A 57,671-nucleotide genomic window follows, 5' to 3' on the forward strand; every position below is an offset into this window, starting at 1 on the left:
ATTCAATGCTTTGGACTGATTTTACCGCTAAGACGCCAAGGTTTTTTCTGCCGGGGTGTATTTCGCAAAGAGCGCAAGGCGTGATTTTATTGCAGTTTTTGATTTCACCCAAAGACGCTAAGTTTCTTTTCTTTCCTATATATAACGTACATCTCTTATGAAAACCTCTGCCCTAGCCCCGATGGAAGTGGAAATCCTTTTGTCCGCCGCGGCGGACAAAAGATTGGAGCGGACAGCGGGATTAAGCTCCTTATCAAATTACAAATTCTTAAATTCCAAATTCCAGAAGCTTTGAATTCGGTCAGGGGGACGGAATAATTGCTGTATACCTATATATACAAAACAAACCCGACAGGTTTTGAAAACCTGTCGGGTTGTAGAAACGAAATCTTACCTTATATATAGGAGAGTTATTTTTTATTGAGTGTCTGTGCTTTTGATTCCCAGTGATTCATCAGATCATCATAGTTTACGGGATTTGCCGGTTTCTGATTCACCAGTCGGCCTGACTCGAATGCTCTGAGAAGAATTGTTTCGATAAGATAGTCCTCGTTGGACTCATAAGGCTTGTATTCTGCTTTTAAACTGATGTCGAATAAATTGGCAGTAGTATTTGATACAAAGGCCTTGAAACCACTTTTTAATGTCCTAATGAGTTCATAGGTGGTGATACCGGTTTGTCGGTGTACGAGCTTTACGAGAATTTGTCCCTGTTTACGCGAAAGTTTCTTTAGCCTTGCTTCGAACTCATTATTAAGGTAGTCTTCTACAATCTTAAAATACTTTTTCTTTTCACGATTGGTTTTTAATCGCGCCATTCCCTGATTTAGTGCCGTCAGTCTGTCGGCAGCTAATTTTGCATATGGATACACTTTGTAAACCCGGTTTTGAAGTATCAAAAATTGCTTTTGTGCTTCGGGATCTAATTTCTCTTTGGAAATGATAATCTCCGGCAATTCAATTGTATCGTTTAGAATTGAATCCTGTTCGGTCAGTGTATAACCCATTTCCTGATTTTGTTTAGGCGTAACCTGTGCCTGACTTGTAAACGAAATCATTATAAAGAATAAAATGCAGTAGGTAAATCTCATTGAATCATAATTTAAGTGTAAAATTATATATTTATACACAACTCTGATACCAAATTTATAAATTAGCAAAAAAATATTTTTATGAGTACAGCATCTATCTTAAAAGATACCTCAATTGCTTTCCTGGAAAGCTACCTCAATAACGCCTCTCCTACCGGCTACGAAAGCGAAGGGCAAAAACTTTGGATGAATTATTTAAAACCTTATGTAGACACTTTTATTACGGATACTTATGGAACAGCTGTCGGGGTTATCAACCCTGATGCCCCCTTTAAAGTGGTTATCGAAGGTCATGCCGATGAAATTTCATGGTATGTGAATTACATTACTGACGATGGTTTATTATATGTAATACGAAATGGAGGTTCTGATCATCAGATTGCACCATCGAAAAGGGTTCACATTCATACCAAAAAAGGGATTGTCAAAGGTGTTTTTGGCTGGCCTGCCATTCATACGCGCTTACGTGATAAAGAAGAATCACCGAAAATCAGCAATATTTTTATTGATTTAGGCTGTGAAACGAAAGAACAGGTGGAAGCAATGGGGGTTCATGTTGGTTGTGTGATTACATATCCGGACGAATTTATGATTCTGAACGAAAACAAATTTGTTTGTCGCGCCATTGATAACAGAATGGGTGGTTTCATGATTGCTGAAGTGGCCCGTTTACTTCACGAAAACAAGAAAAAACTACCTTTTGGTTTGTACATTGTAAATTCGGTTCAGGAAGAAATTGGTTTGCGTGGTGCCGAAATGATTGCACATACCATTAAACCAAACGTTGCCATAGTAACAGATGTCTGCCACGACACGACAACACCTATGATTGATAAAAAAGTGGAAGGCGATCTTAAAATGGGGAAAGGTCCTGTTATTGCTTACGCTCCCGCAGTACAAAACAAATTACGTGATTTAATTGTTGATACTGCCGTGGAAAACAAAATACCTTTTCAGCGTCATGCGACTTCCCGTGCCACAGGAACGGATACGGATGCTTTTGCTTACAGTAACGGAGGTGTAGCTTCGGCATTGATTTCTCTTCCGCTGCGTTATATGCATACCACTGTTGAAATGGTACACAGAGAAGATGTAGAGAATGTAATTCAGTTGATTTATGAATCATTGTTGAAAATTGAAAATAATGAAACTTTTTCTTATTTCAACTAAGAGAAAATAAAAACGTTGGTTCGGTTATTTGACACGATTAAATAACCGGACTGACCAATACAAAAAAGCATGAAGATTTTACTACTCGAAGACGATTTTACTTTATCGAAAGAAATCTCAGCGTTCTTTACCTCAAAGGAATTCGAGTGTTTCCCTTATTACGATGGTTCTTTATTATTGAAAAAATATGCTGCCTACGATTACGATTTAATAATCCTCGATATTAATGTTCCGGGAATAAACGGAATCGAAGTCTGCAAAGGTATTCGAGAAACAGATAAAAAAACGCCGATCATTATGCTGACCGCTTTTAGCGAAATTGAAGATAAATTAGCTTCTTTTGATAATGGTGCAGATGATTATCTGGTTAAGCCTTTCCATTTTGAAGAGCTGTATGCAAGGATCTCTTCTCTATTAAGGCGAAAGGAAATTCCGCAACGAGTTGAAAAGAAAATCATCATTCAGGATTTGGAAATTCTCGAAGAAGAGATGAAAGTATTTCGTTCGGGAGAAGAAATCAAACTGACACCAAAAGAATTTAAGCTTATTTTAATTCTCGCGCATGCCAAAGGAAAGGTTTTATCGAAGCAGTTTATCGCAGAAAAACTCTGGGATTACCACATAGAAACCAATCAGAATACGATTGAAGTTTATATTAATTTTTTGCGAAAGAAAATTGATAAAGACCATGAAACAAAATTGATCCGAACCAAAATTGGTTACGGCTATTATTTAAGCGATCAGGAATGACATTAAAAAACAGGATATCACTTTTAGTCAGTTTATTATTTACAATTCTTTTTGGATTGGCATCTACCGTGATATTCATTTTATATTCTAATTACCGAAAAGAAGAATTCCGTGACCGCCTGGAAATTAAGGCACTTTCAAACATTAAACTTTTAGTAAATGTCAAGCAGATAGACAATCAGCTTTTGAAAATTATTGATCAGAACTCCATCAATAAACTGTATGATGAAAAGACCTTGGTTTTTGATTCGAATTATAAACTTATTTACAGCAGTATTGACGATGCTAAAATCAACTGGTCTGTTGCCGATCTGAAATATTTAAAGAAAAACAAAACCTTCTTTAAGCAACAGGGAGATTATGAAGTGTATGGGGTCTTTTACGATACAAATGACAAAGATTTTTATGCGCTGATCTCCGCAACAGATGATTATGGAAAAAAGAAATTACTTTTTCTGCGTTATACTCTGATTATATCTTACCTCTTTTTTACCTGTGTCTGCTGGGTGACAACTTCCTTTGCCGTCCGAAAAATAATGAATCCTCTGAATGCTTTTCACCAGAAGATAAAAAAAATAAACGAAAATAATCTGGACACGCGTGTTGAAACAAAAAGCAGTAGAAATGAAATTGACCTGATAGCCAATGAATTTAATTTCATGATGGACCGCATTGAAGTTTCGTATCAAAAGCAAAAAGAATTTACGGCTCACGCCTCGCACGAACTTAGAACACCGTTATCCCGAATTACTTCTCAAATAGAGAATGTAGCTGCAGACCGTAAAACAACTCCCGAGGGCAAATCATTCCTGAAAACTATTTTATCGGATGTCAACCAATTAACGGAACTGATTAATTCTTTGCTGATTTTATCTAAGATCGATACTAAAAGCCACGAAAACAATGAAGTACAACGCATGGATGAAATTCTGTTTTCTGCCATCGAAAATCTGAATAAAAGCTTTCCTGACTTTGTTATTTTATTTGAAATTGAAGAAAATGACAATCTGGATAAGGCATTAGAAATAAAAGGGAATAAAAACCTGCTTGAAATAGCACTGGGCAATGTCTTAAAAAATGCCTGTGTTTATTCAGATAACAAACAGGCAAAAGTAAAAATAAGCTCCGATGACAAGAACCTGATCATCTCGATTTCCAATACGGGAACTACATTAAGTGAAGAAGAGCAGAAAAACCTTTTTCAGCCTTTTATGCGCGGCCAAAATTCAAAAGGAACTACCGGATTTGGCCTTGGTTTAAGAATTGTTCAGCGCATATTGACACTACACAAAGCGACGATAAACTACTCTGCGTTAGGTATTAACACGAATTTATTTCAGTTATTTTTTAATTTGTAAGCATTTTTAAGCTAATTTTAAGGTAGATTTTAAGCACTCTTAAAGCCTGCCGATAGCATATTTGTACAAATTAAAAATGATACAATGAGAAAACTATGTGCATTATTACTACTTGTATTGTTCAATCAGGTAGTTTTGGCTCAGAATCCAGTTACACTTCAGGACTGCGAAAGCCAATTTCTAAAAAACAATCTCTTTTTATTGGCGTCCCAATACAATATTGATGCGTCAAAAGCACTGACCATTCAGGCACGTATCTGGGATAATCCCACTATTACCGCAGAATTAAATGCCTATAATCCGGAGCGGAATCAATATTTTGATATTGGCAAAGAAGGCCAGAAAGCATTTGGTATTGAGCAATTAATTTATCTGGGCGGAAAAAAACGCAATGAAATAAAATTAGCACAGACCAATGAAAAACTGGCAGAATTACAATTTAACGACCTTTTAAGGACCTTAAAATTGCAATTACGAAAAAGTTTTTTCACTGTTTATTACAACACAAAAAGTCTTGAAACTACTGACAGACAGCTTGCTCACATTGAAGACTTAGTGAATTCTTATTCGATTCAGGCGCAAAAAGGAAATGTTCCTTTGCGGGATGTTGTTCGCTTACAGTCGTTGTTTTTAAACTTCAAAAACGAACGTATGGAAGTAGTAAACAGTAATATAGAGGAACAGGCAAACTTAAAACTATTATTAAACACCACTGAAAATGTTGTTCCTAGCGTTTCCAGTGATGATTTTAACAAGTACACGAAAATAATTCCTTTTGATCTTAAAAGCCTTGAAAATGATGCTATTACAAATCGTCCTGATTATTTAGCCAAACAAAAGGATATTGAAGCAAACGAACTGAATGTGAAATGGCAAAAATCGCTGTCGATTCCGGATATTACACTGGGCGCAAATTATGATCAGCGAAGCGGTGCTTTTAACAAAGAAGCGAATCTTACTATTGGAATTCCTCTGCCGCTTTGGAACAAAAACAAAGGGAATATCAAATATGCACAAACGATTTTAGAACAGTCGAAAATAGAAAAACAAAATTTTGACCTGCAGTTACAGACCGAAATAACTTCTGCCTGGAACAAATGGGATGAGTCCCGAAAAAATTACATTGTGATAAAACCAACAGTGAACTCCGATTTTGAAGCTGTTTACAATGGGATACTAACCAATTTCCAGAAAAGAAACATTAGCTTATTAGAGTTTACTGATTTTATGGAAAGCTACAATCAGGCTGCAGTTCAGGTAAACGAACTGAAGAAAAAAGTGGTTCTTTCCGGTGAAGAATTAAATAGTACAATCAACAAAGACTTATTTTAAAATCAAATAAAGATGAAATATAAACTAATTATAGGAATTGCTCTTGTGAGTTTGTCAATCGTAAGCTGCAAAAAGGAAGTTGAAAACCCGGAAACCAGTACCACTTTTGCACTAAGTGATGCTATGCTAAAAACAACTACAACCGCCGAAGCCCAGACGCAACCGGTAAAAAACGAACTGAGTTTTTACGGAAAAATTACAGCAGACAATAATAAAATGATTGATGTTTATCCACTCGTTGGGGGAAACGTAGTAAAAGTAAATGTAGAACTTGGAGATTATGTTCGTAAAGGGCAAGTTCTTGCTACTATAAAAAGTACTGACATCGCTGATTTTGAAAAACAATCTATTGACGCAAAAAGTGACTTACTTGTAGCTAAAAATGGTTTAAAAGTCGCCCAGGAACTATTTGATGGAAAATTAAACTCCGAAAGCGATGTACTTCAGGCCAAATCGGAAGTAAATAAAGCACAGTCCCAGTTGAATAAAATTCAGGAAACCTATAAAATTTACAATATCAAAGCAGGTTCTATTTATGAAGTGACCGCTCCTATTAGTGGATTTATTATTCAAAAAAGTATCAATCAGGATATGCTTTTGCGAAATGACCGTTCTGAAAACATTTTTGACATTGCTGAAATCAGTGAAGTGTGGGCATTGGCCAACATTAATGAAATTGATATCAATAAAGTAAAATTAGGAATCGATGCCGATGTAACGACTTTAAGTTACCCTGATAAAATCTTTAAAGGAAAAGTGGATAAGATTTTCAATGTAATCGATCCGGAAACCAAAGCCATGCAGGCTCGTATAAAACTGAAAAACACCGATTATTTACTGAAACCGGATATGAATGCAAACATAAAATTATCTTTTAATGAAGGTACAAATATGATTGCAATTCCAAGCAAAGCGATTGTTTTTGATAAAAGTAAAAACTTTGTCATGATTTTTAAAGACCGTAACAATATCGAAACGAGACAGGTGGAAGTTTACAGACAGGTTGGTGACACTACTTATATTTCAAGTGGTTTAAAAGACAACGAAAAAGTCATTACCAACAATCAGTTATTTATTTATCGCGCTTTAAACGAATAAGACATGAACAAATTCATACGAAACATTATCGCTTTTTCGCTAAAGAATAAAGCGTTTACCTTTTTTTGGGTTGGATTACTGGCAGTTGCAGGGTTTATTTCTTTTAAGACCATGCCAATTGATGCTTTTCCTGATGTTACCAATACGCAGATTATCATTATTACACAATGGAACGGAAAGAGTGCTGAAGAAGTAGAGCGTTTTGTTACTTCCCCTATTGAAATTTCCATGAACTCGGTGCAGAAAAAGACCAGTGTCCGCAGTATTACGATGTTTGGTTTATCTGTAATTAAAATTATTTTTGACGATGGTGTAGACGATACTTTTGCCCGTTTTCAGGTAAACAACTTACTTAAAAATGTGTCCCTTCCCGATGATGTGGAGCCGGATGTGCAGCCTCCGTATGGGCCAACGGGCGAAATATTCCGATATATTGTAAAAAGCAACAGCAGGGACAGTCGGGAATTATTGACCTACCAGAACTGGGTGATCGACAAACAGCTTCGTGCACTTCCGGGTGTTGCCGATTTAAATGTATTTGGAGGTCAGACCAAAACGTATGAAGTGGGTGTTGATCCTATAAAACTGGCTAAATACAATATTACACCGTTACAGGTTTACAACGCTGTAAATGCAGGAAATCTAAATGTGGGCGGTGATGTTATCGAAAAGAACGGCCAGGCTTTTGTAGTTAGAGGTGTTGGTTTGCTAAAATCCATTTCCGACATTGAAAATATTATTGTCGATGATGCACACGGAAATCCAATCCTGGTTAAAAATCTGGCTAATGTATATGAAAGTGCCATGCCAAGAGTAGGACAGACAGGAATAGGAAAAAATGACGATGCCGTTGAAGGTATAGTCGTGATGCGTAAGGGAGAAAACCCGCAGGAAACCCTGGCGCTAATTAAAGACAAAATAAAAGACCTGAATGAAAATATCCTTCCCAAAGACATCAAAATAGAAACCTTTTATGATCGTGATAATCTGATGAATTTCACGACAGAAACGGTAATGCATAATTTATTGGAAGGTATTATTCTGGTTACCTGTATGGTGTTTCTATTTATGGCCGACTGGAGAACCACTTTTACGGTTTCAATTGTTATTCCGTTGTCCCTGTTATTTGCCTTTTTGTGCCTGAAAATGATGGGAATGAGTGCCAACTTACTGAGTTTAGGCGCGGTCGATTTCGGAATTATCATTGATGGCGCCGTGGTGATGGTGGAAGGATTGTTTGTGGTGCTGGACCATCGGGCACATCAATTGGGTATGACGGCTTACAATAAAATTGCCAAAGGCAGCCTGATTAAAAAAACAGGAGCAGAAATGGGTAAAGCCATCTTCTTTTCAAAATTAATCATCATAACCGCTTTGCTGCCTATATTTTCGTTTCAGAAAGTAGAAGGAAAAATGTTCTCTCCCCTCGCCTATACACTAGGATTTGCCTTAATGGGAGCCTTACTTTTTACGCTGACACTGGTTCCTGTTTTATCGCACATTCTTTTAAATAAAAATGTAAAAGAAAAGAACAATCCTTTTGTTAATTTCTGGAATAGAATTGTAGACAAGGGTTTTGCCTGGACATTCAAACACAAAACAAAAACACTTATTGCTTCTATCGCAATTTTGGCAACAGTCTTTTTCTCTGCTACGTTTTTAGGAACAGAATTTTTGCCTCAGTTAAATGAAGGCGCGCTTTGGGTTACCGCAGAACTTCCTATGAGTACTTCCCTGCCCGAAAGTGTCGAAACTGCAGCCATTATCCGAAAAGATCTGGAAACATTTCCGGAAGTTAAAAATGTCCTATCCCAAACAGGAAGAAGTAACGACGGAACGGATCCGAATGGTTTTGGTTTTATACAGCTTCAGGTCGATTTAAAGCCCAAATCAGAATGGAAAAGAAAAATTTCTATGGATGATTTAATTAATGAAATGGATAAAAAGCTAAAAGTGCATCAGGGAATCACGTATAATTATTCACAACCTGTAATTGATAATGTTGCGGAATCCGTAGCTGGATTCAAAGCCTCCAATGCAGTGAAAATTTACGGGGACGATCTGGATAAACTTGACGAATTATCAAATGAAGTTTTAAAACAAATAAAAGATATTCCAGGGATTAAAGACGTCGGTATTCTTAGAAATGTGGGGCAGCCCGAAATAAGCGTAATTCTGGACAGGGATAAAATGGCCGCTTATGGCGTAACACTTAGTGATGCCCAGGCAGTGCTGGAACTTGCATTTGGAGGAAAAACAGCCACTCAGAAATATGAAGATGAGAAAAAATTCGATGTGAGGGTTCGTTTTTCGAAAGAGTACCGTAAAGATGAGAACGACATCAGTGAACTTAAAGTTCCTACGATCAGTGGCATAAAAATTCCTTTGAAGGAGATCTGCGATATCAAGACGATTACCGGCCCTGCTTTTATTTACAGGGATAATACCAAACGTTTTATCGGGGTTAAATTTTCAGTTCGCGACAGGGATTTAGGAAGTACCATTGCCGAAGCACAGGCAAAAGTGTCCAAAATGAAACTCCCATCCGGATACACCGTTGGCTGGACAGGAGAATTCGAAAATCAGGTTCGTGCCAGTGCGCGTCTGGCACAGGTAGTTCCAATCAGTTTAATCGGGATTTTTGTGTTGCTGTTTATCCTTTTTGGAAACATCAAAGATTCATTATTGGTTTTAGCCAATGTTCCGTTTGCCATCATCGGAGGAATTATTGCTTTACATCTTACACGCATGAATTTCGGAATTTCTGCCGGAGTTGGTTTTATTGCCCTGCTTGGAATCTGTATCCAGAACGGCGTAATTCTGATATCCGAATTCCATCACAATATGAAGTCCAAACTAACCCTTGAGGAATCTATCTTTCTGGGTGTTAAAGCTAGAACAAGAGCAGTAGTAATGACGGCCCTGATGGCTTCTATAGGTTTAATGCCGGCCGCTATTTCTACAGGAATTGGTTCTGAGTCACAAAAACCACTGGCCATTGTTATTATTGGAGGTTTAATTACCGCAACCATTTTGACTCTATTAGTTTTTCCAATTATTTTCTGGGTGTTCAACCGCAAAAAAGATGTTCCTATTGAATAAAGGATTTTAAAATAAATGAGTTGGTTAAATTAATTTGGTTTGGTTTAAAAAGAAAAGCATCATTAGTCATAATGGTGCTTTTTTGATTTTACGAACTCTTAACGGCTACCTAATGTGGTGCAGCAACATTTTAAAACAAAAAAAAACGGCCTTCTGCTCAAGGAAGGCCGTTTGATTATACTAACTCAAACTCTTTTAAACTTATATTATTTTAAGTCTTTTAAAATAGCAATAGCTTCTGTAGCGTTTGATAATTGTGCATATTTTAAAGCTGTATATCCTTGCTCGTTTTTATCAGAAGGACGAGCACCGCTAGCCAATAAAAGTTTGATGATTTCAACTCTGTTATAACGGGCTGCAGTCATTAAAGGAGACATATCGCCTGATTTTTCGTTTACATTAGCTCCGTATTCAATAAATTTTTTCACTACTTCAACATCTCCTTTGCTAACAGCAACGTTCAATGGAGTTGAATCATATAAAGAGATTACAACTGGTTGGTTAACAACTGCTTTTTGATTTGAAGCCATTGCAACATTTGCAAATGTTACTAATGCTAATCCTAAATAAATAACTGAATTTTTCATAATGGTTTTGTTTTTTAAAATTGATTGATAAAATATGATTGATGATCTTAAATGCTTGTACAAATGTAAATTAAAAATCAGTATATTGTATTACAAGGTACTATGTTTTAACTAATTCTTAACGTTCTGTTAATGATTTCGAAATAATACAATCTAATTTCTAACTAATTCCTCTTAATAGACGCTGCAAAGGTAGAAATGTTACACATATTTAAATATTTTTAAAAAATAATTGACCAATATTTCTAAAATTGTAAAACCAAAACATTACTTTTTTAACTTTACTTTAAAGTTATACTCAAAAAAGGTTTCTTTTTTTAATTAAACTTAAATTTTTGGACAATAATTCATACTAAAATGATGTAAATTAATTATTTTTTGGAAAAAATAAAAAGTAAGAAAATATTTAAAATACGTGTACTGGTTTTTTATAAAGAAAAAGGAGAATAAACAATCTGTAAGTCATTATACATATAAAAACAATATCTTAAGTAACTTTTAAAATCAAAAAAATATGGGAGTTCTAAAAAAAATTCTGGTAGCATTGATATTGCTTATATCAATCGTATTAATCGCGGCTTATTTTATGCCTAAAAATTATGCTGTTGCAAGGGAAATTACAATCAACAAACCGGCTGACAGTATATTTAATTATGTCAGATATTTAAAAAACCAAAGTAAATTTAGCGTCTGGGCCAATATAGACCCGAAGATGAAATCGACTTATAAGGGAACCGACGGAAAAGTGGGAGCTATCTCAGCCTGGGAAAGCAAAGTAAAAGAAGTTGGCGTTGGCGAACAGGAAATCACAAAAATTACGGAAGGAAAACGTCTGGATTTCGATCTTCGTTTTAAAGAACCAATGAACGATACTGCCGTAGGATTTATGTCAACGGAAGCTACAGCAAGCAATCAGACTAAAGTAAAATGGGGAATTGAGGGGGTGATACCCTATCCGATGAATATCATGTTGCCCATGATGAACATGGATAAAATGATTGGAAACGATCTTCAAAAAGGACTCGAAAATCTCAAAGCAAAAATGGAGGACTAATTTAATCTTATAAAAAAAGCGCAATTCAGTTTAAATTGCGCTTTTGTTGTTACCCCAACTAATACCGAAGTTTATACTTTTATTTTAGCCCTTTCAAAATAGCGATACATTCCGTTGATTTTGAATACTCTGCATACTTTAAAGCGGTAAGCCCTTTGTCATTCTCTATCGAAGGTTTAGCGCCGCTTTCCAGCAAAATTTTAACGATTTCCGGATTGTTGTAGCGTGCAGCAAGCATCAGAGGTGACATGTCCCTTACAATTTTATTTACATCTGCACCGTACTCAATGCATTTTTTAACGCCTTCAATATCGCCTTTGCTGATAGCAAAATGTAATGGTGAACCGTTGGAAACTCTTAATTCGATTTGACCTTCTACTGAAGATTTTTGACTTGAAGCCATTGCTACATTTGCAAATGCTACTAAAGCTAATCCTAAAATAATTACTGATTTTTTCATGACGATTGTTTGTTTAATGATTGATGATTATGATGATTTAAAAATAACCCCGTTTAATTAAATACCGGTTGCAATACAATAGACTACTAAAAAGCCAAAATGTTACAGAAAAATGAAAAAAAAATACAAATAAAAAAAATGCAACTCATTTTAATCTGAATTGCATTTTCTTTTTTAAATTATTAATCACCTGATTATAAATTTATTACGATAAATATGTATCAGATCTTTTTCAAATAAAGTAAAAGGGTCTTTATAAAAATTTACAAAATCAGGAACACTGACCTGACCGGGAAAGGGAGCGTAAAAATGAGTTGGACTAGTGGCGTCATTTCTCCAAACCAATACATAAGCCAATTGCAGGTTGTTTGATTTTAAAGTTTTTAATAAAGTCTGGGTCCACCAATTTACATCCGGAATTGATTCCAATCCCGTTTCGGTAAAAGCGGCCAGTTTATTTTTTTTGATTGCTAAATCTGAAATTATCGAGAGTCTTCGAATCCCGGCTTCCAAATCATATTTCCCGTCCCTGCCAAAATCACCATAATCATCCATACCGAACATATCGACAAAATCATCACCTGGATAACGTTCTAAATATTCTGTTTCCGAATTGAATCTGGTGTCCGGAGAAAAAGCGTAAATAAAATTATGCACCTCTAAAGTGTCTCTTAAATAAGCGACTGTAAATTGCCAGACCGCGATAAAATCTTCCCTTGAAGTGTATTTTTTTCCCCACCAGAACCAATCTCCGTCAAATTCATGAAAGGGTCTGAAAATCATTGGAGCCAATGTTCCGTCTTTTCCTTTAACAGAATGTGCAAAATCAGCAATAGTCTTTAAAATCGTTTTGTATTCTTCGTGGTACGATCCACCGGGTTTAATCAATGCCATAGCAGCCACCGAAGAAGAGTCTTTCCAGTAAAAACCCTGATTGGAAACGGGATTCCTGAAATGCCAGGAAACGGTTGTAATTCCGCCACGTTCGTAAGTTGCGATTACATTCTTTTTCAGAAGGGCAGCGGTTTTTTCAATTTCTTCTTTCGAATGGCCGGAAAATCCGCTAAAATCAATGCCAACAACAGCCGGATGAGAACCCGTCACGGACTTCACATCCGATCTGTCTGCTTCATTTGACCATCCATGACCGTATTCCAGTGCATGCTGATGTCCGAAAAGAATATGCTTCTTTGAAATTAGTCTGAGATTCCTGTACAAAGCCTTTGTTTCCTTAGTGGCTTGCATATCAAGCTGTGCAAAAAGAAAATGCCCTGCTATCATACATAGAAATAGCAAGACATTTTTTTTATTGGGTATATATTTCATGGTTTAAATAGTTAGTTTAAACCCGAAAATTACGCTTTAGTCGAAAGGTAATCTAATACGTTTTTATCAATACGTTGATCAATATTGGCAATATCGGCTTTAACGAATTTTTCTCCCAGAATATTTTCATACAATTCAATATATCTTTCTGAAACCGATTCGATGTAAGCATCTGTCATCTCCGGAATTTGCTGTCCGTCCTGTCCCTGAAAACCATTTTCGATCAACCAGCGGCGTACAAACTCTTTTGATAATTGCTTTTGCTCCTCCCCTTTTTCCTGTCTTTCCTGATATCCGTCAGCATAAAAATAACGGGAAGAATCCGGCGTATGAATTTCATCAATTAAAACAATAACACCATCTTTTGTTTTTCCAAATTCGTATTTGGTATCTACCAAAATCAAACCGCGATCAGCAGCGATTTCAGTTCCTCTTTGAAATAAATCTCGTGTAAATTTTTCTAAAACAATATAATCTTCTTCCGAAACAATTCCTTTTGCTAAAATAGCTTCACGGGAAATGTCTTCGTCATGAGAACCGTTATCCGCTTTTGTAGTTGGCGTAATAATCGGTTCCGGAAATTTATCATTTTCCTTTAAACCTTCAGGCATTGTTACCCCGCAGATTTGTCTTCTTCCGGCAGCATACTCACGGGCAGCATGACCTGAAAGGTAGCCACGAATAACCATTTCAACTTTAAAAGGCTCACATAAATGCCCTACAGCCACATTTGGATCAGGTGTAGCAATCAACCAATTTGGCACAATATCTTCTGTCAATTCCATAAATCTTGTAGCAATCTGATTCAAAATCTGGCCTTTGTACGGAATTCCCTTTGGTAAAACTACATCAAAAGCCGACAATCTGTCGGTGGCCACCATTACCAAAAGTTCGTCATTGATGTTATAAACTTCTCTGACCTTTCCGCGGTACACTGATTTCTGATCTGGAAAATTAAAATTTGTAGTTGTGATTGTATTGCTCATTATGCTTTGTTTGTGTTGTTTTATGAATGCAAATTTAAAACTAATTAAAAGAGGAAGCAAAAAAAGTATTCAGTTTTCAGTTTTCAGTGTTCAGTCGTAGTTGTTAGTATCAGTTTGCACATTGTGACTGTAAACTGAGACTGCGACTGAAAACTGAATACTGAGACTGCGACTGAAAACTTATTTCAAAAGTGTCGAATTAAACAAATTCAAAATCCTGCTGTATTCGTCAATCCAGGAATATGTTTCTTTGAAGCCATGTGATTCTACCGGAAAAGAAGCAAGTGTCCAGTTTTTTTTCTGTAATTCAATAAAACGTTGTGATAAACGCACAATGTCTTTGTATTCTACATTATCGTCAACCATTCCGTGTAACATTACTAAGTTGCCTTTCAAATTATCTGCATAATAAATTGGTGAACTTTTTTTGTAGGCTTCCGGATCAGTTTCCGGAAAATTCAAAATATTTCCGGTGTAGCCGTGATTGTAATGTGCCCAATCGGTAACAGATCGCAAGGCTGCACCTGAGGCAAATTCTCCCGGAGTGGTAAGCATTCCCATCAAAGTAATAAAACCTCCGTAAGAGCCTCCGTAAATCCCTACTCTGTTAGGATCGATACCCAAATTGTTAACTAAATATTTTTTACCATCCAGATGATCAGACAGGTCTTTTCCACCCATAAAACGATAAATTCCGGTTCTGAAATCACGTCCGTAACCGTCACTTCCTCTGTAATCAATATCCAAAACGGTATAACCTAAATCGGTTAACAAATTATGAAACATATATTCCCTGTAATAATTACTCCAATAATTATGTGCATTTTGCAGATAACCGGCTCCGTGTACAAAAATGATTGCTGCTTTATTGGCATTTTCTGTTTTTGGCGTGTACAATCTTGCATTTACAGGAGTTCCGTCTTCTGCCTTGAAGGTAATAACCTGAGGTTCTCTCCATTGGTATTTTTTAAAACTTTCTGATGGTGAAGATGAAATTTGCTGTAATACCGTATTCTTTTTATTCTCGGCAATATAAAAATCCCAAGGCTTATTTTTATAGGAATAGCGTACCAGAAGTGTTTTTTCGTCCGGAGACACTACTACTTCATGAGCCCCGTCTTTCGTTAAAATGGCTTGCAGAATACCGTCTGCAGTATTTAATTTATAAAAATTCCTGTTTCCGGGATGTGTGGTATTTGTCGTTAAATAGAATGTTTTTTTATCTTTCGATAACGTCAGATCACGAACTTCCCAATTTCCTTTTGTAAGCTGATTTTTTACGTTCGACTTTAAATTGTACGTATATAAATGTGAATACCCTGTTGCTTCTGACTGAAAATAGAGGGTTTCATTGTCTGCCAAAAAACCAAGGTTACCCGGTTCAAAAGCGTACGATGGAATTCCCGGTCCGCCAATCCAGGCTTCGTCGTGCTGATGCTCGATTTCTGTGAAAGAACCGTTCTCCAGGTTCAGGCTTACAATCCATCGGTCTTTATTGTCCTGACTTCTGATTTCTGTAATGGCAAATGATCCGTCTTCGTTATAAACAGGAGACAACGCAACAATTAGCTTGTCTTCTTTTTCTTTGTTTTTTAAATTATCATACGTTTTATAATATTCCGGAACATCCTGAATATGGCTCAATTTTGAAAAATTGACAAAATAAACAGAATCTTTAGCCACCGAATAAATTCCAAATTGTGTTTTTACCAGATTAGCGGTCGATACTTTTTCTTTGGTGTCAGGAGTCTGATTATAGCCATCATCAGTGATAAAAACTTCCATTTTTTCCTGTTTGACTTCAACGTTCTGAATTAAACTGAACGTAGCATAATTCCCTTTCGGACTCGCTTTAAGACCAGTTAAATTATCTTTTCCGTAAAAGTATTCTTTGGCAAAATCTGACTTAACTGCTTTGCTTTTAGCTAAATTCCATTGTTTTTTGGCTTCTTTATCTCTTATAAACTGAAATAATTCCTTTTGCTGATTTTTCAGAAAGCTATCTTTATCCGGCGTTTTTTCTTTTTTAGCTCCTTTACTAAAATTAGTAATTTGCAGTACTGTACCTTCCTTACTATCGTATTTAAAGATATTTTCGTTTTGTTCAAAAAATACAATTCCAGCTTCATTTCCCAATGTAAGGTTAGAAATCGGGTTGTTTTGCTGGTATAACTTTTTTACTGATTTTGAGCTAATGGTATAGGAATACAATCCTCCTTTATCTGTATAATAAGCAATATCTGATCCTGGCTTTCTTTTAAAATCCAATTTAGAAAAAACAGCCTCTTTTGGTTCAACGAGTACAGGATTCGAAAAGCCTTTTTGCCATGCATACGTACTGGGACCCAGTTCATCTTTAGGGTTCCATTCAAAATAAACTTTTTTGCCATCCAGGGACCATCTTCCGTTTGTTGGCTGATTACCAATAAAAGACTCTCCTTTCATGATCTCTTCTAACTTTAAAGTCTGACTGTTACCTGTTATGGAAAAAATCAAAAAAGCGAGGATAAAGGTATTTTTAATCATAATTGTGTTTGTTTAGTAAAGCAAAAATACACTTTGAAAAGTATTAAAAAAATGTTTTTAGCCATTGCTTCCCAATTCACTTGAATTAAATCAATAAAAATAAGGCTGCTCAAAATTTAAAGCTCCTTAAAAAAAAAGCAATTGCAGTTTTCTTTCTGCTGTAATTTAAAAAACTGCTAATAATTGATAGACAATTCATTAGCAGTTTATAAAATAAAACCATCAGTCTGGTTTCTCTATTATTTAAAATTAGCTTATTGCAAATTCCTTATCGAGAATTCTTGACGCAATATATCTGGCTACACCATCTTCAGCATTCGTTTTAATGACTTCTAAATTCGGTAACGTTTCTTTTAACAAAGCCGGCGCATTTCCCATGATCAGGCCTTTACCGGTTGCAGATAACATCTGAACATCATTAAAACCGTCTCCAAATGAAACTGCCTGATCCATTGTAAAACCTTCCTTTTCTAAAACCGTAGCAATCGCCACAGCTTTATCAACAGATTTGTCCATAAATTCCAGGCAGGTTGGCAAGCTGAAAGCATGATGCAATTCACTTGAAGATTTTTCTAAAATAGCATCTTTCAGCGCAACTAATTTTTCATGATCGTCGTGGGAGAAGAATATTTTTATAGCTCCGAAATCTTCCAGCGTTTTATAATCAACCAATTCCGGAAGGTATTTCATATCTGCCTGAAAACTATTTAGTTTTTCATTTAATTTATTCGTCTGCCAAACATTTTCCTTGAATAAAACAACGGTAATTTCAGGGTCTATCTCTACATTTAAAGCTGCCTTCACTACATCACTATTCAGGTTGAAGGAAAAAAGTGCTTCTTTTTCGGGTGAATGGATTCGTGCTCCGTTTGAACTTACTAAATAAACCGGAACATTAAGCGTTTCTATAATCGCCATCGCATCCAGATGATGACGGCCTGTAGCAACAACTATAAGGTAATTTTGATTGTGAAGTTCCTGAAAAATGGATTTGGTGTAATCGGATATTCTGTGTTGAGGGTTGAGTAAAGTGCCGTCAAGGTCACTCACAACAACTTTTATATTTCTTAATTTCGTCATATTAAAGATCAGATATTTATGATTTGCAAATTTAAGGTTTTGAGACCAGCTGAGCAAAGATTAGAAGTCCTGAAAGCCTAAAATGACGCAAGTTTATTATATATTTAACTATTTCTTCAAAAAGTAAATTATTGCTAATTTATACTTTAATAATTCCTGATTTATATAAATTTAAAGCCTTCTGTAAAATAGTTTCAATCTTCTCTAAAGGCAAATCCTGTGTATAATCAAGCATCATGATTTTCATTCTCGAACGATCTTCCTGAATTAAAAAAGGTTCGTCAAAATGTTTTCCTTCTACAATTCCGATATAAGGCTGCCTGTTTTTTTTATGAATCCACAAATAGCAGAACATTTTTCCTTTATAACAAAAAAAAGGCATTCCGTATTTTAAAACGTTGGTAATTTCTTTGTCCTGACGAAGGATAATTTCTTTCAAAGCAAGCAATACCTCTTTAAAAGACTGTTCCTGCTTTTCATAAAAATCATCTGTTTCTTTCATTGTAAAAGCTTTAGATTTTAAACCAAAAAATATTCGTTTTACGCATTTCTAAAAAAGAATGAGTAAAACGAATATCAGTAAACATCAGAACACATTTCACGATTTACATCTGACATTTAATAAGAAAACCAATTTAATCGTGATTTTCTATTTGTTTATAAGCATCAATTACCTTTTTCACCAATCTGTGACGTACGATATCTTTATCATCGAGATAAATAATTCCGATTCCGTCAACGTCTTTCAGAACCAGAATTGCTTCTTTAAGACCAGAAATAGTTCTTCGCGGCAAATCGACCTGTCCCGGATCACCCGTAATCATAAACTTGGCATTTTTTCCCATACGGGTCAAAAACATTTTCATTTGCGAGTGGGTGGTATTTTGCGCTTCATCGAGAATTACAAAGGCATTATCAAGTGTACGTCCGCGCATAAACGCCAGTGGTGCAATCTGAATAATTCCTTTTAAAATGTAATCTTCGAGTTTTTCGTTCGGAAGCATATCGCGTAATGCATCATAAAGCGGCTGCATGTAAGGATCCAGTTTTTCTTTCATGTCACCGGGCAAAAAACCAAGATTTTCTCCTGCTTCTACTGCCGGCCTGGTTAATATGATCCTTTTTACTTCTTTGTCTTTAAGTGCTTTAACAGCCATTGCAACACCTGTGTACGTTTTTCCCGTTCCTGCCGGACCTACTGCAAATACCATATCATTTTTTTTGATAGTATCTACCAGCAGCTGCTGATTGGGTGTCATTGCTTTTATGATTTTACCCCCAACGCCATGAACCAGTATTTTGTCATGATCATATGATCTTTTTTCATCCTGACCATCACTCATGATTACGCGTTCAATTACATTGTCGTCAATGTTGTTGTATCGGGTAAAATGCAACATTAATCTTTGAAATCTTTTTTCGAATTCATCTAAAACTTCTTTTTCGCCAAATGCTTTCAAAGTCGTTCCTCTCGCTACTATTTTAAGCTTTGGATAGTACTTTTTAATGATTTCCAGATGGCTGTCCTGAGCGCCCCAAAATTCTTTTGGCGCAATGTCTATTAGCTCGATTATTCTTTCGTTCAAATGAGATAGTTTTAAATTAAATTAAATCTTTTTTTTAAAATCAATTGGCTGTCGGGTAATTATATCGTAAAATGCAAATTGTCTTTTGTTTCTTGCATTTATGACTTTACTATTCTTAGCTTTGCATTTCTCAAATTTAATAAAAATTAGATTTAAAAACTACCAATAGTTATAAACAAAATGATGTCAATAATTACCCTTACTACCGATTACGGCTTAAAAGACCACTTTGTTGGTTCGCTAAAGGGTAAAATATTATCAGAGTTTGCCGAAGCTGTAATTATTGATATTTCACACGACGTTGACCCATTTAACACTGCTGAAGCAAGTTACCTTATCGGAGCGTCTTATTTAAGCTTCCCAAAAGGAACCGTACACCTAATTGGAGTCGATATTGAACGCAATAAAGAAAACCAGCATATTGCTATGCAATGGAACGATCACTACTTTATTTGTGCCGATAACGGGATCTTAAGCATGCTGACACAGAAAATCGTACCACAGAAAATAGTTGCCATCAATATTCACGATCGTTTTCCCGCAGAATCCAGTGATTTGGACATTTTTATACAGGTTGCCTGCCACATTGCAAAGGGCGGATTACTGAATGTAATTGGAAAAGAAATTCCGTCTGTCAAGGAAGTGACCGAATTACAGGCTGTTCTTTCCAACGATGGGAATTCCCTGAAAGGATATGTCATTTATATTGATCATTTTGGAAACGTCGTAACCAATATTTCCAAACAGCAATTTTTAGAAGTGGCAAAAGGCCGTAAATACGAGATTGTGATGAAACCGAAAAGTATCAAAACAATTCTCCCAAATTATTCGGCTATCGCCACCTCTGAAAAATATCCGATCAAAACATATGAAGGGGAAAAACTGGCCATCTTTAACGAAGCGGGGTTTCTGGAAATCGCTATTTTCAGAAGTAATCCTTCTAAAGTCGGTTCTGCCAATAGTTTGCTGGGATTGAATTACAGAGATGTGATTACGGTTCAGTTCTCGTAGGGAAATTTTAGATTAAAAAATGCCGGAAATCTGGAATTTGGAATTTCATTATTGGATTTTAATTTTTTTACTAAAAAGAACAATCAATTTTGGTATTTTTGCGCACCTGTAAAATCTTTAGAAATTAAAAATCTAAAATCAGCAATCTAAAATCTAAAATTATAAAGATGTTTGTCCGAATTGTAAAAATGAGCTTTCACGAAGACCGGATTCCTGATTTTCTGGAAAATTTTGAAACCGTTAAAGACAAAATACGAAAGGCGGATGGAAATCGTTTTTTAGAATTGTATCAGGACAAAAATGACAAATGCATCTTTTTTACTTATAGTTACTGGGAAACAGAAGCAGATTTAGAAAATTACAGGCAGTCGGAACTTTTTAATTCCGTCTGGAGTTTTACCAAAACATTATTCAACGCAAAACCGGAAGCCTGGAGCGTGGATAAGCTGGTGAGCCTGGAGTAGTTGGCAGTCGCAGTTTTCAGTCTCAGTTGCAAACATGAAACATGAAACATGAAACATGAAACATGAAACAATTAAACAAATCAACGATTAAACAAATAAAAACGAATAAACGTTATACATGAAATCAATCATTTTACGGGAAATAAAATCCTTTTTTGGTTCTCCTATTGGCTATCTGGTCATTGCTGTGTTCTTAATCAGCAACGGACTGTTTTTATGGGTTTTTAAATTAGATTATAATATACTGGATACAGGTTATGCAGATTTGACACCATTTTTCACCTTAGCGCCCTGGATTCTGATTTTCCTGATCCCCGCTGTTACTATGAGAAGTTTCTCTGATGAAAAAAAACAGGGAACTTTAGAATTACTTTTAACCAAACCTTTATCGATATGGGAAATTGTAAACGGAAAGTTTTTAGGTTGTCTGTTCTTAATCGTACTGGCAATTGTTCCCACTTTTATTTATGTAAAAGTGATTTCGAATTTGGGTTTCCCGGAAGGCAATATTGATATGGGAAGCACCATTGGGTCTTATTTTGGATTGTTGTTCTTAATTGCTTCTTATTCAGCAATCGGAATCTTTACTTCTACCCTATCCGAAAATCAGATTGTGGCTTTTATTATTGCTGTTTTTCTGTGTTTTTTCTTTTATTTTGGATTTGAAGGCCTAGCCTCCTTACTACCCGGCTTTTCAGGAATCATTTCAGCATTTGGAATGCAGGAGCACTTTAAAAGTATGAGCAGGGGTGTAATTGACACGCGCGATGTTATTTATTTTTTAAGCATCACCGTTTTGTTCCTGTCTTTTACTGTTTATAAATTAAAATCTTTTAAAGCCTAATGAAAGCATCAACGCAACAAAATATCAGAATATTAGGTATTACAGTTTTCGTTTTAATTGTTTTAAATGTATTGGGAAGTTTATATTTCCATCGTTTTGATTTAACAAAGGACAAACGATATACTTTATCCGAAACTTCGTTAAACATCATAAAACAAGTCAAAAACCCGTTATCCATAAAAATCTATATGCAGGGCGATCTTCCTGCTGATTTCAGACGTCTGCAACAGGAAACCAGACAATTATTAGAAGAATTTCAGGCTTACAACAACAATATTGTTTTTGAATTCGTAAATCCAATGGAGAATGAAGAAGAAAGCATGAGTGTTGTAAAATCATTGTTCCAAAAAGGTCTTACACCTATAAATATAACGGTTGACGACAAAGGAAAACAATCCCAGGCAATGGTTTTTCCATGGGCAATTGCGGTGTATAACAATAAAGAAGTAAATATTCCTTTGTTGAAAAACAGAATGGGTGCTTCGACTACACAGAAAGTAATTGGGTCTATTCAGCACCTGGAATATTCGATTGCCGATGCCATCAATAAAATCACCAAAGACAAACAGAAAAAGGTTGCGATTATAAAAGGAAATGGTGAAATAAACGAAATTCATATCGCCAAAATGCTGATGCAGATTCGCGAAAGCTATTATATCGGGCCTTTTACGCTGGACTCCGTTGCCAAAAACCCGACAGGAAGTTTAGAAGCTTTACAAAAATACGATTTAGCCATCATTTCTAAACCAACCGAAACTTTTTCTGATGAAGAAAAGCAGGTGCTGGATCAGTTTATCATGAATGGCGGAAAAACACTCTGGCTCATCGATCAGGTGGCAGCCGATATGGACAGTTTATACAATCAGTCCGGCGCTACGCTGGCCTATCCGAGAGATTTAAACCTGAACGATATGTTTTTCAAATACGGATTCAGAATCAATCCTGATTTGGTAAAAGACGAAAACGGAAGCCCTATAAAACTGGCCACCGGAGAACAGGGAAGCGCTACACAATATCAGGATTTTTTATGGAAATTCGCACCACTGGTATATCCCGGCAGTCAGCACCCTATTGTTAAAAATTTAGGCGGAATTAAATTTGATTTTGCGAGTCCGATTGATACTTTGAAAAACGGAATTAAAAAAACGGTTTTACTACAATCCTCGCAATATTCCAAATTCATTGGAACGCCGGCCGAAATCAGCTTAAATATTGTTTCCGAAAAAACTACCCCTCAGGATTATGCAGGTAAAGGAAATTTACCGCTTTCAGTTTTGCTGGAAGGTTCTTTTCATTCTGCTTTTGAAAATCGTATTTTGCCTTTCAAAGAAAACAACTTTTTAGCCAAAGGAAAACCAACCAAAATGATTGTGATTTCCGATGGTGATCTGGCAAGGAATCAATTGGATAAAAACAGGATGCCGGTAGAATTGGGGTACGATCAGCGCACAGGAAATCTCTATGACAACAAAGATTTTATGATGAATTGTATCAATTATTTACTGGATGATACCGGACTTATTAACATTAGAAGCAAAGATCTTGACTTACCATTACTGGATAAGGAAAAAGTTTATGAAAATTACAGCCTTACGCAATTCATAACTATCGGGCTTCCAATTCTTATTTTATTGGTTTTCGGACTTGCATTTACCTACTTCCGCAAAAGGAAATACAGTAAATAGATGTTAATAAAAAAATTACGAAACTACGATTGTTTACGATATATTTGTAAAATCTATCTTAGTTTTTAAAAGAACTAAAGTATTTTCAAAAAAATAAAACAAAACAGATGAAATTTATAGTATCGAGTTCGTACTTATTAAAACAATTACAAGTTTTAGGTAGTGTAATCAACAGTAATAATACGTTGCCTATTTTAGACAACTTCCTATTTGAACTGGACAATAATGAGTTAACAGTTTCTTCTTCAGACCTTGAAACTACAATGTCAGCTACCTTATCTATCGATTCTACAAGCAAAGGAAGCGTAGCTGTACCTGCAAAACTTTTGCTTGAAATTTTAAAAACATTCCCGGAACAGCCTTTAACTTTTACCGTTGAAGACAACAATACGGTTGAGATTAGTTCCAACTCAGGAAAGTATGCTTTGGCCTATGCTGCAGGAGAAGAATTTCCTAAAGCAGTAAACCTGGAAGACCCATCTGTAACTTTAGTTCCTGCCGAAGTTTTAGCGACTGCGGTAAGCAAGACTATTTTTGCTGCCGGAAATGATGATCTGCGTCCTGTAATGTCAGGTGTTTTCTTTCAGTTCTCACCTGAAGGATTAATTTTTGTAGCTACTGATGCTCACAAATTGGTTAAATACGCCCGTACAGATGTAAAAGCATCTCAGGTTGCTGATTTCATCATGCCAAAGAAACCTTTGAATATCTTAAAAAGTATTTTAGGAAGTTCAGATGCTGAAGTAAAAATAGAATATAATGATTCAAATGCGACGTTCTCGTTTGATAATTATATTTTAATGTGTCGTCTTATTGATGGAAAATACCCAAATTATGAAGCGGTAATTCCAAAAGAAAATCCAAATAAATTAATGATCGATCGTTCTTTGTTTTTAAGTTCTGTTCGTCGTGTGGCCATTTTCTCTAACAAAACAACACACCAGATTCGTTTAAAAATCGCAGGAGCTGAACTGAATGTTTCTGCTGAAGATATTGACTACTCCAACAAGGCAGAAGAAAGACTGACTTGTGATTATCAGGGAGATGACTTACAAATTGGCTTTAATTCCCGTTTCTTAACTGAAATGCTTACCAATTTACAATCGGATATGATTATGCTGGAAATGTCATTACCAAACAGAGCTGGTATTTTAACACCGGTGGATGGTTTGGAAGAAGGAGAAACGGTTACCATGCTGGTAATGCCTGTTATGTTAAATAGTTAACATCAAAACTTCTTTTTGTTACAGGGATCTTTTTTAGTTTCGAATTAAAGACATATCATTGTAAAAAAAAATATCGCTATTAACCAACCATTTTTTATACCTAGAAACCGCAATTCTTTTTTTAAGATTTGCGGTTTTTTATTTGGGGGGTGTTTTTTGTTTCAGGTTTCAAGTTTCAGGTTGAAATGCGCTTAGGTTTATTTGTGTTTTTACCGCAAAGTTCGCAAAGTTTTTTTTGTTTAGGACTGCAAGGCTAAGAACGCAAAGCTTTGCGTTCTTAGCCGCAAACACAAACCTGAAAAAACTTTGCGAACTTTGCGGTTAATAATATCACCAGTAGCAACCTGAAACGTGAAACAAATAAAAACCTGAAACCTGAAACATTTTTTTTTAACTTAGCTATATGAAAATAGAAATTTGGTCGGACATCATGTGTTCGCTTTGTTATATCGGAAAAAGACAACTGGAAACAGCTTTAGCTGAATTTCCGGATTGATGAATCTAATGAAATATGAGAATTAAAGAAATAGGTGATTTTTTGATTGGTAATGGTTTTCAATCAAATGGCAAAAGTGATTTTTTCAAAGAAAACGATGAGTTTACAAAATGTGTCAATATTCAAAGGAAAAGTTCTGCAAATGTTTTCTTTATAAATTAAGGCGTCGATCCTGTTTTTAAAAGGTATGATGATAAGGATTCGCCTCGAAAGGAAATTGATTGTTACATACGTCATCGAATAAGTTCGGACAATGAATTTGATGTTTTTCCCTTAAATACTGACGATGATGTTGATATTACAATTAATAGAATAAAGTACGAGGCATTGCCATTCTTTGATTTTTTCAGCACTCTTAATAAGGTTTTTAGCTCTATCACAGTAAAGGATCTTGACGAAGGAGCTATCCCGCAACAGCTACAATCTGTGGCTCGTGCCAGATTGGCATTAATGTGCATGAGATATTTCACTGCTACTAAAAATGTTGCTCAGGCCTATGAATTTGCAAAATATGGTCTTTCTGTAGCTGGCATGGCTAGTGGCTTAAAAAAAGAATTTACTAGCATGATAAAAGAAATTGAGTATACCCCACAGGTTTAAAACCTATCGGGTTAATTATTCAGAAAAAACCTGAAACCTGAAACCTGAAACCTGAAACATTTTTTTTAACTTCGCTATATGAAAATAGAAATTTGGTCGGACATCATGTGTCCGTTTTGTTATATCGGAAAAAGACAACTGGAAACAGCTTTAGCTGAATTTCCAAATGAAGAATTTGAAATTGAATGGAAAAGCTTCCAACTAGACCCCACTATTTCACCCGAGCCCGGCAAAGATGTTTATACGTATCTGGCGGAACGAAAAGGTATGTCTGTAGAACAATCCAAAGAAATACATAAAGGTGTCGCAGAACGCGCAAAAAGCGTTGGTTTGGATTATCATTTTGATAAAGCTGTTATCTCTAATTCATTTACCGCACATCGTATTATCCAGTTAGCTAAAACTAAAAAATTAGGCGGCGAGATGGAAGAGATTTTCTTTAAGGCTTATTTCACCGATGGAAAAGATTTGAATGATGGTCCAACTTTACTGGAATTGGCTGAAAAAGCAGGACTGGACAAAGCTGAAACCTTAAAAGTCCTAGAAAATGAAAATCTGTTTCTAAGCGACGTTCACACCGATATCATGGAAGCACAGCAATTTGGAGTACAAGGTGTTCCTTTCTTCGCTTTTGACCGAAAATATGCCGTTTCAGGAGCACAGCCAGTCGAGACTTTTGTAGAAACGATTAAGGAGTTGCTGAAGTGATTATTGGATTATTCGATTTTTAGATTTTTAGATTTTTAGAAACAAGATGTAAGATGCAAGATTGGGGTTTTATCTATCATTTGTAATTTAGGCTGATCAATTGATTAGAGTCTTAGAGTATTATATTCTTTGATTTTTCCCTCTACGCACCTATTAATTCTAAAATCTTGCATCTTGTTCCTAAAATCTTGCATCGTGCATCTTGCTTCTAAAATCTTGCTTCTAAAAATCTAAAAATCCAACAATCGAATGATCTAAAATCAAATCACCCCCATCTTCTGCATTAGGAAAGTGGCGCTTTTATTTTTACAAATTCCGCTGCGGAGTTTATAGTCAAAGTGCAAATCGTTATTCTGAATTTCGACTTCAAAACACTGGTTGGTTAAAGTCTCCGGATACTCGTTAGTAGTCAGGCAAACTTCGATATCGTGCGTTGCAATTGCTCCGATTGCTTTTCTGGCAATTATCTTTTTTACTACTTCAATGGTACCGTTTCGCTTATCATCAGAATTGGTACCTCTTAAAATTTCATCCAGCAAAACAAATGCGGGCTGATTTTCGAGCGCGTCCATAATTTGTTTCAAACGTTTAATTTCAGCAAAGAAATACGATTCACTATCAGCAAGTGAATCTGACAATCGCATTGAAACCAATACTGGCAATGGATGAATAGTAGCCTCTGAAGCACAGACTACAGAACCTATTCCGCCTAAAACCATATTAACACCAAGACTTCTCAAAAAAGTACTTTTACCGGACATATTCGAGCCCGTTAAAATCATAAACGACTCAGGATAAAAATGAGTATCATTCCCTACTCTGCTCAAAGGATTTAGTAAGGGATGTGCTAAATCTTTAAAACTAATTTTATATTCGGAATTTATTTCAGGGAAAACAAAATCAGTATTGTTATAAGCCAGATTTGCCAGACTGTTTAATGCTTCAAATTGTCCGATAATTGCAATCCATTTTTCAAGTTCAGCACCATAATTATCTTTCCATTTCAAAAGTGCTTTTAAAACATGAAGATTAAATAAAAATGTACCGTTGAAAACAATAGCCGTCACAAAGTTATTGATGGTATCCATTCTGGAAAACAATTCAGATAACTGCTTTAAATGTACACTAGCCGCTGCATTTCTAAAAATCAATTGTTGTTGCAGGTCAATTAGTTTTTTGGACTGAAACTTTTCTTTCTCAATTTTTTCTACCAGCAAACTGTACTGTTTAATAATTTTATCAACGTTGTCTGCTTTTGCGATTTCGGACTGAATTCTTTTGAACGATTGTCCTAAAACAATCATATTTGCGATAAAGACATAAGTAAGATACGATAACAATATTGTTTCCGAGGTTAAAAAGTAAGCCGTTAAGATTCCAAAAAACGCTATTGGAAGTAAAATTGAAAGTGCAACTAAAACTTTAGGTAAAGAATTATTTTTAAATGAATTCCAGTACATTATCGAATCATAGGAATTTTTAGAATCATTGCTGATGGTAGCCAAAGCCAGAAAGTCCTGTCTCCAGTCGATTTTGGTTTTTAATTCGTTTACAGCTTCCTGATTTTCTAAAATAGCTTCGTTTGGCAGCGTATGCAACAATTGATTCGCAAGCGTTTTTTTTCCGATAAAAGTGGCGGTCCTGTTTAAATTCTGAAATAAAGAGTGTTCTCCAAAAATATCGAGGTCATAGGCATACGGATGGTGAAAATCATTAAACTCAATACCATTTTCAAAAGGCAGTTTTTCCCTCTTTAAAAAAGCAATTTCATTTTCATTAATTTTTAAAATAGCAGTTGTAAGCTGCTTTTGAAAAGATAAGCGGGAATGCATTTTCATTAAAAAAATAAAACCAACAAAAGACAGAAAAGCAAAAGTTACATAATGCATTTCATTTGTTTTGATATAGTAAAACAGTAATAGCAAACAAAGAAAAACACTTAAAAGGCGCAAAATACTGATGCTGTTGTATCTTTTATTGATTTTTTTTAAAAGTTCTGAATACTGTGTAAGCTTATTTTGATAGAAATCCATTTTATTCATTTGATGAAATACAAATATAGGTTTTACGCAGCAAAATCAGCTTTCGATTTTTACGGAAATTAATCTTCATGCATAATCAAAACAGGCACAGTCATTTGTCTGGAAATCTTTTTGGTAAAACTCGAATCGAATATACTTTCAAAAAAAGAACGTTTATGTGTAATCATAGCCAAAACATCAATGTCTTTATAAAGTACAAAATCAAGAATTGTTTCTTTTACTTCGTCACTCGGTAAAACCAGGAACTCGACATTTTCGCCTGCAAATTCTTTTTCCCACTCTTTAACTGTACTTTCAGAAACATCAGAATCAGAGGTTCTTACATAGAGACTTTTTACTTTCGCATTCGTTTTTTTAGCGATGTTTAATACTTTTCTCAATTCTTTTTTATCTTTTTCACGATAACGGGTCGTAAACCCGATTACTTTGATTTTTTTAAATTTAGCATCAGCAGGAACGCATAAAACAGGAACGTCTACTCCTGAAATTACAGAGCTGGTATTCGATCCAAGAAAAAACTTTGTCCAGTCATAAACACCCGAAGTTCCCATAATAACAAAATCTATCTTGTCTTCTTCTACTGCATTTTTTAGATTGTATAATAAATCACCGTCCATCAGGCGGTGTTTGATCACAATATCTTCTAATTTTCGTTCCATAGCGATAGTTCTCAGCTTTGGGATTTCATCTTTGAACATCTCAAATTTCGCTAATTCAATAGAACTGTAAATGGAAGCATAATTTTCCGGAAAGAACTGACTGTCGTAAACCGGAATCTCAAAAGTGTGCAATAAAATAAGTTCAGCGTTGACAATTTTAGCAAATTCCAGAGCATGAACAAAAGCATTTGTGGCCGCTTCGGAAAAATCGGTGGGGAATAATATCTTTTTCATTTTGTTTCAGTTTTATAAGTTGTTCTCTCAAATTTAATCATTCTAAAATCAAACTAACCTGACAATTATCAGTTATTTAACATTTAATATTTTCATTCAAAAAAACGTTTCCATTGTAAAAAAGCGGGTTGTAAAAACAGCAAAGTACACCTACAGTGAGTTCGTAATTTCGAGCCTTTTTTTATACCTTTGCATCATGATAAATCAAGATTCTATAGTTGCCCTGGCGACACCTTCGGGAGCCGGCGCAATTGCCATCATTCGAATTTCAGGCGCCGATGCGATTACAATCGGAAATTCTGTTTTTAAATCTATCAAAGACAAGGATTTAACTAAGCAAAAAACACATACCTTGCATTTAGGTCATATTGTCGATGATTCCAAGACACTTGATGAAGTTTTGGTTTCTGTTTTTAAAGGTCCTAATTCCTATACGGGCGAAAATACGATAGAAATCTCCTGTCACGGATCCACATACATACAACAGCAGATTATTCAGTTATTATTAAGAAAAGGCTGCCGAATGGCTGATGCCGGAGAATTTACCCTTAGGGCTTTTCTAAACGGTAAACTCGATTTATCACAGGCAGAAGCTGTTGCCGATTTGATTTCATCAGACAATGAAGCCTCTCACCAGATTGCCATGCAGCAAATGCGTGGCGGTTTTAGTAATGAAATTGCCAAATTACGCGAAGAGCTTTTGAACTTTGCTTCCTTAATTGAACTGGAACTTGATTTTGCAGAGGAAGACGTAGAATTTGCCGACAGAAGTCAGTTTCATGAATTATTAAACCGAATTGAATTTGTCCTGAAACGTTTGATCGATTCCTTTGCTGTTGGAAATGTTATTAAAAACGGAATTCCGGTAGCTATTGTCGGAGAACCCAATGTCGGAAAATCGACTTTACTTAATGCTTTACTTAACGAAGAACGTGCTATTGTTTCTGATATTGCAGGAACTACGCGTGATACCATAGAAGATGAATTGGTCATTGGCGGAATCGGCTTCAGGTTTATTGATACAGCCGGAATTCGTGAGACAAAAGATGTTGTGGAAAGCATCGGAATTAAAAAAACCTTCGAAAAAATAGAGCAGGCACAGCTCGTCATCTATTTAATGGATAGCTTGAAGTTTCAGGTTTCAAGTGCTTCTTTTATAGTAGAAATCGAGAAAATAAAAAACAAATATCCTCTAAAAGAAATTTTGATTGTCTGCAATAAAATAGACCAGCTAACGAAAGATCAGCTGCAGGCTACACGTCAGGAACTGGAAACTTTAAACCTGAAACAAATTTTTCTAAGCGCTAAAGACAAAATAGGTGTAGAAGATTTAAAGAATCAATTACTTTCTTTTGTTAACACCGGAGCTCTTCGTAACAATGAAACAATTGTAACCAATACAAGACATTACGATTCTTTATTAAAAGCTTTGGATGAAATACAAAAAGTGAAATTTGGGCTGGAATCGAATCTTTCAAGTGACTTAATGGCTCTTGATATTCGGGAAGCTTTATATCAATTCGGACTAATTACAGGTCAGGTTTCCAATGATGAATTACTGGGGAATATTTTTGCTAATTTCTGTATCGGAAAATAGCCGGATAAAATAACAAAAAATAACTACAAGAAAACGAGTTAAAATATTGATTGTTAAAATTTTAACTCATATTTACTTGTACTTTATTTTGACATTATACTACGCTTTGAATAAATTTGTTCCTCAAAATAGAAGGTATTTTTTTTGCCAAATCATGAAATGCAGGGACATGCAGAGACACGGGAAGGTTAACCTCTATTCGGTAAATTGATTTACTATTGAAATGTGAAAGTCCATCGATATACCACCTGCATCCGCTGCATAAGTATCATTTGCGGTAGCTGAGTTCCTCCAGATGCGGCAAATTAGAACACTTGAGATATTTTTTCCAGCTCCGCTTATACCTGAATTTGATGGTGTCAAGTCACTTACAATATGACTATTCAGGACAAAAGGCCCATTTACAGTAACCGTTGTTGTTGTGACAGCAGAAAATGTTCCAGTGGTCATATTGGCCCAGGTATAATCTAAGTTCCAGACCATGTTTCCGGAAGCACTTGCTCTGGGAATCCAGTGGATATGAGGGTAAATTGTACTTCCTTCCTTCCAGTTGTGTGGCAGCTGAACCGTAAAAGACATTGCCTCTATTCCCTGATTATCACGAAAAAACCAGATTTCAGGACCTGAAATTCCCGTTAGATTTCCTAATTGTGCAGAATTACTTCCTTTGTCAATCGTAACTCTAAGATCATCTTCAACATCTGTGGAAGTATTGGATGTTGAAAATTTTGTCCAGACATTTCCATTCCAGACGTAGTAACCGGGAGTTACATTATTGGGCGTTACGCCATCGGTAGCCGTATTATAAACTATGGTACCGGCCAAAGGAGCTCCGGATGTCTGCGGATTAACTATGGGCGATGAAACAGTTATGGATGTAAGTGCTACCCGCGGAGGTAAAAAACCATTCGTAGCAGAATTAATTTCAAGAGCTGCCCGAGGAGTAGTAGTACCAATTCCTATTTGAGCAGAAGTTTCTATCGAAGCTAAGACTATCAATAGATATAACGAGAATAGTTTGTTTTTTTTCATAATAATATTTGAGTTTATAGATTATCGAAAGAGAACCTCTTAAATACATCCCCGAAAAACTTTTTTTGGACTGATTCCTAAAAATATAGACAACTATCGGTGTTTCACAAATACAGCTTATCTGTCAATACCAATAACTTAGTTAATTTGTTTTTTTCTTGAATGCCTTATATTACTTGCCTGTATTGGATATAACAATTTTGTCCGTTAGCTTTTCATTATCCACAGTTAAAAATTCTGCAATGTAAATTCCCTGACTTAATCCGCTTGTTGAAAAAACATAACTTGGAGCTGTTTCCAGATTTTTTGCTGATAGTACGACCATACCCAGCATATTATATAATTTAAAAGATTTTATGGCTAAATTATCCGGGTTTGCAGCCTTTAAACTACTGTTGGCATTGTCTTGTATAATAAAGAACTGTGTCGTAATTTCAGAATTGAGTGCAAGTGAACCCGTATTTTTAAATGTAATTTTAAATCGGTCTTTATAGAGTCCGGGGGCAACCGTTACCTGATATGCTGCATTTTTGATATCATGATACGATTGATCATGGGCATCGTACAGATAAATGGGGTGAGCACCACTAAAATTGACTACTTCGGCAATATAGAATTTGAAAGTTGCATTTGTCGTGGCTTTAATTATTAAAGGTATTCTTTTATCTTCCTCAAAATTTAGTCCCTGAATTACGTAATTGCCATTTTCCAGCCAAAATGCAACATCGTCAGGAAGTGCTTCATCCATGTTCAGGGCATCAATTCCATTGTCTATTCCATCTGTTGCTTCCGGAGAAAAAGCCAAAGCCAATTGTCTTGTAAATTGACTATTGATAATTGTATTTAATTTTATATGAGATACTTCTTCAGCAGTCTGATCTTTAAACGCTCCTCCTTTTGATTCTTTATCTTTTGATGTATGTTTTTCAAATTGTGACAGGCCGCCACCTTCCTTATAAAATATTCTGTGTGCATTCTTGAATACTGCTGTTCCGTTAGCATTGGCATTCACTACAAATCCCTGCCCGACAGGCGAGTATTTACGCTGAATTACAAGACCTGATGATAATCCTGTCGTATTTAAAGAGCCGTCTGCATTATAAGAATTAAAAGTTGCAGGTACATAAATACCATTTGAAGCTAAAGCAATCGGGGAATAAGTTCCGTAACCTCCTCTGTAATCCGTTAGATAATGAGAGTTTATAGTTTTGTCCTGTTCCCAAAAGTAAGCAATGCCAGCAGTTGCCGTATTTGAGGGATCTAAAAGAAAAGCATTTAAGTGCAGCGCTGAGGGGTATGGATTTCCGGTTAAAGTCGAATTATTGGCCCCCAGGGTTATGCTGATGTTACCATCATTCGGTTTTCCCCTAAAATCATATCGCTGGGCACTTCCGGGATTGTTTACTATTCCTGTTCCCTCAGGATCCGTAGAATCTGTTCCGCCGGTTCCTTTCATTGTAAAACCTTCTCCGGGTGCTATGAGGGAAGCCCCTCCGACAAAAGTCCACTGTGAATAATTGTTTGCATTGGTTAATTTGTAAACCCATGCCGAAGATATCGAAAGCGGATTGGCAATTCCATTATAATTACTGGCAGGCAAAATAACAGCAGGAACCGCTGTAACTAAAGTGGCCGGCCGGTTTAGCATAGTAATTCCGAAATTTTCATTTCCCGATACGGCAGATGCATTTCCTACAGGAGAACACCAGTAATTATAATCAAAATTATCAGCTGTTCCTTCCTGATAAACTGATAATTTACCAGTCCCGGTATTGCCTGATGTACTGGCAGAACCTTGCAATAGCTGCGAATTATTTCGTAAATATAAATTTGAGTTGGAATCTAAATTTACATTTTCCTGCACATACAATACTTCATTTTTTACATACATGAAAGCATTAGGACTGAAATAAATTTGAGATAGGCACTTTGTAGTAGCCAATATCAAAAAAAGGAGTACTGTTTTTTTCATAAATTAAGTTTTATAAACGATCCGCTTCTGAGAAATCTTTATTTAGTCGTAAGGCAGTTGTTCTCTCCTGAAAAAAAACGATGACAGGTTTTTGATGTTTTTTTTAAAATAAAATAACCCCCTAATAAAATACCAATTGCAAATAATACAGGAATTTTACTGTCTATTGGGACACTTGCTGGCTCGGGAGCTCCGGGCGGAGGCGGCGTAGAAGAATAAACAACGAAATTTGCAAAAATTAATACGATTACTGATAATTGTAATTTTATAGGTTTCATTGTGTTAATTTTAAAATTAAACAATATTTATAAACAAAAAAGAGCAGTCATCTTCCGCATTTCTTTTGTGCAATATGCAGGTGTAAAGAGCAATTACATCGATATTGAAACAAAATTGTAAAAATATAATTGTGGAAAAAATGATCTTAATCACTCAAAAATGTGATATAAATCATGTTAATTTCATACCTGTATTTTTAGGAAGAGTCAAGTGTGACTGTAAAATACAGAACGGGGTTCTGAGTGCAAATTTACTTTTCATAAAAGAGACCTGACTTTCATTTGTATAAAAAACCAGTAAACTGTAAACACATCTAATAAGCCGGACGGACAGGCTTGCCTAATATTTTTTTTCGACTACCTATTACCAAAGGTGAATATCTCCTTATTTTCTATTTCTTAACCATTGATTTACCGGTTCGAGCACGGTATTTACAATCGTTACTAAAAGCGTACAAATTAAAGCTTCACTAAAATAACCTGAAGCAGTAATACAGCCAATGGCTGCACTGCACCAGATGGTAGCAGCAGAATTCAATCCGTGTACATTTGGCCCTTCCCTAAAAATAACTCCGGCCCCCAGGAAACCAACTCCCATGACCACCTGAGCCGTAATTCGGGTTACATCGATATTTGTAGCAGTTGCCGAAACTTTTACAGACAATAATACAAAAGCAGCAGCTCCGGTGGCAACAAGCATATTGGTGGTCAGGCCTGTTTCTTTGTGATGCCATTGTCTCTCGAACCCAATAATTAATCCTGCTATTAATGCCGCTATCAATCGTAGTGAAAATTCTGTTGTACTCAAAACTATTTATTTTTTTAAAATGATTAAAATCCTTATTATCTCTTGATTTACAGTCAGCTTTCAGCTACTGAACCGTTCTTTTTTACTGTTTTTTTTGTAGTTTTCAATTCTTTATCTTTTTTTTCTGCCAAATAGATATTTTCAACAACCGGCATATTTTCAGGTAAAGCATTTCCGGTATCTTCAATTGCCTTGCGAGCCTTTAATCCCACCGCAAAATGAATACTATTGGCATCAACAATATCTTTTACATTATCATTCCTTAGTTTCTCTGTAGTTTGCGTGATACGATACAAATTGGCCGCCAGTTCCGTAGTATCCATATGATCCAGAATATTTTCATGAGAATCAAGATGTCTGATCTCACGGATTGCTTTTACATCAAGTCCTCCATAAAGCCCTCTGTAGCCATGGTTTTGAAAAAATGCAAAATCGGAAGGTTTTGTAATCCCCGATTTACGGGCTGCACCGGCAAGCTGAAGGTTTCTTCTGGCCAGTTCCTCTCGAAGAAAAAGTCTTCTCTCTTTTACAATTTTTATTTTTTTATGCTGCTGTAGCTGAGTTAGTTCCTGTAAACGAGTCTGTCTTGCAAAATAGGCCTGTCCCAGGGCAACGGGCTTCAAATCTGGGTCTCCATTCTGAATGGCGAGATAACAGCCGTAACGCGATAATTTAATATCTCCATTATTTCGCTGCAAATCATCTCCCACTGATTTTATCGTACTAAAATCTTTAAAATGTATCCCTGTATCCTGATCTGCATTAATACAGGCTGCCTTTGCCTTGTCTATTACCTTCAAAAACAAACTGTATTCAGGATAATCCAACAATTTAGCAAGCTCCTTAGCACTCCAATATTCACAACCTTTTTTATCGGTTTTTCGAAGTTTTTCAAAAACTGATTTATTTTTCTCTTGTGTCTTTTTCGTTTTCATATTGCTTTTTTTTCCAATTATAAAATTTCCGGCATTTGACTTTTTTAGCACAGGATTGTATTCAGATTTCCAACAGCATATACTGCTATGAGACAAATGTCACTTATTATTTAATGCTGTAAAATGATCTGCATCACATATCTCCAAGTCTGGCATTCTCAAAAAAATCTAGTACATGATTGCAGTCATTTCTAATAATGGGATGCCAGTCTATCTTTAATTCAAAATTAAAGCCCTAAAAACACACAATTTTAAAGCAGCGATAATGGAGAAATATATTTTAGATTTTAATCAAATAGGGATTAATGATAGTGACAAGGTAGGAGGCAAAAATGCTTCGCTGGGAGAAATATATAACAATCTAATTCCGCAGGGAATCAGAGTTCCAAATGGTTTTGCCATTACAACAGCTGCTTATAAAGATTTTATACATTATAATAACCTAAGTGCTCCGCTGGATGATTTAATGAAACTTTTGGATAAGGAAGATTTTAGGAACTTAAATGAAATTGGTTTAAAAGCCAGAAAGTTATTGCTTGCTGCAAAATTCCCATTGAATCTTCAAACCGCAATTTCATCTGCTTACAACGATTTATCCCGTGGCAGTGACCTGGCTGTTGCGGTAAGAAGCAGCGCCACAGCAGAAGACGTGGCCAATGCCAGTTTTGCCGGACAACACGAATCTTTTTTGAATATAAAGGGAACTATGCCGCTTATATATGCCGTTAAATGCTGTTTTGCATCACTCTACACGGACAGAGCTATCAAATACAGACTGGATAAAGGTTTTGATCACGATAGAGTGTTTCTTCCTGTAGGGATTCAGCAAATGGTTCGCTCCGATTTGGCCTGTTCGGGAATTGGATTTACACTAGAACCTGAGTCAGGATTTCGGAGCCTGATTCATATTGCAGGTACATGGGGTCTGGGTGAAACAATCGTTCAGGGGATTGTTACACCCGATGAGTTTGTTGTATTTAAGACTTCTCTTAAAAATAATAAAAGGGCCATATTGCAGAAGACTCTTGGCAAAAAAAATAAAATGCTTATTTATAATGAGAATGCAGCCGGTATCAATTCTACTGTCCTGAAAGTAACTCCCAGAAAATGGTGCGATAAATTTGTTCTACAAGATTCCGAAATTGAAAAACTGGCCAAATGGGCGCTCCTTATAGAAGATCATTATGAAAAACCGATGGATTTTGAGTGGGCTAAAGATGGCCTCAATGGAGAACTTTATATTCTTCAGGCCAGAGTATCAACTTTAATGCAGATGGTTTGATTAATGGTATTAAAAATAGAAATACTGCTTTAAAAAACGATAATATTGAACAGAAAAATGCCTCTATAGGGCAGAGCGCGATTGCACAAATGAACAGAATTCTTTCTTAAAAAAATTAAGCCTGTAAGATACTGATTATCAAAAACATTTTGCGACATTTGTTACACCACAAACCGATTGCTGTATGAAAAATCAGGCGCTTTTAAATGCAATAATTGATAATGCAATTGACGGCATCATTACAATCAGTGAAAAAGGAATTGTAGAATCGATAAACCCTTCTGCATGCAGGCTTTTTTTGTATAGTCCGGACGAAGTGATTGGCAAAAACATTTCACTTTTGATGCCCTCTCCCGACAGAGAAAAACATGATTCCTACTTAGGGAGTTACAAATCCTCTGGAATTCCGCATATTATTGGTCACGACCGGGATGTACTGGGAAGAAAAAAAGACGGAAACATTTTTCCCTTCAGACTTGGCGTAAGCGAAGTAAAATTTGAGGGAGAACGAATTTTTGCCGGCTTTATTCATGATATGACGCACCAAAAAGAAGTAGAAAACCGGTTGATGCAATATACGCAGCATTTGGAAGAACTGGTAAAAGACCGCACTGCCACTTTAAATGAAACCATTGATGCCTTAACTCAGACAAAAGAAGAAGTTAGCAGCACACTAGAAAAAGAAAAAGAACTACACAAAATTAAAAGCCGGCTATTATCCATGGCTTCCCATGAATTCAGAACACCACTCAGTACAATTCAGCTCTCCTCGTCCCTAATTCAGCGTTATGCAGAAAGCGGAAATAACACAAAGATTGAAACACACATAATCAAAATAAAAAGTGCCATAGCAAATCTTACCGGAATACTGGACGATTTCCTGCTTCTTGAAAAAGCGGAATCCAATAAAATTACACTGCAGATATCCTGTTTTGATCTACAGGATTTTTTAAAGGAAATTATTGGCGAATTAAAACTTCTTACCAAAAAAAAACAAAAAATAATCAGCTTACCCAATACTGATGTTACACTTGTAAAATTAGACAAAAATCTTCTGAAAAACTGCATTATTAATCTGGTCACCAATGCTATAAAATACTCCGGAGAAGAAACCGAAATTGAGCTTTTTACTTCTATGACTTCAAATACAATAACAATCAATGTCAAAGACAACGGTATAGGTATTCCTGAGGAAGACCATGAGCATTTATTCGAGGCTTTTTTCAGGGCGCATAACGCAGGTAATATTCCCGGAACAGGTCTCGGGCTGCATATTGTGTCCCGCTATGTATCCCTGATGAACGGCACTATATCATTTAAAAGTGCTGTTGACAAAGGAACCTTATTTACTATTGAATTACCGCGTTATGACTAAAATACTTATCATTGAAGACAATGACAATATTAGAGAAAATGTTGTCGAGATACTGGAACTTTCAGGATATGAGGTTTTTGAAGCAGACAATGGAAAAAAGGGAGTTGAAATCGCTCTTAGAATGAAACCTGATATTGTACTTTGCGACATTATGATGCCGGAACTTGACGGCTTTGGCGTATTGCACATTCTTCATAAACATCCTGAAACACGGGCAACACCCATAATTTTTTTAACCGCAAAAGCAGAAAGAGTTGATATAAGAAAAGGTATGGAACTGGGTGTTGACGATTACCTAACCAAACCCTTTGATGATTTAGAACTCTTACGGGCTATCGAGGCCAGACTCAAAAAAAGAGAACTACAACAGCTGTTTTACGGACAAACGGCAGAAAACCTCAACACTTTTATTTCTAAGGAAGATGGGCTGATTAAACTTAAAGAAATTATGCTGGAACGCAGCGCCAGAACCTATAAAAAAAATCAATACATTCATTACGAGGGCGATCATGTAACAGGAATTTATTACATCATCAGTGGAAAAGTTAAAACCGTAAAACTTACCGAAGATGGTCGTGAGCTCATTACGGGTGTTTACAAAGAAAATGATTATCTCGATATAAGTATTCTATTTTCTAATGATACTTATAACGACACCACTATTGCTCTCGAAGAAACCGTTTTAAGTTTTTTGCCGACGGAACAACTGGACAAACTTCTTTTTCTTTATCCGGATGTAGGAGCAAAATTTATTAAAATTCTTGCTAATGATATGAGAGAAAAAGAGGTTCGTCTCTTACAGATAGCTTATATGTCTGTGCGAAAAAGAATTGCCCAGGTCATTGTACATTTATTACACCAGCACAGCACTGACGGTTCTTCTATTAAGTTCAGCAGAGATGATCTTGCCGCTTTTTCAGGAACTTCCCCGGAGACCGTAAGCCGAACGTTAAGGGATTTTAAAGAAGAAGGATTAATTGAAAAAACAGCCAGCAGCATTCATGTCCTAGATTTAGAAAAACTGAGTAAAATTAAAAACTAATCTTTAATGTGATGAATATCATTTTATTAAGTGATTTTTATCATGATGTCTCCCGGTTATCTGCTCTAATTTTGATTAAACAATTCAGCAAATGTTTAATTTAAATTTGTTTTATCATGACAACACTGGCAAAAACAAAGAAAAAGGCATCTGTGCCAAGTCTTTTTCAGGATTTTTTTAATGAGGGTTTCTTTGACACTCCGCCTTTTTTCACTTTTGAAAATCAGACAGGAAGTTTTATTCCCAATGTAAATGTGATAGAAAATACTGATAATTTTGAGATTGAACTGGCTGCACCCGGACTCGAAAGCAGGGATTTTAAAGCAGAGATCAATAATGGCGTATTAAATATCAGTGCAGAAAAAGAACAAGAATTCAAAGAAGAAGATAAAAACTTCAGAAAAAGAGAATTTTGTTTCACTTCTTTCAGTCGTTCATTTGTACTTCCTGAAAACATAGCCACTGATAAAATTGATGCTACTTATAAAAATGGCGTTTTACGAGTGATGCTGCCTAAAAAAAACAGCAGCGTTAAAACACCTGTCAAACAAATTAAAATTGGCTAATACTAAAAGAACAGGCGGCTGAGGAGAGAAATTCTTCAGGTACATACCGTTTTTGTCGTATTGACAATTAAAAAAATTATCCCGTAAAACTCCCGAACCCTATGAAAGTAATAAAGCACTCCGGGCAAATTGTACCTTTCGATATAGAAAAACTAAAACTTTCTCTTCAAAAATCCGGAGCTGCACCTGACCTCATCAAGGAATCACTGGCCCAAATACAGAAGCAGATGTATGAAGGAATAACGACCAAACAGATATACAAAATGGCATTTGCTATTTTAAAAAAAGCCTCCAATGGTCATGCTGCACGTTATAACCTGCGTGCTGCCTTACAAATGCTCGGACCGGCAGGTTTTTTCTTTGAAAAATTTATTGCACAACTCTATGCTGCAGAAGATTTTAAAACCAAAACAAACTTGATACTGCCGGGAAAATGTGTGTCGCATGAAGTAGATGTAATCCTGAAAAAAGACAACATCATCTCAATGATTGAATGTAAATTTCACAGCAGCAGAGAAGCTTCTTCAGATGTAAAAGTTCCTATGTATATTCTTTCCCGTTTCAATGATCTTAAAGTAAAAAAACATACTCTTTTTTCTAATAATGAAACCATTACGTCCTGTATCATAGTAACCAACAACCGGTTTACTAAAGATGCTGAAAACTTTGCCAATTGCAGCGGAATCTCGCTTTTAAGCTGGGACTATCCGAAAAATAATAACATCAAAAATAAAATTGATAAAGGAGTACTCTACCCTATTACCTGCCTCACGACCTTATCAATGGTTGAAAAAGAGAAATTGCTGATTCTGGACCAAATACTTGTAAAAGATCTTATTACCGATCCGCAAAGTCTTTCTAAGATAGGTCTTAGTGAAAACCGGGTGAGAAATGTACTAAAAGAAGCTTCCCAAATTTGTAAACTGATCTGAAATGAAAATAAAATTTATAGGAGGTTCGGGAACTGTAACAGGCTCAAAAACACTCATAGAAAGCAATGGCATTAGAATATTGGTTGATTGCGGGCTCTTTCAGGGGCTTAAAGCTCTAAGGGAACTCAACTGGGATCCATTACCCGTATTGCCTTCTACAATAGATTATGTATTGCTTACCCACGGCCATCTGGATCATTGCGGCTGGCTGCCCAGACTGGTTGCTCAGGGATTTACAGGAAAAATATATTGTACCAGTCCAACCAAAGCGGTTGCAAAACTTGTGCTTTTAGACAGTGCAAAAATTCAGGAAGAAGAGGCCAGTAAAGCCAACAAAGAGCATTATTCTAAACATGAAAAAGCAGAGCCTCTGTATACCGTACCGCAGGCCGAAGCTGTCCTTCCGCTTTTCAAAGTCATTCAACCCAATACATCCCTGGTTGTAGCCAATGATATTGCTGCCGTTTTTTCAAATGCGGGACATATCATAGGTGCCTGCACTATTACGCTGACGCTCGAGGGCAAGACTTTGGTTTTTTCCGGCGATATCGGGCGTGATGATGATGTTTTAATGTTTCCGCCTACAAAACCTTCAGCTGCCGATTATATCTTTTTAGAAAGCACTTACGGGAATCGCCTGCATCCTGATCTCGATGTGAAAAAAGAACTCGAAACCTATATCAATAACACCATTAAACAAAACGGAACCGTAATTATTCCGGGGTTTGCCGTTGAAAGGGCACAATCGATCATGTACCTTTTGTGGCAGCTTAAAACAGAAGGCAGAATCCCCAAAGTTCCGTATATCCTTGATACGCCTATGGGTGCCAGTGTACTTGATGTTTTTCTGGAACATATGGAATGGCACAAACTCTCTGCCAGTGACTGCTATGAAATGTTCAGAATGTTCAGGATAGTTTCTGAATTTGAACAAACCACCCGCATTATCGAAGATCCACAGCCCAAAGTAATTGTAGCGGCAAGCGGCATGGTTACAGGAGGCCGTGTGTTATCTTATTTTGAAAAATATATAGGTATTGAAAAAACGACAGTGCTAATTGTGGGGTATCAGGCAGAAGGTACCCGCGGAAGAAAACTTATTGAAGGCGCACCTGAGATTAAAATTTATGGAAGATATTATACCGTAGAAGCTCAAATAGTGCAAATTGAAGGACTCTCTGCACACGGTGACCAGCAAGATTTGGTAAACTGGCTTTCTGCCCTTAAAAATCCTCCAAAATGTATTTATTTGGTTCATGGCGAAAACCTTCCGGCAGATGAGTTACGGGTTAAAATCCAGGACCGGTATGGCTTTAAATGCAGTGTTCCTTTTATGGGAAGTGAAATAGAGATTTAATTTTTGGCTCTTCTTCTTATGCTATATTTAATTCCTTCAAACCACAATACTGATACGGAACCTGTCAAAAGACACAGAACCAGCTGAAAAAATGTAATCAGCTCAAAACTAAAAAGAGAACGCAAAAAGGGTATCGTAAATAAGGCTATAGTCAAAAGTGCGGTAACAGCCGTTATGACCGGAACCAAAATGTTTTTATATCGAAGAGTAACCCACAAGGAGTAATAAAAAGACCGGTTAACAAGCGTAAGTACAACATTTGCCGTGATTAAAGTCAAAAATACCATGCTGCGTGTTATATTTTCTTCCAATTTATTATATACGGACCACTGATAGACAAACAACAAGCCGAGGGTTATTGCAATTCCCTGAAGAATACTTATTGTCAGTTCCCCTGCATTAAAAAATGTTGAAGTTAGCGGCCTTGGTCCCCGCTGCATTGTATTTGCTTCTGCAGGTTCATTTTCATAAATTATAGAGCAGGTTGGTCCCATAATAAGTTCAAGCAGAATAACATGAAGCGGACTGAATATATTGGGATAGAGCCATCCTAAAGCAAGCGGCAGGAAAACAATCAGAATGATGGGAATGTGGATGGATATAATATACTGAATCGCCTTTTTTAGGTTCGCATAAATTTTCCTTCCCATGGCGACAGCATCAACCATTTTAGAAAGATCATCTTCTACAAGAATAAGCGAAGCTGCATCTTTTGCTATCGAAGTCCCCTTATTCCCCATCGCAATACCTATGTGTGCTGCCTTGAGCGAAGGCCCGTCATTTACACCGTCTCCGGTCATGGCTACAATTTGTCCGTTTGCTTTCAAAGCATTTACAATTCGTAATTTCGCATCGGGGAACATTCGGCTAAATACATTAATATGCATTACTTTAGTTTGCAGTTCAGCATCGCTTAACTTCATGAGTTCATCTCCGGTAATGGATTTTTCAGAGCCCTCAAAACCAATTTCCTGAGCAATGGCATTTGTGGTTCGGGCATTATCACCCGTAATAATCTTTACGCCTATTCCTGCAGTATAAAATGATTTTAAAACCTCGGTAATATTTTCTTTAGGAGGATCATAAAAAGCGACTAAACCTTTAAATGTAAATGGAATTTCCTGCTGTTTTTCGGGATAACTATCGCCCTGAAGGCTACCCCCGGCAACACCAAGCACCCTGTAACCGTTGCCTGCTAATTTATTCATGGCGTCTGTTACTATTTCTTTTTCCTGAGCTGAAAGACGGCAAACTTCCAGAATAGCCTCCGGCGCTCCTTTTGCAGCAATAATACGATGGCCTCCTGTATCTTCAAATACATGGGTCATCATGGGAGGTTTGCCGGACAAAGGATATTCATGGACCATTTTAAAAAAGACAGTCAGGTCCTTATTCGTAAATTTTTTATAAGTCGTATGAAGTGCCATTTCCATAGGATCAAAAGCAATTGGCTCGCTTGCCCACATTGCGGTTGTAAGCAGTTCTTCCGTTTCTTTTGATTCTTTGAAAGTGTCTGCCGCTGCTTCTAAGCCCGAAGGCAGGTAAAGTCTTGCCAGTTTCATTTTGTTCTGTGTGATGGTTCCGGTTTTATCGGTGCAAATCACCGTCGCACTGCCTAATGTTTCTACTGTTTTCATTTGTTTCACTACAATCCCCATCTTCATGAGCCTGCGGGCTCCCAATGCCATAAATGTGGTAAAGGCTACCGGAATTTCTTCGGGCAAAATACTCATGGCCAGCGTAAGAGCCATTAAAAGACTTTCCAGGACATTCCCTACTCTTGAATAGTTGATTCCCCAAACCAGAATAAACACTAATGCTCCCGAAAAAACCATTTTCTTTATAAAATTACCAATCTGGAGTTCTAACGGGGTTTTCTCCTCTGCAATAGCTTCAAGACTGCTGCCTATTTTACCCAGTCGTGTTTCGTTTCCAATGGCAGTAATTTTAACTATAGCCAGGCCGCTCACAACGGTAGTTCCGGAAAAAACAACAGGATTTTCATTGTCCTTGTCCTTGAAAACCGCCATTGCCTCACCGGTAAGAATCGATTCATTTACCGAGAAATCATTCGAACTCATAATAGAGCCGTCTGCCGGAACCAGACCGCCTTCTTCTATAATGACCAAATCTCCCGCCACAATGTCCTGCGTTTTGATATTTTGCTGCTGCCCGCCGCGAATCACTTTACACAAAGGCTGTGTAAATTCCTGTAATTTTGCCAGCGCATTCTGGCTCCTTTTTTCCTGATAAAGTGAAATGGCTACGATCAATAGAATCGAAACGGAAAGAAATACTGCATCGCTGTATTGCTTATTGATAAAATAGATTCCTGAAGCCACGAGCAATAAGAGAACCATTGGTTCTGCAAAAATGCTTTTTAGAAAAGCCAAAAACCTGTTTTCTTTTTTGTAATTATAGGTATTACTTCCTAAAAGCTTCCGTGAATCGATTACCTCATCAAAAGTTAATCCTGTTAATTCCTCTTCTTTTGTGTTCATAGCATCTTTTAGGTAAATAAGGTTTATAGTAATTTAAAGGTAAAAAAATAGTTTTTTGCGTAAAAACAGGCTTTAAACTGAAAAGAGAAATCATTACTCTTCTACCCGAACCGATGGAAACAGGTGAAGTCTCACTTTTAAAGCTTTCACAACCAAACAATGCTCCTTGCAGACAGAAAAAAGTTTCAAAGTCCTGTTGATCTGATTTCGTTCTGAAATAGTTACTACCGGTCTGATTACAATATCCGTAATCTCTGAAAATTCATCAGATATAAGGAAAGATGCACGTGCTGTACTCTTAAAGCTTTTAAATTTAATCCTTTTATTTTTTGCTGTCCTAAAAAATGATGTCATATAAGAACTTTCTATCGAAGCAATAAATAAATGCTCTGCTGACCATACATCGCCATTTAGTTTTTGTAAACACGAAGACGGTGCCAATTCTATTGCATTGTTAAAAACCAGGGCACTTAGCTTTGCGTTCTGATTCTCCTGCCAATTTAAATCTACCTGATATTCCTGTGAAGTCTCCATAAAATGTTTTTAGTAAAACCGTTTTTTAAATCTGGCAATAAAGTGATTTCAGCAATGGCAGATACTAAGCTAAATTAGTTTATCGCGGAGTGAAACAATATGATATGCATCACATTATGCTAAAAACATATTTCAACAGAAACTGATCTATATCATTTTTATTTTCAATGTTTTAATAGAATTTTACCATACAAATCTAAAGTTCTTTTTAACATATTTTCATCATTTTATCTAATTAATACTTATAAAAAATACTACAATACAAGAAAGCTTCATTCCAAAACTTACAATAACAAAAAATACAAAGTCATGGAAAATCAAAAACTATTTGTAGCAAATTATAAAACACTGCAACAAGCCGAAGATGCTATCATAAAACTTAAAAAAAGCGGTTATGATATTACAAAACTTTCTATAATGGGAACTGATTGTTATACAGAGCAAAGTGTACTAGGATATTTTAACATTTATGACAAAATGGAAAAATGGAGTACCGTGGGACTATTGGCTATTGGGCTTTGTGGCCTTTTATTCGGATTATTTTTCCTTTTCAACTTCAACGTAAGTCTTCCTTATTTTAAAATCCCAATTATATACGCATGTGCGGCGATACTTCTGGTAGCTTCCCTGCCTTTAATTATTATGGGATTTTCAAAAGAGAAGTCCATTACGTACAAAACAGAAGTAAAGGCTCGAAAATTTATGCTGGTGGCCCAGGAGAGTAATGCAAAAATTGAAGTAATACAAAACATATTACAAATTCATGTTCCTAAAGAAAATTCACTGGCCGAGCAACAAAACAGGATGCTTTTAGAGAGCGAAAGTTTCGAATTATAGTAAAAATTTCAAATCAGCGTAATTTAAGTACCCAACTATTTAAATAAAAACATCATGAAAACAAATGAAGAATTACAAAAAGACGTGCAAAACGCGATTAAATGGGAGCCACAGCTGCATGCAGCTGAAATTGGTGTAACTGCCAAGGAAGGTGTTATAACCCTTATGGGAACAGTTAATGCCTACTACAAAAAACTGGAGGCCGAAAATGCTGCCAAAAATGTAGATGGCGTAAAAGCAGTGGTCCAGGAAATAGAGGTCAGATATTCCAATAGCCCGAAGTCAGACGAAGATATTGCCAATGATGTACTAAAAGCCTTAAAAGATAACTGGTCTGTACCTGATGATAAAATTCAGGTAAAAGTTGAAGAGGGATGGATTACCCTTGAAGGTCAGGTGACCTGGAACTATCAAAAGGAGGCTGCAGATCAAGCAGTAATTTACCTTCCGGGTGTTAAAGGACTCACCAATCATATCATGATAAAAGCAGAAATACAAAATGAGATTGATAAAAAAAATGTTCAAAGAGCACTAGCCAGCAACTGGGCCCTGCATTCTGAAAACATTTTTATTAAGGTAGACGGAACAGAAGTTACTTTAACAGGATCGGTATCCTCTATTTATCAAAAAGATTTAGCCGAAAAGATAGTCTGGAAAACCCCCGGCATCTGGTCAGTAAATAATCAGCTTGTTGTAGAACATAAATATGCCATCTCCGAGTAATTAAAGAAGAGAGAGTTGCTCCTCCCTTCTTTTTAGCTGGAAAGCAGTAAAAGATTCGTTTTATTTTAACCAATCCTATAAATTTTAAATATTATGGAACCAAGCTGGATCATATTAACCTTTACCGGTATTATCGTATTAATTATGATGGTTTACCTTTTGACACAAAACAGAAAAGACAGAAAAGCCTACGAGAGAGATTTAAACAGACCTCTGCATCCTTACGAAGAAGAATCTGAAGTAAATGATATTGAATAACAGAATTGCCTTTATAATTTTTGATAAATAGTAAAAAATGAAAAACCTGATACTTTACATCGCATTTTTAATAAGTGCAACGCTGTTATTTATGAATCGCTATACGGATTTGTATATTAATAATTCTATAGTGCATTTTATACTTTTAGTACTAGCATCAATTACATTTATTTTTATTCTGGGACAGGCATTTGGAAAATTAAAAACAACAAAATCAAAGTTATTTACAATAGTAATAATCGGGATTGTCTGTTTTATACATTCCTTTTTAACCTGGGGCGGTGACTGGAAAACACAAACGATTCTCTACAGGAATATATCTAATGATAACAGAACAGTAGAATTCCAGATGAGAGGTGACCGTTTTTCCTTTGGCTATAAAAAACGCATTATAAACCGTCTCAAATTAGTGCCGGGATTTGACTGGACGACTGCTATTGATACCGCTGCTATAAATCACAAAGAATGGCAAAAACAAAACATTTATGTAAATGAAATGCAATTTGCTTCAAAATAATTGCCTCAGGATTTATTTATTTCAAATTCAAAAAACACAGGGCATCTGCAACACGAAAAGAACAGAAAGATGAAAAAAATACTCGTTACAACTGACTTATCTTACAACTCTAAAACAGCGGCACGCTTTGCCATACAACTTGCTTCTCAGGCTTCCTATGAACTTACATTTCTTTACATTAACACTTCATTTATTATTGACCCTTTTTCAGCCGTTACGTTTGTAGGTCTTCCTGAACCCGACACTAAACTACAAGAGCAAAGCCTTATGAAATTCGTAAAGACACTATACAGACAAACTGGTAAACAACCCGGTAAAATAAATTATATAGCCGAGAATAAATTAGACGTAAATGAAGCTATTCTTGAATGTGCACGAAAAATCAAGGCCGATTATATCTGTATGGGTACAAGAGGCGGCGGCCTGGCGAATAAATTATTAGGAAGTCATACCAATAAAATTTTACATGATTCTCCGGTTCCGGTTCTGGTTGTACCCAAATATTACAGGATGAAAAAATTAAACTCTGTGCTGTATCCTTCTGATATTGAAAATATAAATACAGAATTGCCAATGATTAAAAAGTTTGCCGCAGCATTCGACGCCCCCATTGCAGTTTATCATTATGATTATTTTACAGACGAGGACGAGATCCATAAAGAATTAAATAAAATAGCACACAAATTCAAATCAGAGAAGGTGTCCTTTTATTTTAAAAAATTAAATCCTGAAGTATCCTTATTACGTCACTTGCAGATTGATATTATAAAAACCAGGCCCTCCATCATTACAATGTTTGCCAAAGCAGACAGAAGCTGGTTTGAACAGCTTTTTCAATCCCTTAAAACCTCTGAAAAAGGCTTTGATACCAAAACTCCAATGCTCGTATTTAGAAAATAAATAATTGGCCTGAAAATCAGTTTTTCGCAGATTTCCAGGCCAATTATTATTCAATTGCTAAACAAAGTCCAATGGCAATTTTATTTTTATTTTATCGTTTGTAAACAACCAGACGTAATTAAGGCACATCAAACTCCTGGAATTCACACAAAGCAGCTTCAAGTTTGAGTTTTTCCTGCAAATAATCTAATTTAAGTGAATCTAAAGTATGAACAACTGATGAATCAAAATTTTCCGTAGTGGTTTCATAATCCTTAATATAATTCACCTTCTTTTTAAATTGATCAAGATGATACCGGGCTTCATACAGTCTTTTTTCTGCTTTATTGTTTTGCCCTTTTATTTCCATGACTTGTTCTTGCTGGTTAATAATTAATTCTGCAGATGTGATTATACTATCGGACTCTTTGTTAAGCGAAGACCACTTTCTAAGCGTTTGCTGCTCGATATTTTTGACTGCCATTACTGAATCTGAATCAGCTATATCTTCAATTAACGAACTTTTATCCTGACAGGAATATAACAATAATGTTATAACACCTAAAATACTAAATTTTGATTTCATAGTTTTTACTTTAAATTCTGATGTTTTATATTTCCGTGTTTAAATATCAAAATGCATTCTGCCAGACAGATGCAAAAGTAACCCCTTGCTTAGATGACCATCATTTTTTGGAAAAAGCAACCTCTTTACCAGAACGGATCAAAAAATAATAACGACTTAAAAACATCAATAAAGATTAAGGCCTAAATTTTGGTTTGAGACCATAATGTTTAATACTATGTTCCATGATAAAAAGTCTTGCTTCTTCGATATCATCTGTTATCATAAATAATTTTGCATCAGAATCATTTATAGTACCCTGCCGTTTCATGTGATTAATATGTTCAATCAGTGCTTTATGATATTCTGTATTGAATATAATAATCGGAAAGTTTTTAATCTTTCCGGTCTGTACAAGTGTAAGCGCTTCAAAATATTCATCCAGTGTTCCAAAACCTCCCGGCATGACCACAAAGGCAAAGGAATATTTTACTAAAAGTATCTTGCGAATAAAAAAATGTTTTGCCACTACCCAGCGGTCAAGATAAGAATTTGGCATCTGATCAACCGGAAGTTTAATATTACACCCTACAGATTTGCCGCCAACCTGCTTTGCTCCCCGGTTTGCCGCTTCCATAAGACCAGGTCCACCGCCTGTCATTATTGTAAAACCAAGTTTGGCATATTCGCCGGCCGCTTTCCTGGTAAAATCATAATAAGGATGATCTTCTTTAAAACGGGCAGATCCGAAAAAAGTAATACAAGGACCAATGGTGTATAGTTTTCTAAAGCACCTTATCAGTTCCCATAGAGTAACTATTATAAATTTCAGCTCGGTAAACCTCGATTGCGGACCTTCTAAAAACTGAATTTCAGACTTATCCATTTGAGTTTTTGCGCTATCAGAATTTAACATAGATAAGGCTGCTCCAGGTTGACTTTTAAATGATTGATTACTTTTATTACTCCGGGAGTTTTATACGCTATTCTTTCCGCTTCTTCTTTTTGAAAAACAGAACCCACTGTTCCTGATAACTGAACTGTTGCACCGACCACCTGAATATTTATTTCATCCATATCAAAAGCCCAGTGTCTTTGCAGTGCTTTCTCCAGCAATTCTTTTTCTACCTGATCCGAAAGTTCTCTTTTAAGTTTAATATTATTGGTAACCCCTCTTATTCCTTTTTGATTTCCTGCCAGCTCACAGGCAATATCCCGCTGAAAATTCCAGGGCAATATTCCCTCAAGTGTAACCCAGCCTTTTTCGACCGTTATGGTTACAGCCCCTTTTGGAACGATATGGTTTTCCTTAAAATTACGTACAAGCTGTCTGGCAAGCTGCTGATCTGAAACAACAGCTGATTTTTCAAATACCACCTGAATTTCATCGACAATTGCCGCTACCCCTTTTATTTTCTTTGCAGCATGCAGGGCTTCTGATTTTTTTACCAGTGCGTTCACATTTCCAGTCAGGGTAACTATTCCGTCTTTCACAATAACACCAATTTCTGCAGCATGTAACAGCGGTTCAAATTTAATTGCTTCCTGTACCTCCCTTTGCAAAATTTCATTACTTTTCATAGCTGTGTCTTATTAATTGAATTCTACCACAAGTTCATTATCTACATACCATACACCCGGCGTATTCCAGGCGATTCGCTCTGCTTCTTCTTTTTGAAAAAGAGAATCTACTATACCACTCAGATGAATGGTTTTCCCATCAACTCTTACTTTAATATTATCAACATCAAGAATCCAGCTGCGACGAAGCGCTTTCTCAACAATTTCCTGACCAAGCTCATTCTTAATCTCGGCTTCTATCTTTATCTTATCAATTACGCCTCTTACTCCGGGCAGGTAACGAATAGCATTATCTGCCGCTTTTCTTTGAAAATTCCAATGTAGAATTCCATCGAGCGTTACCCATCCATTCTCTACCGTAACTTGTATTTTATGATCCGGAACAGCCCAGTTTTCTTTCAGGGCTTTAACAACTGACGCCGCTATATCGGTATCACTTTTAATCGCTGAGAAATATAACTCAACTTTTATATCATCAACTACGGCCTTTACTCCTGCAATATTTTTGACAGTCTCTTCTGCTTCTTTTTTCTGAGTGTAATTATCTACCGTTCCTCCCAGAGTAACAATACCATCCTGAACACTAACATCAATTTCGTTAGAACTCAAAAGAGGCTCCCAGTTGATTGCTTCTACTACTTCTTTATGCAAAACATCATTACTTTTTTTCATGGCGAAATTTTTTAAATTTTACTTTAGACTAGTACTATTAAGGCATTTTCAACCTTGGATTATAAAAGTAAAATTCGAATAATAAAACAGTACCAAAAATGATCTGTATCAATCTAAAAGATGATAGAAAGCATACATTGCTCACTTAACCGGTTCTGGTTTTTAAATACTATTCAGGATGTGGGCACTTGTTTTATGAGTATTCAGGTAATAAATAATACCGATGTTGTTCGCGTCTAACAAACAACATCGGTATTATTTATTGCTTAAAAATGGTGAAAGTGTATCGATAGTATTGAGCATTCCAGAATGCTACTGAATAACAGACAGAACGTCTGTTTCTAAAAAATCCACAAAAAAAATTAGAACCTAACTAACAATGTTTTATACCAAAACCAATTCCCGATATTATGATCACTTTAAATTGATAAACGATATTCAGCAAATTCAGAAACGAGGGGGCAAATTATTCTGAAAGAGGCTGGTCTGACTAATCTGTACTTTAACTAAACCGAAGAAAAACTAAAAAAATAACCCTTTGGATAAAGTTGTTCAAACGAATATGTAATTATTTATACTGTAGCAAACAAAACATTTTACATATAATTAGGTTCTAATGAAGTTTTTATTCCTACCGAGGAGTTACTTATTTTCAAGTTTTTTCAATCGATTTCTCCAGTAATGCAGCTTGTTAATCATCAACAATATTCTGACTATTGCAGAAAATGCAATAATACTTGCCACAATAATTAAAGTTATCGACATTAAGGATCGTAAAGTGGTTGCAATGATGAGCAGGAAACCACAAATCGTACTGATCATAAGGGCCGTCTTTTTATGACTCAGTCCTACCTGCAAAAGTAAATGATGCAGATGCGATCTGTCGGCACTAAAAGGAGAATTCCCTCTTTTAATTCTTCCCATGTAGACCCTTAAAGAATCGAAAACCGGAATTGAAAAAAATAAAATAAGGAACAGCACCGTATAACTGCTGGAGTGATCTCTGTCTATTTCCTGTTTTTGCAAGAACTTTATTGCCTCTGTGATTAAAATAAACCCAATGAATAAAGAACCGGAGTCGCCCATAAAAATCTTTTCGCTGCTTAAATTGAATCTTAAAAAACCTAAAACAGCTCCAATAAACAGTATACTGGAAAATGCGAGGTTATAATCCTTAAAATAAAGAGCAATAGAAAAGAAGATTAAAAAACCCAACAAAGACAATCCTCCTATCAAACCATCTACTCCATCCATGAGATTAAAAGCATTGACTACACCGGTAATGATCAGAATTGTTACCAGGTATTGTTGCCAGATTACAATTTCATAAATGCCAAAGACTCCAAATAATGATGTTATTCTTGTTCCGGAAAATGCAACTAACAGGGCCAAAAGAAACTGTATAATTAATTTATATTTAGCACTGATGTCTTTTTTGTCATCAATAACACCAACAATGAGTAAAACCATTGCCGATCCAATTATGGTTAGATATTCCTTCAGAAAAGATAAGCTGTATCTGGAAACAAAAATGGTCACCAGAACTGATAAGCAAATCGAAATCCCTCCCACTAACGGTACCGGAGTCAGATGCACTTTTCTGTAATTGGGTTTATCCACCAGATTAATTTTTAGGGCAATAATTCTGACCGCGGGCACAAAAACCAGCGTGAGAATCAGGGATAATAGTCCGTACGAGATAAATTCGAATACTGTTTTCATGAGCTGTTAGTTTTCGTAAAATAAATTAGTGTTATGTAAGTGTAACAATTGAAGTTCCTGCAGGAAAGAAACCTCCATATTTTGTAATTCAGAAGAGACATGTACTTTACTTTTACTGGAGAGTGCTTCTTTAATTAACAATTCATACAATCCGGAAATTGTTTTCCAGGTATACCTCCGCTCTGAGATTAGTGCCATTTGAGCCCCTATATTGTTTAACTGACGGGCTGTTACCGAATTTAAGGTTTCTACTAAATTTTCTGCTGACGAAAAGTAAATCGCTTTGCCTTCCGTAGTGGTGACATTGTAAGAAACTTTAAAGGCTAAAACGGGTAATTTTAGATACATGGCCTCTACAAGAGAAGGATTTGTACCTCCTGCTGAATGCCCGTGAATATATAATGCTGCATTTCCTCTGATTAAATCGATTTCCCGCTGCTCGTATATAGGATCAAATAAATGAATGTTGGCGGCCTCTTTGTATGTTTCTTTTAATTTTTGTCCGTAGGGGCTGTTGTTCCAGTTTCCGACAAGTACCAGGGGCATATTCTTTTTTATTTTAAATGCTTCCAGTACTAAGTGTACATTGTTCTCCGGCTCAATCCTGCAGACTTTTACAGCGTATCTTGTTTGTAGAAAAGGATACTTTTCTACATCTGCTGTAGTTGGTAAAACTTTTAGTGTGTGATCTGCTCCATACGCAATGACGCGACTTAAGGTTTTGTATCGCAATGCTGTGTAATCCTGAATTGATTCATTGTCTGAAATATCAATGTGCGAATATTTAACCGCTATCTTCTCTGACCACCACAAATATAGTTTTGCCAGTAAGGACCATTTATCTCTTTTCCATTCGATACCATCAATTGATATAATAACTTTCTTATTGGTAAAAAATCGTATAAAAGGTATTAGCCATGCGCCTGCGACACCCAAAATTAATAAAACATCATTTTTCATCAGGGCATGAAGTATAGAAATAGAATCGTACGGAATACTTTGAATTCCATTTGCTTCAAGTGGGATATAGCGCAACTTTGCCCCTTTATAGGATCGCAACTGTTCTTCTTTTTTATATTTCTTCTTAGAACAATAAACCGTAAAATCGTACTTGTCTGATAAGTTAGTTACTAAATGGTCCGCAAGGGTTTCAAATCCTCCGTATTTTGCCGGTAATCCTACTGTGCCAATAATGGCAATTCTTTTATTTTTCATCGTCTTTCTATTTTCTATATCCTTTGCCAAAATCATACTAAAAAACCAAATACTTAATTATCAGTGTATTATAAATTACAAAATATTGAAATTTTCCATATTTTGGATTTAATTTCATTTAGTGGAATAGTATTGCTGCCGATTGTTTTTCAAAATATTCCAAACTATATTCTTTACTCATCTCAAAAGCATTGGAACTCATCGTTTTATAAAGTTCTTTATTTTCAAACAACTCGTTCAGCTTATCAGATATCTGATCAATTTTTTTACTTTCAATCAAATAACCGTTTTTTCCCTCTGTGACAAGTTCGGTAACACCACCAACGGGAGGAACAATCGTTGGCAGACCATAAGACATAGCTTCAAGAATGGTTAAGCCAAATGTTTCGACCCAAAGTTTTGGATCTGATAAATTCAAGACCACACTTGCTTCCCTGTAAAATGAATGCGTATCTGTTTGTGTTGGATAAAGAAGTAAGTTCTCCGGAAGTTTTACATCTTTAAAGTAGTGCTCTATTTCTAAAACTGATGCATTGACCACCAGTTTAAATACATATCCCGAATTAGTCTGTGCTAATTTTAAAAATTGATCTACTCCTTTATAGGCTTTTAACGAGCATATCATTAAAACAATCTTTTTTTGTTTTTCTAAACTTTTGTTTGCGAAAGCCAATTTTACAAAGTCCTCTTCTAAAACATTATAAATCACTCTCTTTCGAATATGTACGGGTTCTGCATCTGCTAAAAATTTAGAAACATAAACCACCTCATCTGCAAATAAATTCACCACTCCAAAAAGAAATTTCTTGAATACAACAGGCTTCATACTCGTTTCGTGTACATGATAAATCACTTTATTTCCTCGTATTCTTCCTGCAATGGCAGCCCCAAAAGGAAGTACGGTGTTAATATAGACCACATCATTCTTTTTTAAGCTGAACAACAATTTACAAGCAAGCAACAACTGACTTATGGTTAGAAAAAGGAGTCTTAGCAAAGGATTTTTCATAAACCTGTACCAATAAAAATGATATTTTATATCCGGCAGTCCGGACAAAAAACCTGCTCTGCCACTGCAAGTGTACAAATGCAGATCGACACCTTTTTTAGCCCATCCTGTCAGTAATTGTTTTAGCACCTTGGGGCTTCCGCTATAATCGTTTAATAAATGAATTGCTATAACTCTCATATCATAAGGTATTATAAATTGTTCTCAGATGTTCACCTCTGCTCTCCCATGTAAATCTTTCCAGATAGCGTTTTCTTGCCGCAGCGCTCATTTCCCTTAATAATGCATTATTTAAGTATAATGTACTTAAAGCTTCTTTCAAATTAGAAACCGTTTCAGCATAATTGGAGTGTGGAATTACAAAGCCGCATTGAGGTGTTATGTACTGGCCGGGACCAATATTATCAAGGCAGATCACCGGCAGTCCAAAAGACAAGGCTTCTGCCACAACCATTCCCGCACCTTCATGCGATGGAAACATAAATACGCTTGCTTTTTGATACAGCTTCATCAGTGCTGTACGTTCTATCCATTCTATTATTTCAACATTATCCTGAATTTTGCTCTCTGTTATTATCTTTTCATAAAGCCCCCTTTCTGGTCCTGATCCTACCAGTATGAGTTTGCAATTGGCACGCTCTGATACAGGAATAGACTCCAGAAACAAAATAAAAGAACGTATGGTAAGGTCGAATCCTTTAAGTGGTACAAAACGTCCGGCGCTGATCACCTGAAAGTTGTTCTTTTTGTCTTTATCTTCCGTACTAAAATCTTCTGACGCTACAGACGGAAAGACAGAGTAAGAACTTCCTTTTAGATGAAGTTTCTCTGCTACTCCGGTATTCATGCACCATATATGGCTGGCATTGGTTACTGTTTTTTTAAGCCCTGTTGAATACTTCCAGAATAAATTCTTTACAAGCCAGGTAAGACGATCTTTGATGATGTATTTAATTTGGTAAGGTTTCAGATAAACACGCGGAATGAGCGGATGGTGTCCTACCGGGCCCCAAACCAAAGGTTTCCCGAGTTTCCATAAAAAACTGGGTGTCCAGTCGTTATGGAAATTTACGTTGTGCACAATATCAAAATCAAGTTGTTTCTTTTTGATATGAGCAACGATTCCTTTTTGCCACATATAATAATACAAAAGGGCACCGCGGCTTCCTTTCTTCCAAAACCGCATCCAGTAGGGAAGATCAAAATACAGAAAAGTAATATTGTTATAAATGGTACCGGGATTTTGCTTCATATACAATTCAATTGCCTCCCGGTTATTTTCCCTGGTAACAGCAATTACCTTATTAAATCGGGCTATTTGTCTGACGAAGTTCCAGCCCATTGCATCTTCTGATCCTTTAAAGGGATTCACGGCATAGCAGCTGGCCAAAATGGTTTTCGTATTCATGGTCTCGCTTTTAAAAGTTTAGAAGGTACTCCTCCTATTATACAATCCTTAGGAAATGATGTAGTAACAACACTCCCTGCGGCTATCACACAGCCATCTCCGATTTCTACGCCGTCCAGAATGGTTACTTTGCTTCCAATCCAGCAATTTTTGCCAATCTTTATTCCTTTTCGGGTAACTCCCTGATGTCTTATTAAAATATCTTTCTGGTCACAAATGTGGTTCTCGGGATGACAGCTTAGATATTGTCCTGCAATACAATCATCTCCAATTTCAAGACCGCCCGCTCCTCCGAGATAGGCAAACTCGCCAATACCGACGTTATTCCCTATTACAATCCTGTCTCCAAGATTATTTAACGAGGTTGAAATTATGATTCGGCTGAAGGCTCCTATACTTACATTATCGCCAAACCAAATTCCGTTTTTACCCAGAGCCGAAATAGCAACATAATTACCTAATCGTAAAAACCGCCCCCAGTGTATTTTTGACGGATTGAAAAAAGTTACGTCTTTACCCAACATAAGTCCTTTTGTCTTTTTGAAATAAAAAACAACTCTTAATCCTCTGATAATGGCGATACCCTGTATCCAGAAAAA

At 36.1% G+C, this 57,671-nt stretch carries 54 protein-coding genes (1 of these 54 running past the window's edge); 27 read left to right on the forward strand and 27 right to left on the reverse strand.

The annotated features are described in order from the left end of the window. Positions 1-410: 410 nt before the first annotated feature. Entirely contained in the window at positions 411-1,091 is a 681-nt protein-coding gene (locus GJU43_RS20210; protein WP_154343376.1) for a DUF4294 domain-containing protein, read from the reverse strand. An 81-nt stretch (positions 1,092-1,172) separates the two neighbouring features. On the opposite strand from GJU43_RS20210, the gene GJU43_RS20215 reads away from it, so the two are divergent. From GJU43_RS20215 to GJU43_RS20240, 6 genes are all read left to right on the forward strand, one after another. Further along, the gene (locus GJU43_RS20215) at positions 1,173-2,261 is read left to right on the forward strand and encodes a M42 family metallopeptidase (RefSeq protein ID WP_154343378.1); all 1,089 of its coding nucleotides are present in this window, start codon (positions 1,173-1,175) and stop codon (positions 2,259-2,261) included. Positions 2,262-2,330: 69 nt separating this feature from the next. Beyond that, the gene (locus GJU43_RS20220) at positions 2,331-3,011 is read left to right on the forward strand and encodes a response regulator transcription factor (protein ID WP_154343380.1); all 681 of its coding nucleotides are present in this window, start codon (positions 2,331-2,333) and stop codon (positions 3,009-3,011) included. Continuing rightward, positions 3,008-4,369 carry a HAMP domain-containing sensor histidine kinase gene (locus GJU43_RS20225; protein ID WP_154343382.1) on the forward strand — a complete coding sequence of 454 codons (1,362 nt, stop codon included), beginning with the start codon at positions 3,008-3,010 and terminating at the stop codon, positions 4,367-4,369. The genes GJU43_RS20220 and GJU43_RS20225 overlap by 4 nt, the downstream gene beginning before the upstream one ends. 84 nt (positions 4,370-4,453) lie before the next feature. Further along, a complete protein-coding gene (locus GJU43_RS20230; RefSeq protein WP_154343384.1) occupies positions 4,454-5,701 on the forward strand; it encodes a TolC family protein in 1,248 nt (415 codons plus the stop codon). Between the two features lie 12 nt (positions 5,702-5,713). After that, positions 5,714-6,799 (forward strand): efflux RND transporter periplasmic adaptor subunit, encoded by a 1,086-nt coding sequence (locus GJU43_RS20235; RefSeq protein ID WP_154343386.1) that lies wholly within the window; start codon positions 5,714-5,716, stop codon positions 6,797-6,799. 3 nt (positions 6,800-6,802) lie between these two features. After that, positions 6,803-9,901 carry an efflux RND transporter permease subunit gene (locus GJU43_RS20240; protein WP_154343388.1) on the forward strand — a complete coding sequence of 1,033 codons (3,099 nt, stop codon included), beginning with the start codon at positions 6,803-6,805 and terminating at the stop codon, positions 9,899-9,901. Positions 9,902-10,107: 206 nt separating this feature from the next. Here GJU43_RS20240 and GJU43_RS20245 read toward each other — a convergent pair whose 3' ends face one another. After that, entirely contained in the window at positions 10,108-10,488 is a 381-nt protein-coding gene (locus GJU43_RS20245; protein ID WP_154343390.1) for an ankyrin repeat domain-containing protein, read from the reverse strand. Positions 10,489-11,002: 514 nt separating this feature from the next. On the opposite strand from GJU43_RS20245, the gene GJU43_RS20250 reads away from it, so the two are divergent. Further along, positions 11,003-11,542, forward strand: coding sequence for an SRPBCC family protein (locus GJU43_RS20250; RefSeq protein ID WP_154343392.1), 540 nt, complete (start codon positions 11,003-11,005; stop codon positions 11,540-11,542). Positions 11,543-11,621: 79 nt separating this feature from the next. On the opposite strand, the gene GJU43_RS20255 is transcribed toward GJU43_RS20250, so the two are convergent. The 7 genes from GJU43_RS20255 to GJU43_RS20285 all read right to left on the reverse strand — a co-directional run bounded on the left by GJU43_RS20255 (position 11,622) and on the right by GJU43_RS20285 (position 19,506). Then, on the reverse strand, positions 11,622-12,002 hold the full coding sequence (locus tag GJU43_RS20255) for an ankyrin repeat domain-containing protein (RefSeq protein WP_154343394.1): 381 nt from the start codon (positions 12,000-12,002) through the stop codon (positions 11,622-11,624). Between the two features lie 186 nt (positions 12,003-12,188). Next, a complete protein-coding gene (locus tag GJU43_RS20260) occupies positions 12,189-13,328 on the reverse strand; it encodes a glycoside hydrolase family 26 protein (RefSeq protein WP_154343396.1) in 1,140 nt (379 codons plus the stop codon). 29 nt (positions 13,329-13,357) lie between these two features. Beyond that, positions 13,358-14,314, reverse strand: coding sequence for a phosphoribosylaminoimidazolesuccinocarboxamide synthase (locus tag GJU43_RS20265; protein WP_154343398.1), 957 nt, complete (start codon positions 14,312-14,314; stop codon positions 13,358-13,360). 180 nt (positions 14,315-14,494) lie between these two features. Further along, positions 14,495-16,840, reverse strand: a complete 2,346-nt coding sequence (locus tag GJU43_RS20270; protein WP_154343399.1) for a prolyl oligopeptidase family serine peptidase — start codon at positions 16,838-16,840, stop codon at positions 14,495-14,497. Between the two features lie 249 nt (positions 16,841-17,089). Beyond that, entirely contained in the window at positions 17,090-17,920 is an 831-nt protein-coding gene (locus tag GJU43_RS20275; RefSeq protein ID WP_154343401.1) for a Cof-type HAD-IIB family hydrolase, read from the reverse strand. A gap of 139 nt (positions 17,921-18,059) precedes the next feature. Continuing rightward, positions 18,060-18,422 carry a DUF1801 domain-containing protein gene (locus GJU43_RS20280; protein ID WP_154343403.1) on the reverse strand — a complete coding sequence of 121 codons (363 nt, stop codon included), beginning with the start codon at positions 18,420-18,422 and terminating at the stop codon, positions 18,060-18,062. A gap of 133 nt (positions 18,423-18,555) precedes the next feature. Next, entirely contained in the window at positions 18,556-19,506 is a 951-nt protein-coding gene (locus GJU43_RS20285) for a PhoH family protein (RefSeq protein ID WP_132037591.1), read from the reverse strand. Between the two features lie 183 nt (positions 19,507-19,689). Between GJU43_RS20285 and GJU43_RS20290 the strand changes: the two genes are divergently transcribed. The 8 genes from GJU43_RS20290 (at position 19,690) to GJU43_RS20330 (ending at position 26,540) form a co-directional block, all read left to right on the forward strand. Next, positions 19,690-20,517 (forward strand): S-adenosyl-l-methionine hydroxide adenosyltransferase family protein, encoded by an 828-nt coding sequence (locus GJU43_RS20290; protein WP_154343497.1) that lies wholly within the window; start codon positions 19,690-19,692, stop codon positions 20,515-20,517. 167 nt (positions 20,518-20,684) lie between these two features. After that, positions 20,685-20,981 carry a putative quinol monooxygenase gene (locus tag GJU43_RS20295; protein WP_154343405.1) on the forward strand — a complete coding sequence of 99 codons (297 nt, stop codon included), beginning with the start codon at positions 20,685-20,687 and terminating at the stop codon, positions 20,979-20,981. 118 nt (positions 20,982-21,099) lie between these two features. Then, complete coding sequence (gene gldF / locus GJU43_RS20300; RefSeq protein WP_154343407.1) at positions 21,100-21,825, forward strand: gliding motility-associated ABC transporter permease subunit GldF; 726 nt, start codon at positions 21,100-21,102, stop codon at positions 21,823-21,825. Beyond that, positions 21,825-23,510, forward strand: coding sequence for a gliding motility-associated ABC transporter substrate-binding protein GldG (gene gldG / locus GJU43_RS20305; protein WP_154343409.1), 1,686 nt, complete (start codon positions 21,825-21,827; stop codon positions 23,508-23,510). The genes gldF and gldG overlap by 1 nt, the downstream gene beginning before the upstream one ends. Before the next feature lie 107 nt (positions 23,511-23,617). Continuing rightward, positions 23,618-24,736 (forward strand): DNA polymerase III subunit beta, encoded by a 1,119-nt coding sequence (gene dnaN / locus GJU43_RS20310; protein WP_132037587.1) that lies wholly within the window; start codon positions 23,618-23,620, stop codon positions 24,734-24,736. A gap of 403 nt (positions 24,737-25,139) precedes the next feature. Continuing rightward, entirely contained in the window at positions 25,140-25,232 is a 93-nt protein-coding gene (locus tag GJU43_RS20315) for a DsbA family protein (RefSeq protein ID WP_370455668.1), read from the forward strand. A gap of 327 nt (positions 25,233-25,559) precedes the next feature. Next, positions 25,560-25,832 (forward strand): hypothetical protein, encoded by a 273-nt coding sequence (locus GJU43_RS20325; RefSeq protein WP_154343412.1) that lies wholly within the window; start codon positions 25,560-25,562, stop codon positions 25,830-25,832. 78 nt (positions 25,833-25,910) lie between these two features. After that, a complete protein-coding gene (locus GJU43_RS20330; RefSeq protein WP_154343414.1) occupies positions 25,911-26,540 on the forward strand; it encodes a DsbA family protein in 630 nt (209 codons plus the stop codon). Between the two features lie 260 nt (positions 26,541-26,800). On the opposite strand, the gene GJU43_RS20335 is transcribed toward GJU43_RS20330, so the two are convergent. Both GJU43_RS20335 and GJU43_RS20340 read right to left on the reverse strand, forming a co-directional pair. Beyond that, positions 26,801-28,573, reverse strand: a complete 1,773-nt coding sequence (locus GJU43_RS20335) for a DNA mismatch repair protein (protein WP_154343416.1) — start codon at positions 28,571-28,573, stop codon at positions 26,801-26,803. 68 nt (positions 28,574-28,641) lie between these two features. Then, the gene (locus GJU43_RS20340; RefSeq protein WP_154343417.1) at positions 28,642-29,475 is read right to left on the reverse strand and encodes a universal stress protein; all 834 of its coding nucleotides are present in this window, start codon (positions 29,473-29,475) and stop codon (positions 28,642-28,644) included. Positions 29,476-29,671: 196 nt separating this feature from the next. Here GJU43_RS20340 and mnmE point away from each other — a divergent pair, with 196 nt between their 5' ends. Continuing rightward, on the forward strand, positions 29,672-31,072 hold the full coding sequence (gene mnmE, locus GJU43_RS20345; RefSeq protein WP_154343419.1) for a tRNA uridine-5-carboxymethylaminomethyl(34) synthesis GTPase MnmE: 1,401 nt from the start codon (positions 29,672-29,674) through the stop codon (positions 31,070-31,072). Between the two features lie 195 nt (positions 31,073-31,267). Here the strand turns inward: mnmE and GJU43_RS20350 are convergent, their stop codons facing one another. From GJU43_RS20350 to dinD, 5 genes are all read right to left on the reverse strand, one after another. Then, the gene (locus GJU43_RS20350) at positions 31,268-32,104 is read right to left on the reverse strand and encodes a hypothetical protein (RefSeq protein ID WP_154343421.1); all 837 of its coding nucleotides are present in this window, start codon (positions 32,102-32,104) and stop codon (positions 31,268-31,270) included. A gap of 172 nt (positions 32,105-32,276) precedes the next feature. Continuing rightward, positions 32,277-34,076 (reverse strand): T9SS type A sorting domain-containing protein, encoded by a 1,800-nt coding sequence (locus GJU43_RS20355; protein ID WP_229655097.1) that lies wholly within the window; start codon positions 34,074-34,076, stop codon positions 32,277-32,279. 38 nt (positions 34,077-34,114) lie between these two features. Continuing rightward, complete coding sequence (locus GJU43_RS20360) at positions 34,115-34,354, reverse strand: hypothetical protein (RefSeq protein WP_154343423.1); 240 nt, start codon at positions 34,352-34,354, stop codon at positions 34,115-34,117. 385 nt (positions 34,355-34,739) lie between these two features. Continuing rightward, complete coding sequence (locus GJU43_RS20365) at positions 34,740-35,162, reverse strand: MgtC/SapB family protein (protein WP_154343425.1); 423 nt, start codon at positions 35,160-35,162, stop codon at positions 34,740-34,742. Between the two features lie 53 nt (positions 35,163-35,215). Next, positions 35,216-36,097, reverse strand: coding sequence for a DNA damage-inducible protein D (gene dinD, locus GJU43_RS20370; protein ID WP_154343427.1), 882 nt, complete (start codon positions 36,095-36,097; stop codon positions 35,216-35,218). Between the two features lie 265 nt (positions 36,098-36,362). Here dinD and GJU43_RS20375 point away from each other — a divergent pair, with 265 nt between their 5' ends. The 6 genes from GJU43_RS20375 (at position 36,363) to GJU43_RS20400 (ending at position 42,651) form a co-directional block, all read left to right on the forward strand. Next, positions 36,363-37,379, forward strand: a complete 1,017-nt coding sequence (locus GJU43_RS20375) for a PEP/pyruvate-binding domain-containing protein (RefSeq protein WP_154343428.1) — start codon at positions 36,363-36,365, stop codon at positions 37,377-37,379. A 184-nt stretch (positions 37,380-37,563) separates the two neighbouring features. Continuing rightward, positions 37,564-38,754: a PAS domain-containing sensor histidine kinase gene (locus GJU43_RS20380; RefSeq protein ID WP_154343430.1), complete on the forward strand. Its 1,191-nt coding sequence runs from the start codon at positions 37,564-37,566 to the stop codon at positions 38,752-38,754. Continuing rightward, positions 38,747-39,796 (forward strand): response regulator, encoded by a 1,050-nt coding sequence (locus GJU43_RS20385; protein ID WP_154343432.1) that lies wholly within the window; start codon positions 38,747-38,749, stop codon positions 39,794-39,796. Before GJU43_RS20380 ends, GJU43_RS20385 begins: the two co-directional genes overlap by 8 nt. A 116-nt stretch (positions 39,797-39,912) precedes the next feature. After that, positions 39,913-40,362, forward strand: coding sequence for an Hsp20/alpha crystallin family protein (locus tag GJU43_RS20390; RefSeq protein ID WP_154343434.1), 450 nt, complete (start codon positions 39,913-39,915; stop codon positions 40,360-40,362). A gap of 101 nt (positions 40,363-40,463) precedes the next feature. Continuing rightward, positions 40,464-41,294, forward strand: coding sequence for an ATP cone domain-containing protein (locus GJU43_RS20395; RefSeq protein WP_154343436.1), 831 nt, complete (start codon positions 40,464-40,466; stop codon positions 41,292-41,294). Position 41,295: 1 nt separating this feature from the next. Further along, positions 41,296-42,651 carry an MBL fold metallo-hydrolase gene (locus GJU43_RS20400; RefSeq protein ID WP_154343438.1) on the forward strand — a complete coding sequence of 452 codons (1,356 nt, stop codon included), beginning with the start codon at positions 41,296-41,298 and terminating at the stop codon, positions 42,649-42,651. Here the strand turns inward: GJU43_RS20400 and GJU43_RS20405 are convergent. Then, entirely contained in the window at positions 42,648-45,152 is a 2,505-nt protein-coding gene (locus GJU43_RS20405) for a cation-translocating P-type ATPase (RefSeq protein ID WP_154343440.1), read from the reverse strand. The genes GJU43_RS20400 and GJU43_RS20405 overlap by 4 nt on opposite strands. 93 nt (positions 45,153-45,245) lie before the next feature. Further along, complete coding sequence (locus tag GJU43_RS20410; RefSeq protein WP_154343442.1) at positions 45,246-45,686, reverse strand: OsmC family protein; 441 nt, start codon at positions 45,684-45,686, stop codon at positions 45,246-45,248. A 309-nt stretch (positions 45,687-45,995) separates the two neighbouring features. Here GJU43_RS20410 and GJU43_RS20415 point away from each other — a divergent pair, with 309 nt between their 5' ends. The 5 genes from GJU43_RS20415 to GJU43_RS20430 all read left to right on the forward strand — a co-directional run bounded on the left by GJU43_RS20415 (position 45,996) and on the right by GJU43_RS20430 (position 48,921). Then, positions 45,996-46,523, forward strand: coding sequence for a DUF1269 domain-containing protein (locus GJU43_RS20415; protein WP_154343444.1), 528 nt, complete (start codon positions 45,996-45,998; stop codon positions 46,521-46,523). Positions 46,524-46,577: 54 nt separating this feature from the next. Beyond that, a complete protein-coding gene (locus GJU43_RS20420; protein ID WP_154343446.1) occupies positions 46,578-47,246 on the forward strand; it encodes a BON domain-containing protein in 669 nt (222 codons plus the stop codon). 93 nt (positions 47,247-47,339) lie between these two features. Continuing rightward, positions 47,340-47,504, forward strand: a complete 165-nt coding sequence (locus tag GJU43_RS22875; RefSeq protein ID WP_195760077.1) for a hypothetical protein — start codon at positions 47,340-47,342, stop codon at positions 47,502-47,504. A 37-nt stretch (positions 47,505-47,541) separates the two neighbouring features. Further along, on the forward strand, positions 47,542-48,021 hold the full coding sequence (locus tag GJU43_RS20425; RefSeq protein WP_154343448.1) for a hypothetical protein: 480 nt from the start codon (positions 47,542-47,544) through the stop codon (positions 48,019-48,021). 69 nt (positions 48,022-48,090) lie between these two features. Further along, positions 48,091-48,921, forward strand: a complete 831-nt coding sequence (locus GJU43_RS20430; RefSeq protein WP_154343450.1) for a universal stress protein — start codon at positions 48,091-48,093, stop codon at positions 48,919-48,921. Between the two features lie 118 nt (positions 48,922-49,039). Here the strand turns inward: GJU43_RS20430 and GJU43_RS20435 are convergent, their stop codons facing one another. From GJU43_RS20435 to GJU43_RS20475, 9 genes are all read right to left on the reverse strand, one after another. Further along, positions 49,040-49,486: a hypothetical protein gene (locus tag GJU43_RS20435; RefSeq protein ID WP_154343452.1), complete on the reverse strand. Its 447-nt coding sequence runs from the start codon at positions 49,484-49,486 to the stop codon at positions 49,040-49,042. A gap of 175 nt (positions 49,487-49,661) precedes the next feature. Then, positions 49,662-50,351, reverse strand: coding sequence for a TIGR00730 family Rossman fold protein (locus GJU43_RS20440; protein WP_154343454.1), 690 nt, complete (start codon positions 50,349-50,351; stop codon positions 49,662-49,664). Positions 50,352-50,374: 23 nt separating this feature from the next. After that, the gene (locus GJU43_RS20445; RefSeq protein WP_154343456.1) at positions 50,375-51,046 is read right to left on the reverse strand and encodes a BON domain-containing protein; all 672 of its coding nucleotides are present in this window, start codon (positions 51,044-51,046) and stop codon (positions 50,375-50,377) included. A 12-nt stretch (positions 51,047-51,058) separates the two neighbouring features. Beyond that, entirely contained in the window at positions 51,059-51,718 is a 660-nt protein-coding gene (locus tag GJU43_RS20450; protein WP_154343457.1) for a BON domain-containing protein, read from the reverse strand. A 642-nt stretch (positions 51,719-52,360) separates the two neighbouring features. Then, positions 52,361-53,440, reverse strand: coding sequence for a glycosyltransferase family 4 protein (locus tag GJU43_RS20455; protein WP_154343459.1), 1,080 nt, complete (start codon positions 53,438-53,440; stop codon positions 52,361-52,363). A 6-nt stretch (positions 53,441-53,446) separates the two neighbouring features. Next, the gene (locus GJU43_RS20460) at positions 53,447-54,655 is read right to left on the reverse strand and encodes a DUF1972 domain-containing protein (RefSeq protein ID WP_154343461.1); all 1,209 of its coding nucleotides are present in this window, start codon (positions 54,653-54,655) and stop codon (positions 53,447-53,449) included. Positions 54,656-54,773: 118 nt separating this feature from the next. Continuing rightward, positions 54,774-55,844 (reverse strand): glycosyltransferase family 4 protein, encoded by a 1,071-nt coding sequence (locus tag GJU43_RS20465; protein ID WP_154343463.1) that lies wholly within the window; start codon positions 55,842-55,844, stop codon positions 54,774-54,776. Position 55,845: 1 nt separating this feature from the next. Continuing rightward, positions 55,846-57,072 carry a glycosyltransferase family 4 protein gene (locus tag GJU43_RS20470; protein ID WP_154343465.1) on the reverse strand — a complete coding sequence of 409 codons (1,227 nt, stop codon included), beginning with the start codon at positions 57,070-57,072 and terminating at the stop codon, positions 55,846-55,848. Continuing rightward, on the reverse strand, positions 57,069-57,671 hold the 3' portion of the coding sequence (locus GJU43_RS20475) for a DapH/DapD/GlmU-related protein (protein WP_154343467.1). It continues 87 nt past the right edge of the window; 603 of the gene's 690 nt are visible here — the last part of the coding sequence; its start codon lies beyond the right edge, outside the window — the gene reads right to left on this strand; the stop codon is at positions 57,069-57,071. Before GJU43_RS20475 ends, GJU43_RS20470 begins: the two co-directional genes overlap by 4 nt.

The sequence above is a fragment of the Flavobacterium sp. LC2016-23 genome, from assembly GCF_009674775.1.
Lineage (GTDB): Bacteria > Bacteroidota > Bacteroidia > Flavobacteriales > Flavobacteriaceae > Flavobacterium.

Coding starts and splice junctions, on each gene's coding strand:
- GJU43_RS20335 (WP_154343416.1), bottom strand. CDS start 28,573: ATGGATTTCTATCAAAATAAGCTTACACAGTATTCAGAACTTTTAAAA.
- GJU43_RS20440 (WP_154343454.1), bottom strand. CDS start 50,351: ATGGATAAGTCTGAAATTCAGTTTTTAGAAGGTCCGCAATCGAGGTTT.
- GJU43_RS20460 (WP_154343461.1), bottom strand. CDS start 54,655: ATGAAAAATAAAAGAATTGCCATTATTGGCACAGTAGGATTACCGGCA.
- gldG (WP_154343409.1), top strand. CDS start 21,825: ATGAAAGCATCAACGCAACAAAATATCAGAATATTAGGTATTACAGTT.
- GJU43_RS20290 (WP_154343497.1), top strand. CDS start 19,690: ATGTCAATAATTACCCTTACTACCGATTACGGCTTAAAAGACCACTTT.
- GJU43_RS20405 (WP_154343440.1), bottom strand. CDS start 45,152: ATGAACACAAAAGAAGAGGAATTAACAGGATTAACTTTTGATGAGGTA.
- GJU43_RS20385 (WP_154343432.1), top strand. CDS start 38,747: ATGACTAAAATACTTATCATTGAAGACAATGACAATATTAGAGAAAAT.
- GJU43_RS20295 (WP_154343405.1), top strand. CDS start 20,685: ATGTTTGTCCGAATTGTAAAAATGAGCTTTCACGAAGACCGGATTCCT.
- dnaN (WP_132037587.1), top strand. CDS start 23,618: ATGAAATTTATAGTATCGAGTTCGTACTTATTAAAACAATTACAAGTT.
- GJU43_RS20240 (WP_154343388.1), top strand. CDS start 6,803: ATGAACAAATTCATACGAAACATTATCGCTTTTTCGCTAAAGAATAAA.
- GJU43_RS20410 (WP_154343442.1), bottom strand. CDS start 45,686: ATGGAGACTTCACAGGAATATCAGGTAGATTTAAATTGGCAGGAGAAT.
- GJU43_RS20265 (WP_154343398.1), bottom strand. CDS start 14,314: ATGAGCAATACAATCACAACTACAAATTTTAATTTTCCAGATCAGAAA.
- GJU43_RS20315 (WP_370455668.1), top strand. CDS start 25,140: ATGAAAATAGAAATTTGGTCGGACATCATGTGTTCGCTTTGTTATATC.
- GJU43_RS20455 (WP_154343459.1), bottom strand. CDS start 53,440: ATGAAAACAGTATTCGAATTTATCTCGTACGGACTATTATCCCTGATT.
- mnmE (WP_154343419.1), top strand. CDS start 29,672: ATGATAAATCAAGATTCTATAGTTGCCCTGGCGACACCTTCGGGAGCC.
- GJU43_RS20400 (WP_154343438.1), top strand. CDS start 41,296: ATGAAAATAAAATTTATAGGAGGTTCGGGAACTGTAACAGGCTCAAAA.
- GJU43_RS20235 (WP_154343386.1), top strand. CDS start 5,714: ATGAAATATAAACTAATTATAGGAATTGCTCTTGTGAGTTTGTCAATC.
- GJU43_RS20245 (WP_154343390.1), bottom strand. CDS start 10,488: ATGAAAAATTCAGTTATTTATTTAGGATTAGCATTAGTAACATTTGCA.
- GJU43_RS20250 (WP_154343392.1), top strand. CDS start 11,003: ATGGGAGTTCTAAAAAAAATTCTGGTAGCATTGATATTGCTTATATCA.
- GJU43_RS20465 (WP_154343463.1), bottom strand. CDS start 55,844: ATGAGAGTTATAGCAATTCATTTATTAAACGATTATAGCGGAAGCCCC.
- GJU43_RS20220 (WP_154343380.1), top strand. CDS start 2,331: ATGAAGATTTTACTACTCGAAGACGATTTTACTTTATCGAAAGAAATC.
- GJU43_RS20415 (WP_154343444.1), top strand. CDS start 45,996: ATGGAAAATCAAAAACTATTTGTAGCAAATTATAAAACACTGCAACAA.
- GJU43_RS20225 (WP_154343382.1), top strand. CDS start 3,008: ATGACATTAAAAAACAGGATATCACTTTTAGTCAGTTTATTATTTACA.
- GJU43_RS20330 (WP_154343414.1), top strand. CDS start 25,911: ATGAAAATAGAAATTTGGTCGGACATCATGTGTCCGTTTTGTTATATC.
- GJU43_RS20435 (WP_154343452.1), bottom strand. CDS start 49,486: ATGAAATCAAAATTTAGTATTTTAGGTGTTATAACATTATTGTTATAT.
- GJU43_RS20350 (WP_154343421.1), bottom strand. CDS start 32,104: ATGAAAAAAAACAAACTATTCTCGTTATATCTATTGATAGTCTTAGCT.
- GJU43_RS20375 (WP_154343428.1), top strand. CDS start 36,363: ATGGAGAAATATATTTTAGATTTTAATCAAATAGGGATTAATGATAGT.
- GJU43_RS20390 (WP_154343434.1), top strand. CDS start 39,913: ATGACAACACTGGCAAAAACAAAGAAAAAGGCATCTGTGCCAAGTCTT.
- GJU43_RS20430 (WP_154343450.1), top strand. CDS start 48,091: ATGAAAAAAATACTCGTTACAACTGACTTATCTTACAACTCTAAAACA.
- GJU43_RS20360 (WP_154343423.1), bottom strand. CDS start 34,354: ATGAAACCTATAAAATTACAATTATCAGTAATCGTATTAATTTTTGCA.
- GJU43_RS20420 (WP_154343446.1), top strand. CDS start 46,578: ATGAAAACAAATGAAGAATTACAAAAAGACGTGCAAAACGCGATTAAA.
- GJU43_RS20425 (WP_154343448.1), top strand. CDS start 47,542: ATGAAAAACCTGATACTTTACATCGCATTTTTAATAAGTGCAACGCTG.
- GJU43_RS20450 (WP_154343457.1), bottom strand. CDS start 51,718: ATGAAAAAAAGTAATGATGTTTTGCATAAAGAAGTAGTAGAAGCAATC.
- GJU43_RS20470 (WP_154343465.1), bottom strand. CDS start 57,072: ATGAATACGAAAACCATTTTGGCCAGCTGCTATGCCGTGAATCCCTTT.
- GJU43_RS20340 (WP_154343417.1), bottom strand. CDS start 29,475: ATGAAAAAGATATTATTCCCCACCGATTTTTCCGAAGCGGCCACAAAT.
- GJU43_RS20230 (WP_154343384.1), top strand. CDS start 4,454: ATGAGAAAACTATGTGCATTATTACTACTTGTATTGTTCAATCAGGTA.
- GJU43_RS20280 (WP_154343403.1), bottom strand. CDS start 18,422: ATGAAAGAAACAGATGATTTTTATGAAAAGCAGGAACAGTCTTTTAAA.
- GJU43_RS20260 (WP_154343396.1), bottom strand. CDS start 13,328: ATGAAATATATACCCAATAAAAAAAATGTCTTGCTATTTCTATGTATG.
- gldF (WP_154343407.1), top strand. CDS start 21,100: ATGAAATCAATCATTTTACGGGAAATAAAATCCTTTTTTGGTTCTCCT.
- GJU43_RS20210 (WP_154343376.1), bottom strand. CDS start 1,091: ATGAGATTTACCTACTGCATTTTATTCTTTATAATGATTTCGTTTACA.
- GJU43_RS20380 (WP_154343430.1), top strand. CDS start 37,564: ATGAAAAATCAGGCGCTTTTAAATGCAATAATTGATAATGCAATTGAC.
- dinD (WP_154343427.1), bottom strand. CDS start 36,097: ATGAAAACGAAAAAGACACAAGAGAAAAATAAATCAGTTTTTGAAAAA.
- GJU43_RS20395 (WP_154343436.1), top strand. CDS start 40,464: ATGAAAGTAATAAAGCACTCCGGGCAAATTGTACCTTTCGATATAGAA.
- GJU43_RS20445 (WP_154343456.1), bottom strand. CDS start 51,046: ATGAAAAGTAATGAAATTTTGCAAAGGGAGGTACAGGAAGCAATTAAA.
- GJU43_RS20270 (WP_154343399.1), bottom strand. CDS start 16,840: ATGATTAAAAATACCTTTATCCTCGCTTTTTTGATTTTTTCCATAACA.
- GJU43_RS20275 (WP_154343401.1), bottom strand. CDS start 17,920: ATGACGAAATTAAGAAATATAAAAGTTGTTGTGAGTGACCTTGACGGC.
- GJU43_RS22875 (WP_195760077.1), top strand. CDS start 47,340: ATGGAACCAAGCTGGATCATATTAACCTTTACCGGTATTATCGTATTA.
- GJU43_RS20255 (WP_154343394.1), bottom strand. CDS start 12,002: ATGAAAAAATCAGTAATTATTTTAGGATTAGCTTTAGTAGCATTTGCA.
- GJU43_RS20355 (WP_229655097.1), bottom strand. CDS start 34,076: ATGAAAAAAACAGTACTCCTTTTTTTGATATTGGCTACTACAAAGTGC.
- GJU43_RS20215 (WP_154343378.1), top strand. CDS start 1,173: ATGAGTACAGCATCTATCTTAAAAGATACCTCAATTGCTTTCCTGGAA.